The organism is Luteimonas panaciterrae, assembly GCF_020511115.1.
GTDB lineage: Bacteria > Pseudomonadota > Gammaproteobacteria > Xanthomonadales > Xanthomonadaceae > Luteimonas > Luteimonas panaciterrae.
The window spans coordinates 1-57,671 of record NZ_JAJAVH010000006.1; the positions used below are offsets into that span (position 1 = coordinate 1).

At 64.9% G+C, this 57,671-nt stretch carries 49 protein-coding genes and 2 pseudogenes (1 of these 51 running past the window's edge); 24 read left to right on the top strand and 27 right to left on the bottom strand.

Annotated features, from left to right (window positions below; all coding sequences use genetic code 11):
- Nucleotides 1–49 precede the first annotated feature (49 nt).
- Nucleotides 50–1,285, top strand: coding sequence for a phosphoglycerate dehydrogenase (gene serA / locus LG367_RS07630; RefSeq protein WP_226468649.1), 1,236 nt, complete (start codon nt 50–52; stop codon nt 1,283–1,285).
- A gap of 26 nt (nt 1,286–1,311) precedes the next feature.
- Here the strand turns inward: serA and LG367_RS07635 are convergent, their stop codons facing one another.
- The gene (locus tag LG367_RS07635) at nt 1,312–2,247 is read right to left on the bottom strand and encodes a LysR family transcriptional regulator (protein ID WP_226468650.1); all 936 of its coding nucleotides are present in this window, start codon (nt 2,245–2,247) and stop codon (nt 1,312–1,314) included.
- 100 nt (nt 2,248–2,347) lie between these two features.
- Here LG367_RS07635 and LG367_RS07640 point away from each other — a divergent pair, with 100 nt between their 5' ends.
- The 12 genes from LG367_RS07640 to LG367_RS07695 all read left to right on the top strand — a co-directional run bounded on the left by LG367_RS07640 (nt 2,348) and on the right by LG367_RS07695 (nt 13,575).
- Nucleotides 2,348–3,604, top strand: a complete 1,257-nt coding sequence (locus tag LG367_RS07640) for an acyl-CoA dehydrogenase family protein (protein ID WP_226468651.1) — start codon at nt 2,348–2,350, stop codon at nt 3,602–3,604.
- Nucleotides 3,601–4,677, top strand: a complete 1,077-nt coding sequence (locus tag LG367_RS07645; protein ID WP_226468652.1) for a phosphotransferase family protein — start codon at nt 3,601–3,603, stop codon at nt 4,675–4,677. Before LG367_RS07640 ends, LG367_RS07645 begins: the two co-directional genes overlap by 4 nt.
- A 2-nt stretch (nt 4,678–4,679) precedes the next feature.
- Nucleotides 4,680–5,372: a histidine phosphatase family protein gene (locus LG367_RS07650; RefSeq protein ID WP_226468653.1), complete on the top strand. Its 693-nt coding sequence runs from the start codon at nt 4,680–4,682 to the stop codon at nt 5,370–5,372.
- Between the two features lie 23 nt (nt 5,373–5,395).
- Nucleotides 5,396–6,175, top strand: a complete 780-nt coding sequence (locus LG367_RS07655) for an SDR family oxidoreductase (RefSeq protein ID WP_226468654.1) — start codon at nt 5,396–5,398, stop codon at nt 6,173–6,175.
- Nucleotides 6,176–6,221: 46 nt separating this feature from the next.
- Nucleotides 6,222–7,010, top strand: a complete 789-nt coding sequence (locus LG367_RS07660) for an SDR family oxidoreductase (protein ID WP_226468655.1) — start codon at nt 6,222–6,224, stop codon at nt 7,008–7,010.
- Nucleotides 7,011–7,046: 36 nt separating this feature from the next.
- Complete coding sequence (pcaD, locus tag LG367_RS07665) at nt 7,047–7,826, top strand: 3-oxoadipate enol-lactonase (RefSeq protein WP_226468656.1); 780 nt, start codon at nt 7,047–7,049, stop codon at nt 7,824–7,826.
- A gap of 23 nt (nt 7,827–7,849) precedes the next feature.
- Nucleotides 7,850–8,866: an NADP-dependent oxidoreductase gene (locus LG367_RS07670; RefSeq protein WP_226468657.1), complete on the top strand. Its 1,017-nt coding sequence runs from the start codon at nt 7,850–7,852 to the stop codon at nt 8,864–8,866.
- A gap of 271 nt (nt 8,867–9,137) precedes the next feature.
- Nucleotides 9,138–10,391 (top strand): TCR/Tet family MFS transporter, encoded by a 1,254-nt coding sequence (locus LG367_RS07675; RefSeq protein WP_226468658.1) that lies wholly within the window; start codon nt 9,138–9,140, stop codon nt 10,389–10,391.
- A gap of 211 nt (nt 10,392–10,602) precedes the next feature.
- Entirely contained in the window at nt 10,603–11,016 is a 414-nt protein-coding gene (locus LG367_RS07680) for a hypothetical protein (protein ID WP_226468659.1), read from the top strand.
- Between the two features lie 232 nt (nt 11,017–11,248).
- Nucleotides 11,249–11,674, top strand: coding sequence for a YciI family protein (locus LG367_RS07685; RefSeq protein ID WP_226468660.1), 426 nt, complete (start codon nt 11,249–11,251; stop codon nt 11,672–11,674).
- Nucleotides 11,675–11,709: 35 nt separating this feature from the next.
- The gene (locus tag LG367_RS07690; protein ID WP_226468661.1) at nt 11,710–12,129 is read left to right on the top strand and encodes a VOC family protein; all 420 of its coding nucleotides are present in this window, start codon (nt 11,710–11,712) and stop codon (nt 12,127–12,129) included.
- A gap of 183 nt (nt 12,130–12,312) precedes the next feature.
- Entirely contained in the window at nt 12,313–13,575 is a 1,263-nt protein-coding gene (locus tag LG367_RS07695; RefSeq protein WP_226468662.1) for an RNA polymerase sigma factor, read from the top strand.
- A 149-nt stretch (nt 13,576–13,724) separates the two neighbouring features.
- Here LG367_RS07695 and LG367_RS07700 read toward each other — a convergent pair whose 3' ends face one another.
- The 4 genes from LG367_RS07700 to LG367_RS07715 form a co-directional block, all read right to left on the bottom strand.
- Nucleotides 13,725–15,197: an MFS transporter gene (locus LG367_RS07700; RefSeq protein WP_226468663.1), complete on the bottom strand. Its 1,473-nt coding sequence runs from the start codon at nt 15,195–15,197 to the stop codon at nt 13,725–13,727.
- Nucleotides 15,198–15,602 carry a YciI family protein gene (locus LG367_RS07705; RefSeq protein ID WP_226468664.1) on the bottom strand — a complete coding sequence of 135 codons (405 nt, stop codon included), beginning with the start codon at nt 15,600–15,602 and terminating at the stop codon, nt 15,198–15,200.
- Nucleotides 15,603–15,674: 72 nt separating this feature from the next.
- The gene (locus LG367_RS07710) at nt 15,675–16,292 is read right to left on the bottom strand and encodes a YceI family protein (protein WP_226468665.1); all 618 of its coding nucleotides are present in this window, start codon (nt 16,290–16,292) and stop codon (nt 15,675–15,677) included.
- A 93-nt stretch (nt 16,293–16,385) separates the two neighbouring features.
- Nucleotides 16,386–16,742 (bottom strand): DUF1428 domain-containing protein, encoded by a 357-nt coding sequence (locus tag LG367_RS07715; RefSeq protein ID WP_226468666.1) that lies wholly within the window; start codon nt 16,740–16,742, stop codon nt 16,386–16,388.
- 178 nt (nt 16,743–16,920) lie between these two features.
- Here LG367_RS07715 and LG367_RS07720 point away from each other — a divergent pair, with 178 nt between their 5' ends.
- Nucleotides 16,921–17,712, top strand: a complete 792-nt coding sequence (locus LG367_RS07720) for an NRDE family protein (RefSeq protein ID WP_226468667.1) — start codon at nt 16,921–16,923, stop codon at nt 17,710–17,712.
- A 294-nt stretch (nt 17,713–18,006) separates the two neighbouring features.
- On the opposite strand, the gene LG367_RS07725 is transcribed toward LG367_RS07720, so the two are convergent.
- The 7 genes from LG367_RS07725 to LG367_RS07755 form a co-directional block, all read right to left on the bottom strand.
- Nucleotides 18,007–18,486 (bottom strand): hypothetical protein, encoded by a 480-nt coding sequence (locus LG367_RS07725; RefSeq protein ID WP_226468668.1) that lies wholly within the window; start codon nt 18,484–18,486, stop codon nt 18,007–18,009.
- Entirely contained in the window at nt 18,483–18,683 is a 201-nt protein-coding gene (locus tag LG367_RS07730; protein ID WP_226468669.1) for a PspC domain-containing protein, read from the bottom strand. Before LG367_RS07730 ends, LG367_RS07725 begins: the two co-directional genes overlap by 4 nt.
- 32 nt (nt 18,684–18,715) lie before the next feature.
- Entirely contained in the window at nt 18,716–19,192 is a 477-nt protein-coding gene (locus LG367_RS07735) for a YfeK family protein (RefSeq protein ID WP_226468670.1), read from the bottom strand.
- Nucleotides 19,167–20,258, bottom strand: coding sequence for a class III poly(R)-hydroxyalkanoic acid synthase subunit PhaC (locus LG367_RS07740; protein ID WP_226468671.1), 1,092 nt, complete (start codon nt 20,256–20,258; stop codon nt 19,167–19,169). Before LG367_RS07740 ends, LG367_RS07735 begins: the two co-directional genes overlap by 26 nt.
- Before the next feature lies 1 nt (nt 20,259).
- Nucleotides 20,260–21,486, bottom strand: coding sequence for a class III poly(R)-hydroxyalkanoic acid synthase subunit PhaE (gene phaE, locus LG367_RS07745; RefSeq protein ID WP_226468672.1), 1,227 nt, complete (start codon nt 21,484–21,486; stop codon nt 20,260–20,262).
- Nucleotides 21,487–21,559: 73 nt separating this feature from the next.
- On the bottom strand, nt 21,560–22,180 hold the full coding sequence (locus tag LG367_RS07750) for a CDP-alcohol phosphatidyltransferase family protein (RefSeq protein ID WP_226468673.1): 621 nt from the start codon (nt 22,178–22,180) through the stop codon (nt 21,560–21,562).
- Nucleotides 22,181–22,276: 96 nt separating this feature from the next.
- A complete protein-coding gene (locus LG367_RS07755; RefSeq protein WP_226468674.1) occupies nt 22,277–24,142 on the bottom strand; it encodes a D-(-)-3-hydroxybutyrate oligomer hydrolase in 1,866 nt (621 codons plus the stop codon).
- A gap of 95 nt (nt 24,143–24,237) precedes the next feature.
- Between LG367_RS07755 and LG367_RS07760 the strand changes: the two genes are divergently transcribed.
- Nucleotides 24,238–24,903 carry a response regulator transcription factor gene (locus tag LG367_RS07760; protein ID WP_226468675.1) on the top strand — a complete coding sequence of 222 codons (666 nt, stop codon included), beginning with the start codon at nt 24,238–24,240 and terminating at the stop codon, nt 24,901–24,903.
- Between the two features lie 3 nt (nt 24,904–24,906).
- On the opposite strand, the gene LG367_RS07765 is transcribed toward LG367_RS07760, so the two are convergent.
- Both LG367_RS07765 and LG367_RS07770 read right to left on the bottom strand, forming a co-directional pair.
- Complete coding sequence (locus LG367_RS07765) at nt 24,907–28,260, bottom strand: hybrid sensor histidine kinase/response regulator (RefSeq protein ID WP_226468676.1); 3,354 nt, start codon at nt 28,258–28,260, stop codon at nt 24,907–24,909.
- Nucleotides 28,261–28,491: 231 nt separating this feature from the next.
- Complete coding sequence (locus LG367_RS07770; RefSeq protein ID WP_226468677.1) at nt 28,492–30,720, bottom strand: TonB-dependent receptor; 2,229 nt, start codon at nt 30,718–30,720, stop codon at nt 28,492–28,494.
- A 199-nt stretch (nt 30,721–30,919) separates the two neighbouring features.
- Between LG367_RS07770 and LG367_RS07775 the strand changes: the two genes are divergently transcribed.
- From LG367_RS07775 to LG367_RS07790, 4 genes are all read left to right on the top strand, one after another.
- Nucleotides 30,920–32,323, top strand: a complete 1,404-nt coding sequence (locus LG367_RS07775) for a GntP family permease (protein WP_226468678.1) — start codon at nt 30,920–30,922, stop codon at nt 32,321–32,323.
- Nucleotides 32,320–33,519, top strand: coding sequence for an esterase/lipase family protein (locus LG367_RS07780; RefSeq protein ID WP_226468679.1), 1,200 nt, complete (start codon nt 32,320–32,322; stop codon nt 33,517–33,519). Before LG367_RS07775 ends, LG367_RS07780 begins: the two co-directional genes overlap by 4 nt.
- 331 nt (nt 33,520–33,850) lie before the next feature.
- Complete coding sequence (locus LG367_RS07785) at nt 33,851–35,593, top strand: DUF1800 domain-containing protein (RefSeq protein ID WP_226468680.1); 1,743 nt, start codon at nt 33,851–33,853, stop codon at nt 35,591–35,593.
- 22 nt (nt 35,594–35,615) lie between these two features.
- Nucleotides 35,616–37,085, top strand: a complete 1,470-nt coding sequence (locus LG367_RS07790) for a DUF1501 domain-containing protein (protein WP_226468681.1) — start codon at nt 35,616–35,618, stop codon at nt 37,083–37,085.
- 74 nt (nt 37,086–37,159) lie between these two features.
- Here LG367_RS07790 and LG367_RS07795 read toward each other — a convergent pair whose 3' ends face one another.
- Entirely contained in the window at nt 37,160–39,901 is a 2,742-nt protein-coding gene (locus tag LG367_RS07795) for a TonB-dependent receptor plug domain-containing protein (protein WP_226468682.1), read from the bottom strand.
- A gap of 344 nt (nt 39,902–40,245) precedes the next feature.
- Here LG367_RS07795 and LG367_RS07800 point away from each other — a divergent pair, with 344 nt between their 5' ends.
- The 5 genes from LG367_RS07800 (at nt 40,246) to LG367_RS07820 (ending at nt 45,379) form a co-directional block, all read left to right on the top strand.
- Nucleotides 40,246–41,511, top strand: a complete 1,266-nt coding sequence (locus LG367_RS07800; RefSeq protein ID WP_226468683.1) for an HlyD family secretion protein — start codon at nt 40,246–40,248, stop codon at nt 41,509–41,511.
- Nucleotides 41,508–43,643, top strand: coding sequence for a peptidase domain-containing ABC transporter (locus LG367_RS18620; RefSeq protein WP_226468684.1), 2,136 nt, complete (start codon nt 41,508–41,510; stop codon nt 43,641–43,643). The genes LG367_RS07800 and LG367_RS18620 overlap by 4 nt, the downstream gene beginning before the upstream one ends.
- A gap of 98 nt (nt 43,644–43,741) precedes the next feature.
- Nucleotides 43,742–43,906 (top strand): hypothetical protein, encoded by a 165-nt coding sequence (locus tag LG367_RS07810; RefSeq protein ID WP_226468685.1) that lies wholly within the window; start codon nt 43,742–43,744, stop codon nt 43,904–43,906.
- A 99-nt stretch (nt 43,907–44,005) separates the two neighbouring features.
- Nucleotides 44,006–44,176 carry a hypothetical protein gene (locus tag LG367_RS07815; protein ID WP_226468686.1) on the top strand — a complete coding sequence of 57 codons (171 nt, stop codon included), beginning with the start codon at nt 44,006–44,008 and terminating at the stop codon, nt 44,174–44,176.
- Between the two features lie 93 nt (nt 44,177–44,269).
- Nucleotides 44,270–45,379 carry an MvdC/MvdD family ATP grasp protein gene (locus LG367_RS07820; protein ID WP_226468687.1) on the top strand — a complete coding sequence of 370 codons (1,110 nt, stop codon included), beginning with the start codon at nt 44,270–44,272 and terminating at the stop codon, nt 45,377–45,379.
- 20 nt (nt 45,380–45,399) lie between these two features.
- Here LG367_RS07820 and LG367_RS07825 read toward each other — a convergent pair whose 3' ends face one another.
- The 12 genes and pseudogenes from LG367_RS07825 to rimP form a co-directional block, all read right to left on the bottom strand.
- Nucleotides 45,400–46,215: an aminoglycoside phosphotransferase family protein gene (locus LG367_RS07825; RefSeq protein WP_226468688.1), complete on the bottom strand. Its 816-nt coding sequence runs from the start codon at nt 46,213–46,215 to the stop codon at nt 45,400–45,402.
- An 87-nt stretch (nt 46,216–46,302) separates the two neighbouring features.
- A complete protein-coding gene (locus LG367_RS07830; RefSeq protein WP_226468689.1) occupies nt 46,303–46,734 on the bottom strand; it encodes a hypothetical protein in 432 nt (143 codons plus the stop codon).
- Nucleotides 46,731–47,375, bottom strand: coding sequence for a DUF5671 domain-containing protein (locus LG367_RS07835; protein WP_226468690.1), 645 nt, complete (start codon nt 47,373–47,375; stop codon nt 46,731–46,733). Before LG367_RS07835 ends, LG367_RS07830 begins: the two co-directional genes overlap by 4 nt.
- 183 nt (nt 47,376–47,558) lie before the next feature.
- Nucleotides 47,559–49,667: a polyribonucleotide nucleotidyltransferase gene (pnp, locus tag LG367_RS07840; protein ID WP_226468691.1), complete on the bottom strand. Its 2,109-nt coding sequence runs from the start codon at nt 49,665–49,667 to the stop codon at nt 47,559–47,561.
- Nucleotides 49,668–49,800: 133 nt separating this feature from the next.
- The gene (rpsO, locus tag LG367_RS07845; protein ID WP_264179832.1) at nt 49,801–50,061 is read right to left on the bottom strand and encodes a 30S ribosomal protein S15; all 261 of its coding nucleotides are present in this window, start codon (nt 50,059–50,061) and stop codon (nt 49,801–49,803) included.
- Between the two features lie 450 nt (nt 50,062–50,511).
- Nucleotides 50,512–51,153: a hypothetical protein gene (locus LG367_RS07850; RefSeq protein ID WP_226468692.1), complete on the bottom strand. Its 642-nt coding sequence runs from the start codon at nt 51,151–51,153 to the stop codon at nt 50,512–50,514.
- A gap of 137 nt (nt 51,154–51,290) precedes the next feature.
- Nucleotides 51,291–52,274: a tRNA pseudouridine(55) synthase TruB gene (gene truB, locus LG367_RS07855; protein ID WP_226468693.1), complete on the bottom strand. Its 984-nt coding sequence runs from the start codon at nt 52,272–52,274 to the stop codon at nt 51,291–51,293.
- 174 nt (nt 52,275–52,448) lie between these two features.
- Nucleotides 52,449–52,814: a 30S ribosome-binding factor RbfA gene (gene rbfA / locus LG367_RS07860; RefSeq protein WP_226468694.1), complete on the bottom strand. Its 366-nt coding sequence runs from the start codon at nt 52,812–52,814 to the stop codon at nt 52,449–52,451.
- Between the two features lie 6 nt (nt 52,815–52,820).
- A pseudogene (infB, locus tag LG367_RS07865) lies at nt 52,821–54,824 on the bottom strand (translation initiation factor IF-2); the annotation flags it as partial.
- A gap of 65 nt (nt 54,825–54,889) precedes the next feature.
- Nucleotides 54,890–55,433 (bottom strand): annotated as a pseudogene (locus tag LG367_RS18750) (translation initiation factor IF-2 associated domain-containing protein); the annotation flags it as partial.
- A 109-nt stretch (nt 55,434–55,542) separates the two neighbouring features.
- Entirely contained in the window at nt 55,543–57,054 is a 1,512-nt protein-coding gene (gene nusA / locus LG367_RS07870) for a transcription termination factor NusA (RefSeq protein ID WP_226468696.1), read from the bottom strand.
- Nucleotides 57,055–57,172: 118 nt separating this feature from the next.
- On the bottom strand, nt 57,173–57,671 hold the 3' portion of the coding sequence (gene rimP / locus LG367_RS07875; protein ID WP_226468697.1) for a ribosome maturation factor RimP. Its footprint extends 104 nt past the window's final position; 499 of the gene's 603 nt are visible here — the last part of the coding sequence; the start codon falls outside the window, past its right edge; its stop codon occupies nt 57,173–57,175.

A 57,671-nucleotide genomic window follows, 5' to 3' on the forward strand; every position in this document is an offset into this window, starting at 1 on the left:
TTTCGCCGGAATGACGAGCAAAAAACAACAGCAACAACAAAAGCAGACGATGAAAAAAACGTCCTACCCCAAACGCGACATCCGCATCCTCCTCCTCGAAGGCATCAGCCCCACCGCCGTCGAGACCTTCCAGGCCGCCGGCTACACCCAGATCGAGCAACACGCCAAGTCGCTCCCGGAAGACGAACTCAAGCGCCGCATCGTCGACGCCCACTTCATCGGCATCCGCTCGCGCACTCACCTGAGCGCGGAGGTACTGGCCGAGGCGCGGCGCCTGCTCGCGATCGGCTGCTTCTGCATCGGCACCAACCAAGTCGACACCGACGCGGCGGAACTGGCGGGCATCCCCGTCTTCAACGCCCCTTACTCCAACACCCGCAGCGTGGCCGAACTGGTCGTAGCCGAGGCAATCATGCTGCTGCGCGGCATCCCGCAGAAATCCGCCGAATGCCATCGCGGCGGCTGGTCGAAATCGGCCGCCGGCAGTCACGAGGCGCGCGGCAAGACCATCGGCATCGTCGGTTACGGCCACATCGGCACCCAGGTCGGTGTGCTGGCCGAGTCGCTCGGCATGCAGGTGCTGTTCCACGACATCGAGACCAAGCTCTCGCTCGGCAACGCACGCCCGTCGACCGATCTCGACGACCTGCTGCAACGCTCCGACGTGGTCACGCTGCACGTGCCGGAAACGCCGGCCACGAAGCTGATGTTCGGCGCCAAGCAGATCGCGCGCATGCGCCCCGGCGCACACCTGATCAATGCTTCGCGCGGCACCGTGGTCGATATCGACGCGCTGGCGACGGCGCTGCAGTCCGGCCACATCGGCGGCGCGGCGGTGGATGTGTTCCCGGTGGAACCGAAAGGCAACGACGACGCCTTCGAATCGCCGCTGCGCGGCCGCGACAACACCATTCTCACCCCGCACGTCGGTGGCAGCACGCTGGAAGCGCAGGACAACATCGGCGTGGAAGTGGCCGCGAAACTGGTGCGCTACAGCGACAACGGCAGCACGCTCTCGGCGGTGAACTTCCCCGAGGTCACCCTGCCCGAGCACGCCGCCAGCCATCGCCTGCTGCACATCCATCGCAACGTGCCCGGCGTGCTGTCGCAGATCAACGACATCTTCAGCAAGCGCAACATCAACATCGACGGCCAGTTCCTACGCACCGACTCCAAGGTCGGCTACGTGGTGATCGACGTGACCGCCGATCAAGCGCAAGCCGGAGAGCTGCGCGCGGCACTGTCGGAGATTCCAGGAACGCTGAAGACGCGCGTGCTGTACTGACGCGCGATCCGGTTATCCGGCGACCGCTATGTCCGGCCGCCGGCGGAGGTTCCCGTCGCGCCGCGGATGATGTCGATTACTTGTCCGCGGAACCAGGCATGCGCCTGATCGTGCTGTCGTGATTCGTGCCAGTAGGCCAGGATCGGAAAAGGTTTGACGCGTAGCGGCAACGGCCGCATCACGATCGGCAACTGGCCGGAAAGATGATTCGCGTACGACTGCGGCAACGTCAGCAGCAGATCGCTGCCGGCGACGACCTGACAGGCCGCGAAATAGTGCTGGCACACCAGACGAATCGCACGGAACAGCCCGCTCTGCCCCAACAGCACGTCGAGCGTGTGCGGTTCGCCGAGCAGTGACACCGCGACGTGTTGCGCACCGAGATAATCGGCGCGGCGCAAGGCACCCGCGGCCAATGGATGCTCCCGGCGCATCGCCACCACCAGGGTATCGTCGATCAGGTAATCGGTGATCAGACGCGGCCCCACGGGAAGCCGGCGATCGATCACCAGATCCACCCGGCCGATACTCAATTCGCGCTCGATCTCGCCAACCGCGACCCGTCGGCTCACCAGCCGCAACCGCGGCGACGATCGCGCCAGTTGCGCGAGCAGCGGCGGCAATGCGATCGATTCCAGCGCGTCGCGGAACCCCACCGAGAATTCCATCTCCAGCACGGCCGGATCGAAGTCGGCGCGGATGCGCGAAGCGGCCTGCAATCCTTTCAGATGCACCTGCACTTCGGCGATCACCGCGCGCGTGCGCTCGGTGGGAAACATGCGATTGCCCTGTCGCACGAACAGCGGATCGTCGAAATGCGCGCGTAGCCGGTTCAACGCATGCGTGACCGCCGGCTGGGTGAGATGCAGCGCACGCGCCGCGGCGCCGATGCCGCCGTGCACGTAGACCGCATCCAGGATACGGAACAGGTTGAGGTCGACGCGGCTGTCCGGGCTGGCCATCCACTCATTATCCATGCGAATGACCCCGCATAAAACATATTCATTTCATGGATGACAGGAACCGGCGTAGGCTCGATCGCGTCAACCGGAGCCGAGCGCCATGGAGTTCTCCCCGTCCGACCATTGCCGAGCCATCAGCGCGCGCCTGCTGCGCTTCATGCAGGAGGAAATCCTGCCGGCCGAAGCCACCCATGCCGCCCAACTGGCCGGCGGAGACGACTGGCGCCTCTGGCGGCAACCGCCGGTGATGGAGGAGCTGAAGGCAAAGGCTCGCGCGGCCGGGCTGTGGAATCTGTTCCTGCCGAGTGAATCTTCATCCGAAGGCGATCACGGCGACATCGGCCTGAGCAATGTCGATTACGCGCCGCTGGCCGAGATCATGGGCCACTCCTTCATCGCGCCCGAGGTCTTCAACTGTAATGCGCCGGACACCGGCAACATGGAAGTGCTGGCCCGCTACGGTTCGCCCGAACAAAAACAGCAATGGCTGGCACCGCTGTTGAACGGTGAAATCCGCTCGGCCTTCTGCATGACCGAGCCGCAGGTCGCCTCCTCCGATGCCACCAACATGCAGGCGACCGCCGTCGTCGATGGCGACGACGTAGTGCTCAACGGCCGCAAATGGTGGTCCACCGGCATCGGCCATCCGAACTGCCGCTTCGTGATCTTCATGGGCCTGAGTAATCCGGAGGCCGAACCGCATCGCCGACATGCGATGGTGATCTGCCCGCTCGACGCACCGGGTGTGAAGATCGAACGCATGCTGCCAGTATTCAACACCTACGACGAACCATTCGGCCATGGCGAAGTGAGCTTCACCGATGTGCGCTTGCCGGCCACCCACATCATCCTCGGGCCTGGCCGCGGCTTCGAAATCGCCCAGGGCCGATTGGGGCCGGGCCGCATCCACCATTGCATGCGCGCGTTGGGCGCCGCCGAACGCGCACTTGCCCTGCTATGCACGCGCGCGGCGGACCGGCAGGCATTCGGCCAGCCACTGATCCGGCTCGGCGGCAACGCCGATCTCATCGCCGACCTGCGCATGACGATCGAGCAGGCACGGCTGCTCACGCTGAAAGCCGCATGGACGATCGACACGCAAGGCCCGAAGGCGGCGCTGAGCCTGGTTTCGCAGATCAAGGTCGTGGTGCCGGCGGTGGCGCAGCGTGCCGCCGATGCGGCGATCCAGATCCACGGCGCCGCCGGCCTGTCGAACGACTTCCCGCTCGCGGCGCTCTACACCTACGCGCGTGTGCTGCGACTCGCCGACGGCCCCGATGAAGTGCATCGCGCCGTGGTCGCCAAACTCGAAATCCGGCAACAATCAGAAGCGCAGCAATTGGGAGCGCGGGCATGACCGCGGAGATCGCGATCGACCAGGCCCGCCCGGTACGCGAAGAGGATGCGTTCGATCTCGCCCGCGTCGATGCCTTCCTCAAGGATCGCATCGAAGGCCTGTCGGGCGATCCGGAACTGCGCCAGTTTCCCGGTGGCGCATCGAATCTGACTTATCTGCTGCGCTATGGCGATCGCGAACTCGTCCTGCGCCGCCCGCCCGCCGGCGTGAAAGCCAAATCCGCGCACGACATGCTGCGCGAGGCGCGGGTGATGGCGGCGCTGAAGCCGCACTATCCCCTTGTACCGACGATCCTGGCCAGTTGCGACGATCCCGATGTGATCGGACAGGATTTCTATGTGATGGAACGGCTGCGCGGTGTGATCCTGCGCCGCGACCTGCCCGAAGGGCTTGGCCTGGATGCAAACGGCGTGCGCCGTTTGTGCACCGGCTTCGTCGATCGCCTGATCGAATTGCATGACATCGGCGCGCACGCACCGGACATCGCCGCCCTAGGCAAGGGCGAAGGCTACGTCGCGCGTCAGGTCGCCGGCTGGAGCGAGCGCTGGCGGCAGTCGCTCACCGAGGGCACCGATGCCTGCGAGGACGTGCTGACGTGGCTATCTGAAAAACAGCCCGCGCGCGAAACCGCGATCTGCGTGATCCACAACGATTACCGCTTCGACAACGTCGTGCTCGACCCTGATCATCCCTTGTCCATCGTTGGAGTTCTCGATTGGGAAATGGCGACGCTCGGCGATCCCCTGATGGATCTCGGCGGCTCCCTCGCCTACTGGGTACAGGCCGATGACGACGACACCTTCCAGATGTTCCGTCGCCAACCGACCAACGCGCCCGGCATGCTCGGCCGCCGCGAGATCGTCGACTACTACGCCACACGCACTGGTCGCGACGTGGGCGTGTTTGATTTCTACGAAGTGTTCGGCCTGTTCCGGCTGATGGTGATCATCCAGCAGATCTACCGCCGCTTCGTGCTCGGCCAGACCACCAACCCGCAGTTCGCCGGCTTCGGACAGGCCGCGCGCTACATGGGCCATCGGTGCCGCAACGTGATCGCGGGTTCGGATCTGTAGCGATGGCCGATCTGCTCCTCATCCGGCACGGCCAGGCCAGCTTCGGCGCGGCCGATTACGACAAATTATCGGACACGGGCGAGGAACAATCACGCCGGCTCGGCGCCTGGCTCGCACGCAGTGGCGCCACCGCGCAACTGGTCGCGACCGGACGCATGCAGCGGCATGCACGCACCGCCGCGCTGTGTCTCGAGACCTCGGGGACCACCGATCTTCCACGCTTGGAACTCGCCGGCCTGGACGAACTCGACCACGTCGAAGTGTTGAAGCGTCACCGCCCCGACCTCGCCGACTACGACGGCTTTTCCCGCGAACTGCGCAGCCATGCCGATCCGCATCGCGCCTTCCAGGAAATGTTCACCGAAGCGGTGGCGCGCTGGAGCGGCGGCAACCACGATCACGAGTATGCTCGGAGCTGGCCGGATTTCCGCCGGGAGACGCTCTCCGCGCTGCGAACACTTTCCGAACATCCTGCCCGCGAAATCTGGGCCTTTACCTCCGGCGGTCCGATCGCAGTGATCGCCACTGAGCTCCTCGGCGCGCCGGTCGAGCGCACGTTCTCGCTCAGCTGGAATCTCGTGAACACCGGCATCACCCGCATCCGCTTCCGGCGCGGCGGCGCGCAACTGATCACCTACAACGCCTGGCCGCATCTGGCCGATGCGGAAGATGCACGACTGATCACCTATCGCTGATCGATTCCTTTGGAACCACTGCCATGACCGACGCTTCCTTCTCCGATCCCTTCGACCTCAGCGGCAAGATCGCCCTCGTCACCGGCGCCAGCCGTGGTATCGGTGCAGAGATCGCCAAACTGCTCGCCGCCAAGGGCGCGCACGTGATCGTGTCCAGCCGCAAACAGGATGATTGCCAGAAAGTCGTCGACGAGATCACTAGCGCGGGCGGCGCGGCCGAGGCCGTCGCCTGTCACATCGGCGAGCCGGCGCAGATCGATACCCTGTTCGCCGCGCTCACGGCAAAACATGGCCGGCTCGATGTCCTGGTCAACAACGCCGCGACCAATCCCTACTTCGGGCCGATTGTGGACACCGATCCCGGCGTGTTCCAGAAAACGGTGGACGTGAACATCCGCGGCTATTTCTACATGTCCGCCAACGCCGCGAAGCTCATGGCCGCGAACGGCGGCGGCTCCATCGTCAACGTGGCCTCGGTCAACGGCGTGGTGCCCGGTTTTCAGCAAGGCATCTACTCGATCACCAAGGCCGCGGTGATTTCGATGACCAAGGCCTTCGCGGTGGAATGCGCTTCGGCCGGCGTGCGCTGCAATGCCTTGCTGCCTGGACTGACCGACACCAAGTTCGCATCCGTGCTGGTGAACACGCCTGAGATCCTCAAGCTCGCGCTCGCGCACGTGCCGATGCGGCGCGTGGCGCAACCATCTGAAATGGCCGGCGCAGTGCTGTATTTCGCCTCGCCGGCATCCTCGTACACCACCGGCGCCGTGCTCAATGTCGATGGCGGTTATCTCTCCGTCTGATTCTCTCTGCCTGCCCCTCTTCGTCACTCCATCCGGAGATTTTCGAATGCCACAATCCATCGCGCCACGTCTTGCCGGTAAACAGGCCTTCATCACCGGCGCCGCCGGCGGGCTGGGCCGTGCCATCGCGCAGCGCTTCGCTCTGCAGGGGGCCAAGCTGTTCATCACCGACCTCGACAGCGCGCGCGTCGCCGAAGTCGCCGACGCCATCAATGCCGAAGCAGGGGCACAAGTCGCGTGGGCCGCCGCGCAGGATGTCCGAGACGAAGCGGTCTGGGAGGCTTTGTTGAGCGAGGCGAACGCAGTCATGGGCGGGCTCTCGATCCTGGTCAACAATGCCGGAACCGGTTCGATGGGCCGGATCGAGCAGATCGAGCAAAAGGAATGGCGTCGCGTGATGGCGGTGAACGTGGAGAGCATCGTCTTCAGCTGCAAGCACGCCCTGCCCTATCTGCGCGAACGGCAGCCGGCATCGATCGTCAATATTTCCTCGCTCGCCGCCTTCAAGATCGAGCCCGACTACACCGCCTACAACGCATCGAAAGCCGCGGTGGCCTCGTTGAGCAAATCCATCGCCGTGGATTGCGCGCGACAGAAGATCGACGTGCGTTGCAATTCGATCCATCCTGCCTTCATCCGTACCGGCATCGTGGAGCCGTTCTTCCAGCAACTGGGCGAGGAGGAAGCCACTCGCAAGCTGGTGCGCGGCATCCCGATGCGCCGGCTCGGCGATCCGGACGACGTGGCCTATGCCGCGATCTATCTCGCTTCCGATGAAAGCCGCTACGTCACCGCCGCTGAACTTGTCATCGACGGCGGCGCACGCGCGATCTAATCTCTTTCTTTTTTCTCGTTCTATTCCCCCCTCGACATGCCATTCCTCGCGCTTACGCAGTACGGCCTGCATTACCGAGTCGACGGTCTCGCCGATCGCCCGTGGCTGACCCTATGCAATTCGATCGGCACCGATCTGCACATGTGGGACGACCAAATCGATGTGCTTGGCCAGCATTTCCGCATTCTGCGCTACGACTGTCGCGGACATGCCCGTTCGATCGCGCCACCGCCACCGTGGACCATCGCCAATCTCGGCCACGATGTGCTGGCATTGTTCGACGTGCTCGGGATCGAGCGCACCCATTTCTGCGGCCTGTCGCTTGGCGGGCTGGTCGGACAGTGGCTGGCGCTGCAGGCACCGCAACGTATCGGCCGTATGATCGTCTGTAGCACGGCGGCGAAGATCGGCAGCACGGAAGCCTGGCGCGCCCGCATCGCGCAGCTGCGCGAGCACGGCCTGGACGGCATCGCGGCGGCGACGCCATCGCGATGGTTTACCGATGCCTTCACGGAAACCCATCCCGCCCGCATACAGGCACTCGTGGCCCCGCTGCGCGCCATGCCTCCCGAGATATATGCCGCTTTTTGCGAGGTCCTCATCGCGACCGACTTCCGCCACGACCTGTCGGAGATCGCGGCGCCGCTCCTGGCCATCGCCGGCAGCGACGACACCACCACGCCTCCCGTCGACCTGCGTTTCATAGCCGAACACGTGAAGAATGGCCGTTATCTCGAACTTCCCGGCCGCCATTTGACCAATGTGGAATCGGCGCCCGCATTCACACGCGCGGTGCATGACTTCCTGCATTCCTGATCCCTCCAACTGCGAACCCTGCCATGTCCACAACCAACCGCCAATTGCGCCTGAAAACCCGTCCCGAAGGCGCGGTCCGCAAGGAGGATTTCGATCTCGTCGAGCAGCCTTTGCCCGAACTCAAGGACGGCGAAGTGCTGGTGCGCGTGCTGTACCTGTCGATGGACCCGACCAACCGGGTTTGGATGCGTGATATCCCGCAGTACATGCCGCCGGTGGCGATCGGCGAGGTGATGCGCGCCGCGGGCATCGGCCGCGTGGTTGCATCGAAGTCCGCGCGCTACGCCGAAGGCGATCTGGTGCAAGGCTTGCTGGGCTGGCAGGACTACGCGCTGTTCCATGAGGATAAGGCGCAGGGTTACGTCAAATTCCCCGCGCAACCGGGACTGCCCCTGCCCACCCTGCTTGGCGCCTGCGGCATGAGCGGAATGACCGCCTACTACGGCCTGACCGAAATCGCGCCGGTGCAGCCCGGCGAAACGCTGGTGGTCTCCGCCGCCGCCGGCTCGGTCGGTTCGATCGCTGGACAGATCGGCAAGATCCACGGCGCGCGCGTGGTCGGTATCGCCGGCGGCGCCGACAAGTGCCGTTATCTGGTCGAGGAACTCGGATTCGACGCCGCCGTCGACTACAAGGCCGCCGACTGGAAACAGGCGCTCAAGGCCGCCACGCCCGATGGCGTGCATGTGAACTTCGAGAACGTCGGCGGCGAGATCATGCGCGCCGTGCTCTCGCGCATGGTGATCGGCGGCCGCGTCGCGCTGTGCGGCGTGATCGCCAACTACAACAGTGACAGCCGCCCCACCGACGATTTCAGCGTCGCGATCTTCAAGCGCCTAACCATCCGCGGCTTTCTCATCCTGGACTACAAGCACGCGAAGGAAGCCGTGCAGGCGATCAGCGGATGGCTGCGCGACGGCAAGCTCAAGACCGAGGAAACCGTCGCGGACGGCCTGGAGAACGCGCCGCTCGTGCTCAACCGCCTGTTCGACGGCAGTCATCGCGGCAAGCTGGTGCTGCGCGTCGATCCGACCGCCTGAGCATGTGCCTCCACCTCGTCATCAAGACTCCTGCATTTCAATAAACGGCCTCCGCGCGGGACTTCCCATGTACCGCGCGCCTTCTGTATGATCGCCGCTCGCTTCGCCGAGGAAGCCTTCATGCAAAGTGTCCGCATCCGCGCCTGACGCAGGCAATCCCGCCTCAGGTCGCCTACCAGCTCCGCTGGTCAGCACGTCTCAGCACTGAATCCCGCTGAAGCGCACTTCCCGTGTGCGGTGTCGCCGCACGCCTTTCGGAAACAAATCCATCATGTCTATTCCTGCCTTTCGCGCCGGCAAGGCGGCGATCGCGTTCATCCTCGTCACCGCGATGCTCGACATCGTGGCGATGGGGATCGTCATCCCCGTTCTGCCCCCTCTCATCGAACAATTCGCTGGCGATAGCTCACGCGCCGGCATCATCAATGGCGTCTTCGTGGCGCTGTGGGCGTTCATGCAATTCGTGGCGTCGCCCGTCATCGGCTCTTTGTCTGATCAGTACGGCCGGCGCCCGGTCATCCTGCTGTCGACCGCAGGCCTCGCCGCCGACTACATGCTGATGGCACTGGCGCCGAACCTATGGTGGCTGGCCCTGGGCCGCATCATTGCCGGCGTCACTTCCGCCAGCTTCACCACCGTGTACGCCTACATGGCCGACGTCACCACGCCGGAGAATCGTGCGCGCGGCTACGGCCTGGTCGGTGCTGCGTTCAGCGCCGGCTTCGTCGCCGGTCCGTTGCTGGGCGGCGTGCTCGGCGAATGGTCGCCGCGTGCGCCGTTCTGGGTAGCGGCGGCGATGAGCGCCATGGCGTTCCTCTACGGCGCTTTCATCCTGCCGGAATCGTTGCCGAAGGAACGGCGCATGACCTTCTCGTGGAAACGCGCCAACCCGCTCGGCGCGTTGCGGTTGCTGCGCTCGCATCCGGAACTGACCGGGCTGGCCACCGTCAACTTCCTGCTCTACTTCTCCCACCACGTGTTCTCCGCGGTGTTCGTGCTGTACGCGGGGCATCGCTACGGACTGGGAGCGTGGCAGGTCGGTCTGATGCTCGCGTTGGCGGGCGTGCTCGAGCTGATCGTGCAGGGTGTGCTCACCGGTCCCGCGGTGAAGCGTTTCGGCGATCGCAAGGTGATGGTATTCGGCCTGTTCGCCGGCACCGTCGGCATCGCCTGCATGGGACTGGCGCCGACCGGCCTGGCCTTCACCCTGGCGCTGTTCCCGAACGCGCTATGGACGCTGGCGATGCCGACGCTGCAATCACTGATGACGCAGCGCGTTTCGGAGTCGGAACAGGGACAGTTGCAGGGCGCCAACCACAGCGTCGGCAGTATCGCCGGCGTGTTGTCGCCACTGTTCTTCGGTGCGGTGTATGCCGCATCCGTCGGGCCCGATGCGCCGTTCCCGCACATCGGCGCCGCGTTCCTGATCGCCGCGTTGGTGTTGCTGGCCGCGGCGGTGCTCGGCTGGCTGGTGGCGCGTCGCGCGCAGCGCGGCCACGACGTCGAGATCGTCACCGATCCCTGACCCGGCGCCTTCAAACCGCCGCTTCCATTCGCGAAGCGGCGGTGCTTCCTGTGGGGAAACTTGTCCGAAAACGGCCAGCGCGATGAGTGCCGGCACGGCATAACGATCGCACGCGATGTCCCCTCATCGCGCCGCAGGCACAACGGCATTCTTTCCAACTCCGACGGCCTCGCGCTGTCGCAACGGGTTCGCTTGGCCCGAAGGAGACCTCATGAAGCCACTCCGCAAATCCTCCCTGCTGGCCATGACACTGACCGCATTGCTCGCTGGCGCCGCACATGGCGCTGAGCGAAGCGAGACGAGCACTGCTGGCACATTCGTCGTCCGCTATCGCATCGCGCTCCTGCCCTCATCCACGGGCACTTCCACTTCGGGCAGCAGCATCAACGAATGGCGGCAGGTCGTCGGCCAATCCTGCGATGCCGGCGACCACTGCGTCGGCTTCCTGTGGCAGAGCGGCAAGATGACCGACCTCAACACGCTGCTCTCGCCAAGTTTCGACGGAACGATCCTCACCGCCAACGACATCGACGATTTCGGTCGGATCACAGGACAGGCGATCGATATGGCTAGCGGAACCTCCGTGGCGTTCGTCGCCACTCCCTACCTCATCCGCTATCCATGACGTCTGCCAGCCGTAACGATTGTCCGGGTTCGGCCTATTGCCAACCGGCGGTTGGAGGGCCGCCGGTCTTTTTTTGTGCTTGCTTGTTTCAAGCCTGCTCGCCGGCCAGCAAAACACTAGCTGAACAATTCAGGACATCAGCGATCGCATTGTCGATCCGCCCTCTCTCCGCTCGTCGCCCTGACAAGAGCCGGCAATCAAGCCGGTTCACCAGTCACCCAAGGAGACAGCCATGAGAGTCCTAGTCATCGTCAAAGCCACCCAGAGTTCGGAAGCCGGCATCCTGCCCAGCCAGCAATTGCTCACCGACATGGGCCGCTACAACGAAGAGCTGGTCAAGGCCGGCATCATGCTCGCCGGCGAAGGCCTGCATCCGAGTTCGAAAGGCGCACGCGTCCACTTCTCCGGCCACAACCGCAGCGTCATCGACGGCCCGTTCGCCGAAACCAAGGAACTGGTCGCCGGCTTCTGGATCTGGCAGGTGCGCTCGCTGGACGAGGCGATCGAGTGGGTGAAGCGCTGCCCCAATCCGCACGAAGAAGCGTGCGACATCGAGATCCGTCCGCTGTTCGAAGCCGAGGATTTCGGCGAGGAATTCACCCCGGAACTACGCGAACAGGAAAACCGTCTGCGCGAGCAGATCGGCCAGAACTTCTGATTTCCCTCCCCTCATCCATCCAGGAGATCCTTCCCATGCAATTCAATCCCTACATCACCTTCAACGGCAACTGTCGCGAAGCGTTCGAGTTCTACGCGAAGACCTTCGGCGGCAAGATCCAAGCCATGATGAGCTTCCGCGATTCGCCGGCAGCCGAGCATGCACCGCCGGGCGCCGAGGACCAGATCATGCACGCCTGCCTGATCGTCGGCGACCAGGTGCTGATGGCTTCCGACAACTGCGGACAGCCTTACGACAAACCGCAAGGCCTGCATGTCGCGGTCGAGGTCGATACGCCCGAAGAAGCCGAACGCATCTTCCAGGCGCTGTCGGAAAACGGAAACATCGTCATGCCGCTCGGCGAAACCTTCTGGGCGAAGCGCTTCGGCATGCTGTCCGATCGCTTCGGCACGCCGTGGTTCATCAACTGCCCGTGCGAACTGCCGCCGGCGTGAGCCGGCGCATCGCCAAAACCGGATCGCCCCGGCATGTGCCGGGGTGGAATCCCTTGAACATCGAGATCGCAAGCAACGGCTGATCCCACGCTTCGTTCTTGGACAGTCGTCATACCGATTCACGGAGTCTCACACCCATGCGGGACTTGCGCGCACCCAGCGATGATGTTGTGATCGGCCGCCATGACGACGGCCGACATTCACCGCACCATCGATACGGTCTGGCGCATGGAATCGCCGCGCCTGATCGCCGGTCTCGTGCGCATGGTGCGCGACGTCGGACTGGCGGAAGAGCTGGCGCAGGATGCCCTGGTCGTGGCGCTGGAGCGCTGGCCGGACGACGGAGTTCCCGACAATCCCGGCGCCTGGTTGATGGCGACCGCCAAGCATCGCGCGATCGATCGCTTGCGCCGCAGCAAACTGCAGCAGCGCAAGCACGAGGAGATCGCCTACGAGTTGGAATCCGAGCAGGACATGGCCGGCTCTGACGCCATCGACGCGCTCGACGACGACATCGGCGACGATCTGCTGCGGCTGATCTTCACCGCCTGCCATCCCGTGCTGCCCATGGAAGCCCGCGTAGCGCTCACGCTGCGCCTGCTTGGCGGCCTCACCACCGACGAGATCGCGCGCGCCTTCCTGATGCCGGAACCGACCGTCGCGCAGCGCATCGTGCGCGCCAAGCGCACGCTCTCCGAAAAACAGGTGCCATACGAAGTGCCGCGCGGCGAAGAACTCGCCGAACGCCTGGCCGCCGTGTTGCACGTGATCTATCTCATCTTCAATGAAGGCTATTCGGCGACCGCAGGCGATGACTGGATGCGTCCGGCGCTGTGCCAGGAAGCCTTGCGCCTCGGCCGCGTGCTGGCCGGCCTTGCGCCGCGCGAACCGGAAGTCCACGGATTGGTCGCGCTAATGGAGATCCAGGCCTCGCGCACGCGTGCGCGCACGGGGCCATCCGGCGAACCGGTGCTGCTGCTCGAGCAGAATCGCGCGCGCTGGGATCGACTGCTGATCAACCACGGCCTCGAGGCACTGCAGCGCGCAGAGCGCCTCGGCGGCACCGATGGTCCATACGCGCTGCAAGCCGCGATCGCCGCCTGCCATGCGCGCGCATTGACTGCGGAGGCGACCGACTGGCATCGCATCGCCGCGCTCTACGCGAGACTCGCCGAGGTGATGCCCTCGCCCATCGTCGAGCTCAATCGCTCCGTGGCGTTGTCGATGGCCGATGGTCCCGCGGCCGGTCTGGCGCATGTGGATACGCTGCAAGCCGAGCCGGCGCTCAAGGACTATCACCTGTTGCCAAGTGTTCGCGGCGATTTCCTGAAGAAACTCGGCCGCCTGGATGAAGCGCGCGCGGAGTTCGAACGTGCCGCGTCACTCACGCGCAACGCCCGCGAGCGCGAGCTGCTGCTGAACCGCGCGCAGGCTTGCGTCGAATAGCCAATCCACGGTTTAAAGCATCTCTTTGCTCGTCATTCCCGCGAAGGCGGGAATGACGAGCAGATTCTCAGATGTCGTGCGCGCATGCGGGACATGCGTTGCCCACCCTTCATGAGCGAAGCCGGCACGCATTACGTGCCGGCGCGGCGTCACGCTGCGGGCGAATCCGGGACTTCGGCATCCGGATTGGCCGTGGGCGCAGGCTTCAACAACAAGGCGCCAAGGATCGCCGCCAGTGCGGCGAAGCAGGCACCGACCAGGAACGCCACGCGATAGCCATCGTTGAGCGCGACCAGCTGATCGGCACCACCCGCCAATGCTGAGCTGGTACGCGCCGAGGCAAGACTGGCCAGCACCGCCAAACCGAGCGCGCCACCCATCATGAAGGCCGTGTTGACCACGCCGGAAGCGAGTCCGGATTCGTCCGCCGGCACGTCGCTCATTGCCGCCAGCAACACCGGATTGAAGGCCATGCCAGCGCCCAATCCGAGCAGCAGCATGCCGGGCAGCACGTGGGCGACGAAATTGCCGCCGACCGGCGCCTGCGCGAACAACATCAAGCCCGCCGTCGCCAGGATCAATCCACCGGCCAGCGGCACCCGGATTCCGAAGCGCATCACCAGCTTGGCCGACAGTCCGAGTGAGAACGCCGCCATGATCAGGTTCGCCGGCAGGAATGCCAATCCCACCTGCATCGGCCCGTAGCCGAGCACCAGCTGCATGTAGAGGGCGGACAGGAAGAACCAGGAGAACATCCCCGCCGCCCACAGCACACCGATAACATTCGCCGTGCTGACATTGCGCGAGGCAAACAGGCGCAGCGGCATCAGTGGCACGCGCACGCGTGCCTCGATCCATAGGAATGCACCGAGCAGCACCGCGGAAACGGCGAGCATGCCAAGCGTCCTGGCCGTCAGCCAGCCGACTTCGTTGCCGTTGACGATCGCGTATACGGCCAGCATCAGCGACACCGTCACCGTCACGGCGCCAGCGACGTCCAGCTCGCGGCTTTCGGGCGCATTGTGCGAGGCCGGCAGCAGATTCCGCGACAGCAGGAACACCACCGCGCCGATCGGGATGTTGATCAGGAAGATCCAATGCCAGTTCAGGGCGCTGGTCAGCAGACCGCCGAGCAGTACGCCGATGCTACCGCCGCCCGCGCAGACGAAGCTGTACACGCCCATCGCCTTCGCGCGCTCGGCCGTTTCGGTGAACAGCATCATGATCAGTGACAGCGCCACCGCGGTCACGACCGCGCCGCCGAAGCCCTGGATCGCACGTGCCGCCACCAGGAACGCCTGCGAATTGGCCAATCCGCATGCCAGCGACGCCAGTGTGAACAGCGTGATGCCGATCAGGAACAGGCGTCGGTGCCCGAACAGATCGCCCAGCCGCCCGCCGAGCAGCATGAAGCCGCCGAAAGTGAGCAGATAGGCATTCACCACCCAGGCCAGCGCGGCGTCGGAGAACCCGAGATCGTCGCGGATCGACGGCAGCGCGACGTTCACGACCGTCGAATCGAGCACGATCATCAGCACGCCGAGGCAGACGACGATCAGCGCCTGCCAGCGATGGCCATGGGCATATTTCGTTTCGCCCGAAGCATTCGTTTCGATACTCACTCAACCACTCCTTGTGGCGGATTCTTGCTTGCGCTTCAGGATGCCGACCTGTTCGCAGGGCCTGACTTCGATGCCGCCGCCCACGTATTGGCCGACATATCCGCCCGGGTGTTTCGCCGCGATCGCGGTGGCGGCCTCGAGATCGTCCGCCTCGACGATGAAAAAGGCGCCGATCTGCTCGCGGCCGTCAGTATAGGCGCCACGGCTGATCGTCGGAGCACCTTCGCCCGGACGGATGATCGCCGCTTCCGAAGGAAACGCCAGTGAAGCGACGAATTCCAGGCCGGGATCGGCATGCAGCTGCTCATCATGCGGCTTGCAGGCACGCATCATCGCTTCGATGTCGTCTTGGGTCATCGCATCGAACTTCTTCGGCTCGTAGTAGCAAAAACATATGAATTTCATTTCTCATTTCCTGAGACTTGGCGAGTGCGATGAGGTCCGCGAACGATTGCGCTTACCGATCGTCAAGAACCATCATTCCTTGACGATAGCTTCCACCTGGATGCGCAATTCGACGTCCATGCTGAATCCGTAATCCTTGCCCGCATCCATACCAAACGCATCGCGCTTGATCGTGGCCGCGGCATCGGCGCCGCACAGTTCGCGCTTGAACATCGGATGCGGCATGCACTTGAAGGAGCGGACCGTCAGCGTGACCGGCTTGGTGACGCCATGCAGCGTCAGCTCGCCCTCCACCTTCGTCGGCTTGCCGTCGACGAAATCGGCCAGCTTGCCTTTGTAGGTCGCGGTCGGATACTTGGCGGCATCGAACAGCTTGTCGCTCTTGGCCATGTCGTTCATCGCATCCAGGCCGTAATCGATGCTCGCCACGTCCACGGTGACGTCGACCGAGCCGGTCTTTGCGGCCTTGTCGAGCGTGATCGTGCCGGAAGTCTTGTTGAACTTGCCGCGCCATACCGAGACACCGCCCATGTGATCGGCTTCGAAACTCGGATAGGTGTGCATCGGGTCGATTTCATAAATTTTCTCGGAAGCCGTCGTCTCGGCGGCGCTGGCGGCGCCCGAGACCAGCAGCGCCAGAGACGCCAGCTGACACAACCGAGTCGTGATGTGCTTTCTGATGTTCGACATGGTGGATTTCCCTGGATTTTTTGGATGAGTGCCGGAGGCGCGCCATTCTGCTGCGCGCGCCTTCGGCAGGGACGTGATGGACTACGCGGATGCTCAGAATTGGACGATCGGCTTGAAACCGCCCCAGAACATGCGCTTACCGTCGAATGGCATGGTGTTGATATTCATGTTGGCCAGGCGCGGATCGGCCATCACCTTCTTGTTGATGCTGTCGCGCTGCTTGCGCGTCTTGAACACGATCCAGGAAAAGATCACCACTTCGCCCTTCTTGAGCTTGACGCTCTGCGGGAACGAGGTGAGCTTGCCGGGTTTGACGTCATCCTCCACGGTCTCCACGTATTGCAGCGCGCCATATTCCATCCAGATGCGGCCGGCCTTGCGGGCCAGGGCACGGTATTTGGCGAGGTTCTTCTTCGGGACCGGAAGCACGTAACCGTCGACGTAACTCATGGCAGAACTCCTGTATGGGATGTAGGCGGCGCCGGCGTCGCGTTGCCTGGCGCTCATGACAACGTCGATCCAGGACATCCGGAATCGACATGCCATATTCGATGCGGCTGAAATATTCAGGCTTCGTTTATCCAAATCGGCCGGCACACCCCCTATCGCGATCGGATAGCATCTCGCGATGTGCCTGATCGCTGTCGCCTGGCGGGTCCACCCGCGCTATCCGCTCGCCCTGATCGCCAATCGCGACGAGTTCCATGCCCGCCCCACCGCCGCTGCCGGCACCGATCCGGACGCGCCCGACGTGTATGGCGGCCGCGATCTGCTGCAGGGCGGCAGCTGGCTGCAGGTCTCGACGCGTGGGCGCCTGGCGGCGGTTACCAACGTGCGCGATGGCATCAGTAAGGAAGCCGCCCCGCGATCGCGCGGCAGCCTGGTGAAGCATTTCATCCGCGCGACGAGCGATGCCCTGCCCGCCGCGCAGGCGCTGGCACCGACGGCGACCGAGTACGGACGCTTCAATCTGCTGACCTGGGACGGCACGGCACTGGCCTTCGCCAGCAATCATCCGCGATTTGCCTCATATGCTGTCGCGCCGGGCATGCATGCGATGTCGAACGGGGCCTTCGATGCCCCGTGGCCGAAAAGCGGCCGGGCGACGCGGGCACTCACTGCATGGCTGCAGACGCCCGCGGTCGATGCCTGGGCGGAAGGCGATGCCACGGTGCTCTCACCCCTGTTCGATGCGCTCGCGGATGCGACGCCGGCGCCGGACGAGGAACTTCCCGACACCAAGGTCGGCCTCGACTTGGAGCGTGCCCTGTCGTCACCCTTCGTGCTCGGCGAGCACTACGGCACGCGCTGCAGCAGCGTCGTGTTGATCGGAGAAGACAGGATCGCTTTCGCTGAACGCCGTTTCGGCCCGAACGCCAGCGCGGCGGGCGACACATTCACGACGTTGACGATTGCGTGACCACACTTCTTCAGGGATTTGCGGCGCGCTCGTGAGAAGGCTTATGCACTTCTCGCGCTATCCTTCTGATCGCGATCAATAAGGAAACGAATCCGCATAAAGCAGAAGGCCCAGTCTTGCGGATTTCTCCGTTCGGCTGAGCCTTCTTTGTCGAAGCGATTGCGTCCGGCTTTCACCTTTCGCTTTTTCTCCGACGGTTACAGCGTATCTCAATGACCGTTATGTGACTGTAAAACACGGCGACCGTTCGTCGGCAGCCTGTGCGTCAATGATTTGAAACTTCCATTACACGCACTACGCGTGTTCTCGCGTGAACGGCCACCAGCCGCGCCCTTCGCGTGCATAACGATCGGCGGCGCGCTCGAACCGATTGCGCACGCTGATGCCGCCGCACAATAGATACAGCGGCAGGAACAGCGGGCCCAACGTCATATATTGGTAAACATGCGCGCGTTCGTGATCGACGAGCAGGATCTCGGGCTCTTCGCCGAGCCCCGCGCGATGCGCGTACGTGATGCACGTGGCATCGAGCGTATCGCCCGTATGCAGGATGACGTTGCCGAGCGTGAGCGCTCCGCCCGGTCCCCACGGCCAGTTGTGGAAGACCAATGCGAAATCGGAACGTCGCAGATGCACGTGCGCGCCGAACGCCATTCCGACGGCGCCCAATATCAATCCGATCAGAGTGTTCGGCAACGCCCAGACGATCCCGCAGACCTGCAACGCGCGCAATCCGGCGCGCGAGAACCCTGTTCGCGCCGGCTCGGCGCTCAATCGTCGCCTTCCGGCATCAGCAGCCACAAGATCAGATACACCAGGATGCCGGGAAAGGCCGCCGACAGGATCGATACCGCGACGTAAAGCACCCGCACCAGCGTCGAATTCCAGCGAAGGCGGCGTGCGACGCCGCCGAGCACGCCGGCCAGCACGCGATCGTTGATGGAACGGGAAAGAGTTCGTGGCTGGCTCATCGGATACGACAGCGGCTGGCGATGCGGGCAGTCTAGCGCGTCCCGTCGCCGCGCTGGCGTCGCAGCTCGCGCTCGAACCACTCGGATGCCGGAATCGACGCCTGATCACCGCAGTGCATGTGATAGGCCTTCCCGCTGATGCTGCTGCGGGTCGCGGCGCGTTCGATGAACTGCTCGGCCGTTCCGGCCGCGTCGCGCTTGCGCAGCCAGTCGTATTTCCGCTGCAGATGCGACTGCGCGGCAGCGGCTTCGTACCACTTGCCGTTGCGCTCGAATTGACAACCTGAACGGCCAACGGCCTGGATCAGGCCGTCGATTTCCTTTGGTGCTTCGGCAGCATTAACGCAGACGGAAACTGCGCAAAGCATTCCCAATAGAAGTATTCGATGCCATCCATGGCGCAACACCATGACTACGAAACGTCCCGCCCGGCCATCCCTGGCCGGGCTTTCGGGATCGCAGCCGATGCCGACAGGGCATCGGCTAAGCGCGATCCCGAAGCCATTCATGAATCGCTCCAGGCACTTCCTTCTGCGCGCGGCTCGACACGTAAATGCCAATGTGGCCGCCGCGGAACGAAAGCTCGGAATAATCGCTGCTGCCGATCAAGCCCTTCAGCGGTTTGGAAGCCGATGGCGGCACCAGATGATCCTGCTCGGCGAAGATGTTCAGCACCGGCATTTCGACCAATCCGAGATGCACTTCGCGATCGCCGATCGTGATGCCGCCGTTGACGAATCCGTTGCCCTGATAGAACTGCTTGACGAACTGGCGAAAGGCCTCGCCGGCCTGGTCGGGCGAATCGAAGATCCACTTTTCCATGCGCAGGAAATCCTCGACCGCGCGCTTGTCGTCGAGGATGTCGACGAGTCCGACGTACTTCTGCACGAACAGCCGCCACGGCTTGAGCGTGAGGTAGCACAGGTTCATCGTGTCGGCCGGCACGTTGCCGAGCGTGTCGACGAACAGGTCGACGTTCATGTTCCGCACCCAGTTCGACAGCATGTTGTCGTCGGTGTGGAAATCCACCGGCGTCACCATGGTGATCAGGTTCTTGATCTTGTCCGGATGCAGCGCCGCGTAGCACAGCGCGAACGCGCCGCCCTGGCAGATGCCGAGCAGGTTCACGGCATCGAGGCCGTGGGTGTCGCGCAGATGGTCGACGGCGCCGCCGATGAAGCGTTCGATGTAATCCTCGAGCGTGAGGAAGCGATCGGAACGGTCCGGATAGCCCCAGTCGATGATGTAGACGTCCTCGCCGCGCGCGAGCAGATTGCGCACGATCGACTTGTCGCTTTGCAGGTCGACCATGTACGGACGGTTGACCAGCGCATAGCTGATCAGTAGCGGTATTTTCGCGGTGGGCGCCTCTTCGCCGCGCTGACGGCGCGGCTCGGTGCCGATGAAGCGGTACAACACCGTCTTGCCGTCGCGCCAGACTTCCTGGCGGGTGGTGGCACCGAAATCGACGTCATCCACCTCGCGCAAGGTGGCGAGGCCGGCACCGAGTTTCTGTTGCAGCGTGGCGGCTTCTTCCGCCAGCGCGTCAGCGCTGAAATTGAGCGGACCGTTCATCTCAGCGCCCCTTCTTAGCGGATTTCGCCGTCTTGGCCGTACCCACCGACATCGGCTCCGGCGCCAGCGGCGTGGGAATGCCGGACATGGCGAACAGCGGGCCGCGCTTCACGCTGCGCGCCGCATGTGTTTCCTTGGCGGCCGTCTTCTTCTTGACGGGTTCGGTGGCGGATGCGCGCGCCGGCTTGCGTCGCGCGGAAGCGCTCGATTTCGCAGCGCGCGCAGGCGGCTTCTTCGTTTCCTTGCCGGCAGCCACCATCTCCGCATGTGCCGCGGATGCATTGGATGCGGTTGTGTTCGCGGATGCACGCCCCTGGCTTTCGCGTAGACGCCGCATCTGACGTTCCAGTTCGACGATCTTGCGATGCGCGCCGTCAAGCTCGGTGCGCGTGGGCATGTCGAACAAGGCGCAAGCCTGCTCCACCTCGCGCTGGATGCCCGCGCGCAGACGCATCTGCGCATCGACCATCTGGCCGTAGACCTCGCGGAATTCCCGCGACAAGGCGATCTTCGCGTACGCCTCCTCCGCCGCGTCGATCCACAGATCGAACAGCGCGCGCGCCGATTCGATCTTCTTGCCGTTTTCCGCGCTTTCGGACAGCTTGCGCTCGAACAGTCCGTAGGCATCCTCGGTCGCCTTGAACATCAGCACGTTGTAATCCTGGGTGCGCTGCTGGTAGTCGAGGTGCGCCTGCGCCAGACCCTGCCAGCGTTCCTGATGTTCGCGCGTCAGGCCGAACGTCGGCATGTGCAACCAGGCCGCGCCTTCGTGGCGCCAGGCGTCCAGCGCATTCATCCACGGAGCGGCCTGCGTGAGCCAGCGTTCGAAACTCTGCGCGCCCTGCCCGTGCATCGAGCCGGTCACGTGTGCGAAGGGATTGCCGCCCGCGGCGCCCAGCATGCGCTTCCAGGCCTGTGCGATCTCGCCCGCGCCGGCATTGGCGCCGGCGAACTGCGCCGCCAGCTGCTGCATCTGTCCGAGCCAATGGCCGGCCTGGGTCCTGAGCCGCCCGACCGCGTCGTTCGCCTCCGGCAATCCGCCCTGCGCGAACGCCGCCCAGCCATCCAGCGCGGCCTGCCACGGCGAAGCCGGCGCGGGCCGCGCCTGCGCGAAGCCGCCACCCGCGGCCATGCCGCGCAGCGCCTCGTTCCAGGCTTTCCAATACTGCCGGGTGAGCGCGTCGAAACCGTCCGGCGCGCCGGCGCCGCCTTGATAGCCGTCCTGCATCACCGTCCTCCGAAACCTGGCGCGATGATAACAATGCCCGGCGACAGGAAACGTTCGTTTCCCGTCCGCGGCTTCAGAGTTTGGGGATACGCAGTGTCTTGCTGATCATCATCGACCCGGACAGGGCATAAAGCAGCGTCAGCGGATGCAGCTGCCACGGCCCCAGCGACCAGACGCCGAGCCACAGCCCCTCGCCGATGTGGCCGCCGTATGCGGCGATCGCCAGCACGATCACGATGACGAGGCTGGTCGGGATCGGCGTGCCTTCGAAATATTTCACCTTGTCGCCGCCGTCGGCCAAGGTCTCGGCGGTGACGTTGTAGCGCGCGAGGCGGCTGACGCCGCAGCCGACGAAGTAGCTGAGGATCACCCAGTCCCAGCCGCCCTGCAGGCCACAGGCGTAGCCCAGCGCGGCCGGCGCGACGCCGAAGGAGATCACGTCGGCGAGCGAATCCAGTTCGCGCCCGAGCGTGGACGCCACCTTGCGCCAGCGCGCGATGCGGCCGTCGAGCGCGTCGAAGATGAAGGCCAGCGGGATCAGCGCCATGCCGATCATCAGATCGCGAACGACACCGTCCTGCAGGAAACGCATCGCCGCGAACACCGCCCCCGTGCCGCAGAACGCATTGCCGAGGGTGAACCAGTCGGCGAGCTGGAAGTCGCGAAGCATGGAGAAATGGCGGGGGCGCTGCATGACGGGGTCCGGCGTGGAAAGCGACAGCGTGCCAAATTCCGCGTGCGCGTGGGGCGATCCCTGCAGGATCGCCGCATTCGTCACTCTTTTTCGCCGCTAGCGCGGCAGCGCCAGGTGCTCCGCGGCCAGCGGCTTGCCCGCGCCGCGCGGCGTGCTCTCGACGACGGCATCGGCGGGCATGCGCGCGGTACCGTCGAGCACGGCGTCGACGCGATCGAGCGCGGCGTACACATAGGGCAGCAGCGGCACGTAGCGCGCGGCATAGTCCGGGAAGCCGAGAAAGGCGTCGAAATGCTGGGCATGCCGCACCTGCCAGTAGCGCACGTCGCGGCCGGCGGCCTGCGCCTTGGCCACCCACGGCCGGCTGCTGAAGGCGATCGGCACCAGGCCGTCGTCGATGCCGTGCACCACCAGCACCGGCAGGTCGCGGCGCGGCAGACCGGCGCGAACCTCGGCGATGCCCTTGCGCACGCGTTGCGCATCGGTGCTGTCGCCGTCGTTCAATGCGCGCAGGCATTGCAGGCCGGCGAAGCCCGGATCAGGCAATGCCGCCTTGGCGTCGACCAGCCCCACCGCGGCGCCCGGCGGAATGCCGGCGGCATCGCTCCACCACGCCGCGCGCTCCTCGGCGGTGGCCGCACGCGGGCGCAAGTCGGCGCTCTGGGCCGAGAAGGCATAGCCGCAGGGATGTTCGCCCACACCATAGCGCCCGTAGGCCGAAGCGTAAGTGGTGGCGATCGCTCGCCACAGATCGAAACCGGCCGAAGCCACGCCGGCACGCAGCGAGGCTTCGCTCCAGCCGTTATCGAGCATGCGCCGGTAGGCCGATGCCGATTGCGCGGCGACGTCGTCGCCTTCGATCATGCCCGCGGCCTTGAGCGAGGCGCAGCGGGCAGTCCACAACGGTTCGACCTGGGCGCGCAGCGGCGGCTGCGCAAGATCCTTCAGATGCAGCAACGCACACGGCATCAGCAATGCGGCCTCGGTGCTGTAGTCGTAAAGCGAACGCGCGCCCTCGACCTGCACATTGGGTTCGCCGGCGACTACCGCATCGAGCCAGTCGCCTTCCAGTTCGGCCGCGCGCAGCACCGCCCCACCACCGTTGGAAATACCCACGGCGATCACACGCGTGTTGTCGAACGTGAAAGGCGCGGCGTCGGGCATCGCCTCGCCCAACGCGTGCAACGCGAACTCGGCAGCCTGCTTCACGTGCCGGCCCCAGTCCGCCTCGGGATTGTCGAGCGAATGCGCGTGCTTGAAGGCCACGCCGGATGCGTTCACCGGTGCATCGGGCACGAAGGCCAGATCGGCATCGACGCCGAGCGTGCCCGGCGTGCCGTTGGCGCGCGCGCCGGATTGCGCATCGAGATCGAAATAATCAGTGCCCGCGCCCTTGTCGGTGTACGCCACCGCGCAGCCCTTCGGCAGGCCCCAGGCACCGGCGACGGCGATCGCGCCGTAGATGCCGCGCGAACCGGAGGATGCCGTCACCACCACGCAGCGCTTCTTCGTATCGAAGGTATCGGGCACCTGCACCAGCACGCGATGCGGCTGATGCGCGCCCGGCACCTTGGCGTAGGCCGAGTATTCGCGGCCGGGCACCGCGGCCAGCGTGCCGTACAGCTCGCCGAAGCCGCCCCCCGGTGCCAGATCGGCGATGCCGCGCCAGTTGTGCCAGATCGCACGCCGCCGCAGCTCCGAGGTACTCGGGTGGGCGGCATCGGCGAAGGCCGGTGGCGTCATCGCGCGCAGACCGTCGCGTCCGAGCCCGGCGCTGAGCAGATCGTCGGTGCCGCGATGCTCGCTGCTGCGTTCGGACGTGAACATGTTGGACGCGAGCATGGTGAGCTCCGTGGCGCTACGTTGCGGCCCGCTGGCGCAGGCGCCGAGCAGCAGAACGGGCACCAAGATAGCGCTGACGCGCGGGAGGATGGCGCTGGCGCGAATCGAAAGTCTGGTCATTCTGAAACGCTAACAGGCGCGGGGCGGACGTTCATCGTACTTTGGTACCACACGCGCGTCCGCGCATCGGGCTCGATTCCTGCCAGAATCGGGATATGCCGCTCTTGCTGATCGCCGACGACCATCCGCTGTTCCGCGCCGCCCTGCGCCAGGCCGCGGCCGATGCCGTCGACGACCTGCAAGTGCGCGAAGCCGACTCGCTGGACGGCGTACTGGCAGCGCTGGACGCCGAACCGGGCATCGACCTGGTCCTGCTCGATCTGCACATGCCCGGCAATCACGGCCTGGCTGGGCTGGCCGCCATCCGCGCGCAGCATCCCGGCGTGGCGGTGATCGTGGTCTCGGCGAATGACGATCCGCAAGTGGTGCGGCGCGCGCTCGACCACGGCGCTGCCGGCTATCTGCCCAAGAGCGCGGGCCTGGACGAGCTGCGCGAGGCGATCCGCAGCGTGATGGCCTGTGAGCAATGGCTGCCCGCCTCTTTGCGTGCCTCGGTGGCGCGCGCGCAGTCGTCCGGCTACGACAGCGCACTGGCCGCGCGGCTGGCCAGCCTGTCGCCGCAGCAGTTCCGGGTATTGGCGCTGGTGGCGGAAGGATTGCTCAACAAGCAGATCGCCGATCGTCTCGACGTGCAGGAACGCACGGTGAAGGCGCATCTGTCGGCGATCTTCGATCGACTCGGCGTGCGCAATCGCACCCAGGCCGGCGTGGTGCTGCGCGAATTGGAATTGCGCGATCCGGCGCGGCAGATCGCGTCCTGACTTTCACGCCGCGCGCGCAGCGAGCAGCCTGTCGAGCACCGATTTCAACGCCAGCGGCTTGAGCGGCTTGGCCAGCAACGGCAACCCTGCCTCATGCACGGCACGACGCACGGTCTCGCCACCATCGGCGCTGAGGATCAACACCGGGCGCGGGCCGAAGCGCTGCGTCAGGCGCGCGTGCAACGCGGCGCCGGTGTCGCCATCGTCGAGGTGATAGTCGAACAGCCATAGCGCCGCCTCGTGCTGCGCCAGCGCAGCCTCCGCCTGCGTGCCGTTGGAAGCGGCCGTTACTTCGCACCCCCACCCTTCCAGCAACGCGCGCAGCGACTGCAGCGCCGCTGGTTCGTTGTCCACGATCAGCACGCGCGTCCCGGCGATGCCGGCGCGTCCCGTCGTCGCCACCGCCTGCGCGCGCGCGGCCACGCGCGGCACCGACAGCGCGAACACGGTGCCGCGGCCGACGCGACTGCGCAGCGACAACGGCGCCTCCAGCAATCGCGCGATGCGATCGGCGATCGCCAGCCCAAGGCCCAGCCCCTGTCCCGCCGCGCCCTCGCCGCGACGGAACTCCTCGAAGATCGCCGCGCGTTGCTCCTCCACGATGCCGGGGCCAGTGTCGTGTACTTCGATGCGCAGCAGATCGCCGTCACGGCGAACACCAAGCAACACACCGCCACGTGTCGTATAGCGCACGGCGTTGGCGAGGAAGTTCTGCAGCACACGGCGTAGCAATTGCGGATCGCTGCGCACCCAGGCCGCGGTCGGCACGCAGGCGAAACTCAAACCACGCTCCGCCGCCAATGCGCGAAACTCCGAAGCCAGTGGATCAAGCACCTCGGCCAACGGAAACTCGCGCGGCTGCGGCACCAGGCCTCCCGCTTCCAGCCGCGACATGTCGAACAGGCCGGTGAGCAGATCGGTGGTGGAATCCAATGCGCCGCGAATCTGGATCACCGCCTCACGTTGCGCCGGCCCGACGATCTGCTGCGAGAGCGTGTCCGTGAACAGACGCGCGGCATGCAGTGGCTGCATCAGATCGTGGCCGACGGCGGTGAGGAAGCGACTCTTGGCATCGTTGGCGTGTTCGGCTTCACGCTTGGCCGATTCCAGCAGCGCGGTGCGTTCGCCCACGCGCTGCTCCAGCGTTTCGTTGGCCTGGCGCAAACCGCGTTCGACACGGCGGAACGCGGTGACATCGGTAAAGGTGGCCACGAATCCGCCACCCGGCAGCGGATTGCCGCGAATTTCGACGATGATGCCTTCCGCGCTGCTGCCATCGGGCATCACACGCTCGGACAGATGCGGCGTGCCGGCACGCATCCAGGCCAGGCGCCGTTGCAGCGCGTGTTCGATCTCGTGTTCGGGCAGCAATCGCCGCAAGGTCCAGCGGCTGAGATCGGCGATCGGGCGACCGACCTGCAACAGTTCCGGCGGATAGCCGAACAACTCGGCGTAGCGGCGATTCCATGCCACCAGCCGCAACTGTGCGTCGACCACACTGATGCCCTGGCTCATGTTCTCCAGCGCGCCTTCGAGCAAACGCTGGTTGAAACGCAAATCCTGCGAGGCCTCGCCGACGATCGTGGCGACGGTATCGAGATCGGGGCCGATATCAGGACCCGCCTGCCGACGTGCGGCATCGAGCAACAGCCGCGCCGACGCGCTGCCGAGCACGGCGGCGAGTTCGCGTTCGAGCCGCGCTTCGATCTCCGCCGGCACGGGACCATTCTCGGGCGCATCGCGGAGCAACTCATCGACGCTGCGCGCGGAGAGAAAACGGCGCCCGGCGCCACGCAACGTGCGCACGTCGGCGCCGCGTGCGGCCGCGCGCGGCGCCACGCGCACCACCGCCACCAGCAATGTCGCCAACGTGCCCGTGAACAAGCTGGCGCCAACCGCGCGGCCGAGCCGGCTCCAGCCGGTCAAGCCGAACAACGCATCCGGCGACAGCCACGTGAGACCAAGCGGGCCATGTCGCAGCCAGCCTTCCTCACCGTTTACACCCACCCACATCGGCGCCAGCATCACCCAGGCCCAGGTCGCGAAAGCCACCAGCACACCGATACTGGCCGCGCGTGCCGGTGTCTGCGGCCGCCACACCGCGAAGGCCAATGCCGGCGTCAATGTCGCCAGCGCCGAGAACGACACCGCGCCGACGTCGGCGAGCGCGTCGTTGCCCGCGATCAACCGGCTGTAAGCCCAGGCCAGCAACATGATCGCGATGATGCCGCCGCGCCGCAGCAACAGCACATCGCCGCGGCGATCGGTGCTATCACCATTGCGCCCGCGCGACCACGCGCCGCGCAATAGGCCCGGTGCGAACCAGTGGTTGCCGATCATCAAGCTCAGCGTGAGCGTACTCACCACCACCATGCCGGTGGCCGCGCTCAGGCCGCCGAGGAAGGCGAACAGCGCCACGCCCTCATGCCCGCGCGAGAACGGCAGTGCCAGTGCGTACATGTCCGAGGGCACGCTATCACCAAGCAATGCAGCGCCCGCGCGTGCCAGCGGCAATGCCGGCAGCGCGATCAGCAGCAGATACAGCGGAAACTGCCACCGCGCGGTGCGCACGTCGCCCTCTTCGCGGCATTCGACCACGCCGACGTGGAACTGGTGCGGCAGGATGAACATCGCCAACCCGCCCAGCAGCACCAGCGGCGCGAAGCCGTCACTGGTCTGCTGTGCGGATGGAGGCGGCGTCTGCGGCAGCGCATCGAGTCCGAACCAGACGAAGGCGCCCAGCGCCAGCATCGCCGCCAGCTTGAACAGCGATTCGAATGCGATCGCCAGCACCAGGCCGCGATTGTGCTCGACCGCGCTGGCGCGGCGCGTGCCGAACAGCATCGCGAACAGCGCCATCGCCAGCGCCACGTACAGCGCGCCGTCGCGCCAGAACGACACTTCGGCGACGGCGCCGCCACCGGTCAGCGTGGAAAAGCTCATCGTCACCGCCTTCAACTGCAAGGCGATGTACGGGATCAGGCCAAGCGCGGCGATCAACGTGACCACTGCGGCCAGCCACGCGTCCTTGCCCAGGCGCGTGGCGATCAGATCGGCCAGGGAGGTGGCATTGGTCTCGCGCGCGAGCCGGACCAATCGCATCATGAAAGCAACGGCCAGCGCGTAGAACGCGATCGCGCCGAGAAACGTCGGCGGCAGCGGCCAGCCGTAGCGCGCGGCCTGGGTGACGGTGCCGTAGAACGACCACGAGGTGCAATGCACCGCCAGCGACAGCGCATAGACATGACGCCAGTGCCGCGCCAGCGCCGCCGGATGCCGCTCGCCGTACAAGGCCGTGCCGAACATCAGCGCCAGCCACAGCACCGCGGCCAGCACGACCACGCCGATGCTCAGCATCGGTGTAGCCCAGCTTGCAGTCGGAATGCTTGCGCTCGGAATGCTTGCGCTCGCGATGATTGGATCTTGCCCATGCCCGCCCCCACCTCACACGGGAGCATAGCGGTGGACGCGACGGAAGTCGCGATGCGTCGCAGCGACGGCACCGTGATGCGGCCTAGCCGGACCCGAGGCAGTCGCCGCATCCTTGCGGCCGCAGCATCCCCTGCTGAAACCCTTTCCTTGATTGCCTCAGAACTCGTAACGCGCGCTGAGCGTGTACTGGCGCGGCGGACCGTAGAAACCAGTGAGCACGCCGTAGGCGGCGATGTTGTAGCCGGTGGTGCGGTATTCCTTGTCGGTGAGGTTGCTGCCCTGCAGCGAGAACGACCAATGGTCGTCGTGACGCCAGGTCACGCCCGCGCCGAGCAGACCGTAAGCGCCTTGCCGGATCAGCGGACTCAAATCAGTGGTCGGCCACACCTCGCTCTGATAGCTGTAACCCACGCGCGCCGACAGATTGCCGCCGTTGGCCAGATCGGTGCGGTATTCCACGTTGAGCGCGCCCGAGAAGTCCGGCGCATTGGTGAACTTCTGCGTGTCGGCGACGTTGACGCCGGCGGTGATGAACTCGTCGTACTTGGCGTCGAGCCAGGCCAAATTGCCGCTGACGACCCAGTTCGGTGTCGGCAGGTACTGGAATTCGACTTCAGCACCGTCGACAGTGCCCTTGCCGGCATTGGTGAAGTCGCCGAAGAAGCTCTGGCTGCCGTTGGGCAACGTGTAGGAGGTGAACACCGACAGCTGAATGTCCTTGTACACGTTGTGGAACAGCGACAAGTTCAGGAACAGGCGCTGATCCAGCAGCGACATCTTGCTGCCGATCTCGTAACTGTCGACGGATTCGTCGTCGAAGGGTTCGCCCGAGCGCGGCACCGCGGTGGTATTGGCGCGGATATTGAAGCCGCCCGACTTGAAGCCACGGCTGGCCAGGCCGTAGATCATGATGTCCGGCGTGACCTGGTAATCCAGCGAGATCTTCGGCGAGACGTTCTCGAAGCTCACCGTCTTGTCAAAATTGGCGGCCGTGCCCCAGGCCGTATCGTAGTTTCCGTTCGTGTAGAAGCGGTTCAATGCGATCGCGTGCTTCTCTTCATCGGTGTAGCGCGCGCCGACGTCGAGCTTGAGGCGGTCGGTGAGATCGAACGTCCAGTCCGCGTACAGCGCCACGCTCTTGGTCAGCACCTTGCCTTGCGTGTCGCCATATAGCGGATTGGTCAGCGAGGGCGGCAGGAACGGATTCTCGAAATGGTTGCGCACCTGGCCGCCGGCCTCGCCGTCGAAGAAGTACAGGCCCATCACGCCGCGCGCGCGGCCGCCGGCGTCGTAGTTGGCCTGCAATTCGTGGCTGACCTGCTCGTCGTTGTAGAACGCCAGCACGTCGACGAGCGGCAGCGGCGTTTCGTCGAAGTCGATGTTGGTCTCGGTATCGGATTCGCGCTTGGCCACCACGTACTTGAACGCCCAGTCCGCGTTCGGGCGCCAGTTGACCGTGGCCGAGGCGCCTTTCATGGTGGTGTCGTTGACGTTGGGCATGCCGCTGCGGATGTCGTAGCGGTCGTTCAACGGCTGATATGCCGGCGCCAGCGGATTGGGTGCCAGCAGCTTTGCGCCGCGAACGCCGGACTGATCGTCCAGCCAGTCCATCGCGAACTGCACATCGAACTGCTCGGTCGCGAAAGCACCGAGCTGAAAGCGGACCGCGTTGATCTCCTTGTCGCTGACTTCCTGATCGTTGACCAGGTTCTTGCCGAATCCGTCGCGGTTGAGGCTGGCCACCGACAGGCGTCCGCGCAATGCCTCGCTGCCGCCGATCGGGCCACCGATCGCCGCCTTGGCGTCGAGCTGGTCGTGGCTGCCCACGGTGATCTGGCCGAAACCATGGACCTCCTTGGGCAGTTCGCGCGAGATGTACTTGATGGCGCCGCCGATGGTGTTCTTGCCGTACAGCGTGCCCTGTGGCCCGCGCAGCACTTCGATGCGGCCGACGTCGAACACGTCCAGCAGCGCGCCCTGCGGCCTGGCGATGTAGACATCATCCAGATAGATGCCCACGCCCGGATCCACGCCCCACAGCGGATCGGCCTGGCCGATGCCGCGGATATAGGCGGTGGCGGTGCTGCTGGAGCCGCGCGCGGCGTAGATGGTGAGGTTCGGCACCTGTGCGTCGAGATCGCCGATGTCCTGGATGTTGAGCTTGTCGAGCAGGGCCGGCGTGAACGCGGTGACCGCGACCGGCACGTCCTGCAGTGTTTCCTCGCGCTTGCGCGCGGTGACGGTGATGCTGTCGAGCGTGGTCGCGGCGGCACGGTCAGGCTCGGCGGGCGCGGCCGCCTCCTGCGCATGCAGCGCGGGAGCGGCCGACAGGCCCAATGCGATGGCCAGACTGAGTGTGCTGTGCTTGCGGGTGGCGCGCGTCATCGAAGTCCCCTCGACGGATGTGGCGGTGTGCGCGGCCGGTAGCCGCGCGCAGACGGTGGCGACCAACGGCCGCCGATGGGGCAAGACTCTAGGCTTGGCGCGGGGATGCCCGCATCGTACCTTCGGACAATGGGCCGGTATCGGCCGCGCGCCGACACTGCCCCCGCGATGCGCGGCCTCCACGCGCAGGGATCGTCGAATGGCTTTCGTAATCGTGCTGGCCGCGCTGTGTTTCTTGATGTTCGTCGCCTATCGCGGCTACAGCGTGATCCTGTTCGCGCCGGTCGCCGCGCTGGGTGCGGTGCTGTTGACCGACCCGTCGCTGGTGGCGCCGATGTTCACCGGCTTGTTCATGGACAAGATGGTCGGCTTCCTGAAGCTGTATTTCCCGGTGTTCCTGCTGGGTGCCGTGTTCGGGAAGCTGATCGAGCTTTCCGGGTTCTCCAAGGCCATTGTTTCTGCCGTCATCAAGGTGGTCGGCGCCCGCCGCGCGATGCTGTCAATCGTGTTGGTCTGCGCGCTGCTCACCTACGGTGGCGTGTCGTTGTTCGTGGTGGTGTTCGCGGTGTATCCGTTCGCGGCCGAACTATTCCGCCAGGGCAACATTCCCAAGCGCCTGATTCCCGGCACGATCGCGCTCGGCGCCTTCACCTTCACCATGGACGCGCTGCCGGGCACGCCGCAGATCCAGAACATCATCCCCACCTCGTTCTTCGGCACCGACACCTGGGCCGCGCCCTGGCTCGGCACGCTCGGCGGTGTCTTCATCCTGATCGTGGGCATGACCTATCTCGAATGGCGCCGTCGCAGCGCGCTCGCGGCCGGCGAAGGCTACGGCGACCCGGCCGCGCTGGTGAACGAACCCGCGCCGTTCACCGGCGGCAAGCTCGCCAATCCGATCCTGGCGATCCTGCCGCTGATCGTGGTCGGTGTCGCCAACAAACTGCTCACCGTGTGGATTCCACAGGTCTACGGCAGCAGCCACGAGTTCGTCCCGGCCGTCACCGGCAAGGCGGCGCCGGTGGTGCAGGAAATCTCGAAAGTCGCGGCGATCTGGGCGGTCGAGGGCGCGCTGCTGCTCGGCATCGCCACGATCCTGGTCTTCGCCTGGAAACCCGTGCTCGCGAGCTTCGCCGAAGGCAGCAAGTCGGCGATCGGCGGTGCCCTGCTCGCATCGATGAACACGGCATCGGAATATGGCTTCGGTGCGGTGATCGCCGCCCTGCCCGGCTTCCTGGTCGTCGCCGATGCCTTGGCTTCGATCCCGAGCCCGCTGGTCAATGAAGCCGTCACTGTCACCGCGCTGGCCGGCATCACCGGTTCGGCCTCGGGTGGCATGAGCATCGCGCTCGCCGCCATGGGCGAGACCTTCATCGCCAACGCGCATGCCGCCGGGATTCCGATGGAAGTCCTGCATCGCGTCGCGTCGATGGCCTCCGGCGGCATGGACACGTTGCCACACAACGGCGCGGTCATTACCCTGCTAGCCGTCACGGGCCTGACCCATCGTCAGGCGTACAAGGACGTCTTCGCCATCACGATCGTGAAGACGCTGGCCGTATTCGTGGTGATCGCCCTGTTCCACCTGACCGGACTGACATGACCCCACCGCATCACGGCGACGATCTGCGCGGTATCAACCGGCTGACCGTCGACGCGATCACCGGAATCGTCGATCTGGTCGAGCAGATGCATGCCAGCATCTCGCAGCTGCCGGGCATCCTGGCCAAGCCCGTGCAGGGTCCGGCCGGCGGTATCGCCGGATTGGTCTACCGCAGCATCCGCGGCGTCACCGGCGTTGTCGGCAACGGACTCGACGCGGTCATCGGCAGGCTCTCGCCCCTCATCGACAGGATCGGCCCGCTACCGCAACGCGAAGCCGCCATCGCGGCGCTCAATGGCGTGCTCGGCGATCATCTCGACGCCACCGGCAATCCGCTCGCCATCACGATGGAGCTGCGCAGCGGCGGTACGTCATTGCCCATGCATCGCGGCAAGCTCGCCACGGCATTGCCCGCACCCAGCGGCCGATTGCTGGTGCTGGCGCACGGCTTGTGCATGAACGATCTGCAATGGAATTACGGCGGGCACGATCATGGCGCGGCATTGGCACGGGATCTGGGCTACACGCCGGTCTATCTGCATTACAACAGCGGCCGCCACATCTCCGAAAACGGCCGCGATTTCGCTGCCTTGCTGAAGCAGCTTGTGCGGCATTGGCCGGTTCCGGTTGAGCGGATCGCCATCGTCTGCCACAGCATGGGAGGACTGGTGACGCGTAGCGCCTGCCTTGTCGCCGAACGCGAAAAGCATGCCTGGCTGCGCAATCTGGATACCCTGGTCTTCCTGGGCACACCGCACCACGGCGCCCCGCTCGAACGCGCCGGCAGTTGGGCGGACATGCTGATCGGCCTGAGTCCGTACAGCGCGCCTTTCGTGAGGCTCGGGAAAATGCGCAGCGCCGGTATTCAGGATCTGCGCTACGGGAATGTGCGCGACGAGGACTGGCATCAGCGCAGCGGCAACGATCTCAACGATGTTCGCGTGCCGACGCCGCTCCCCCGCAATGTCGCCGCCTATGCGATGGCCGCCAGCACCGCGCGGCGGCGCGCGCGCAAGGGCCAGCTACCGACGGGTGATGGCCTGGTGTCCGTCTCCAGCGCCTTGGGCAGGCATGCCGATACGGCGTTCGACCTGCAATTTCCCGAAGCGCGGCAACAGGTCGTGTATGGCACTCATCATCTTGACCTGCTGGGGGAAGGCGACGTCTATCGCCAGCTCAAAAGCTGGCTGAAATGACTTTCCATCAATAAAACATGACAGGCACCACACTCCGCATCGTGATCCGGTAACAGCAGCGTCAATTCAGCGAAGGACACCGGACTTTTGATCATTCTTTTTGAACATTTCCCTCCTATACTCGAAAACAGGGGATATGCCAGGGGGAAACCGAATGTCTTCTCTGAAATTCACGGATACGGAGAGATTTCTCCGTCGTCCCGGTCCTGTTGATTCTTCGAGCAAAACACCGCCAGCGCCAAGCGCATCCGGCGGGAGCGCACCTGGCGGAAGCATGCCTAGTGGGAGCACGCCTAGCGGGATTGCGCCGAGCCAGGCCAATATCCGAGCGATGCTGGAAAAACGCTACGGCCACGGCAGGCCGCTGCATTACCAGCCCAATCTGAAACAACCTGCTCTGAAACAGAGCACCAACGGCCGCACAGGTGCCGCCTTGAATTCGGCCATGGCAATCCCGCCGATCTCATCGCCGCTTCCGCCACGACAGCCTGCCGTTCCTCAATTGCCGGTACCGCCCTTCGCGGTGCGCGTGCTCAACAATTTGAGCTTCGGCGTGACCGCCGCCGAAATCACCGCGTTCAACGCACTCGGCAGCGATGACGTCTCGCGGCTCACCGCCTACGTCGACAAGCAGCTGAACTGGAGCGCGATCGACGACAGCGCGGTCGAATCACGGCTCACCACCGCCGGCTACAACACCCTCGGCAAGAGCCTCACCCAGCTCTGGGCCGATCACGTGCTGCCCGATCCGGCCTGGGAAGTCCGCATGCGACCCGCCTGGGAAGTGCAACGTGCCGCCCTCGTGCGCGCGGTGCATTCCAAGCGGCAGTTGCGCGAAGTGATGGTCATGTTCTGGCATGACCATTTCAACGTCATGGCCACGGATTTCTCGACCGGCCCGGTCTACGTGCATTACGACCGCGACGTGATCCGCCAGCACGCCTTCGGCAATTTCCGCGCGATGCTCGAGTCCGTGGCCTCCAGCACGTCGATGCTGTACTACCTCGACAACCAGTCGAACACGCGCGCCGGCCCCAACGAGAACTTCGCGCGCGAACTGCTCGAACTGCACACCTTCGGCAGCGAGAACTACCTGGGCCTGATGGATCCGTTCCAGGTGCCGCCCTGTCCGGAAGACCCGAACTTCCCGATCGGCTACACCGACATCGACGTTTACGAAACCGCCGCGGCGTTCACCGGCTGGGCGATCAAGAACGGCCACTGGCAATTCCCGACCGAGAACGACGGCACCTTCGTCTATCGTTCCACCTGGCACGACACCGGGCCGAAGTATCCGCTCGGCATGTTCCTCTATCCCGAGCAGGCCGCGCTCAAGGACGGACGCGACATCCTCGACCGCATCGCGCAGCATCCGCGCGTGGCGAAATTCATCTGCAAGAAACTGATCCGCCGTTTCTTCACCGATACGCCAGACCAGGCCTTGATCGACAGCGCCGCGGCGGTGTTCCGCGCCAACTGGCAGCGCGCGGATCAGATCAAGCTCACCCTGCGCCATATCCTGCTCTCCTCCGCCGCCTACAACAGCTGGGGACAGAAGATCCGGCGGCCGTTCGAGGCCGTCGCCGCGGCGCTTCGCGCGCTCGGCAGCCAATGGACGCTGCCCATCGGCCAGCCCGGCGACGAATACACATGGCGGATGGGACTCGCGGGACACACACCCTACGACTGGCCCGCGCCCAACGGTTATCCGGACACGGCGGCGGCATGGTCGGGCTCGAACACGTTCGGCATGACCTGGAACCTGCTCGGCTGGCTCACGGAAAAATCCATCGACAGCGTGCCGATCGCGCCGATCCTGGCCACCACCCGCAGCAGCGTCACGCAGTGGACATCGCGCAACCTCGTCGACTTCTGGTGCCAGCGCATCCTCGGCTACCTGCCGGCGCGGCGCCAGATCCTGGTCGATTTCATGCGCCAGAACGGCGCCGAGACGGAGGTCATCACCGATACCGACACGTGGTCGCTCAACGACCTGAGGAAGCACTACAACCAGCAACGGTTGCGCAGCATGGTCGCGATGATCCTGCTGTCACCCGAATTCTTCGCGCGCTGAGGAGACTGCCATGTCACGACCCATGTCACGTTTAGCCCTCAATCGCCGCGAATTCCTCAAGGGCTGCGGCGCCACGGTCGCCGGCGGCGTCGCAGGCCCTGCGCTGTTCTTCTCCGATCCCGCCTTTGCCGCGGCCAATACCTACGACACCGTCGTGCACGTGTTCCTGCGCGGCGGCATCGACGGGCTCAATCTGGTGCCGCCGATTGCCGGCAACGACCGCACGTTCTACGAACAGGCACGTCCGGACCTCGCCATCGCCGCCACCGGCACCTACGCCGCGCTGCCACTGACGCTCGCCGACGGCAGCGCCACGGGCTTCGGCCTGCATCCTTCCGCGACCGGCCTGCGCGACATCTGGGCCGACGGCAAACTGGCGATCGTGCAATCCTGCGGCATGCTGACGACGGTGACGCGCAGCCATTTCGATGCGCAGCTCTATCTCGATCTCGGCACGCCCGGACAACACGGCAGCGGCACCGGCTGGATCACCCGCGCCTGGAACACGCAGCCCGGCACCATCGGCAACGAAATCATGCCGGCGCTGGCCGTCAACAGCCGCACGCCGGCGAACCTGCTCGGCGCGACGCAGGCGCTCAGCATGGGCAACCCGCAGGACTTCGCGCTCAACGCAACCGCCTGGGCATGGCAGAAGCGGCGCGACGGCGATCCGGCCGGCTACAAGGGCGTCAGCGAAACGCTGGCCTCCCTTTGGGCCGGCAGCACCGCGCTGGAGGCGAGTGGACAACGCGCCGATCGCTCGCTGCGCGTGATCGCGGCGCAACCCTATGCCGCGCTGCCGGCCGGATGGCCGACCACCGAATTCGCGCGCCAGTTGTGGACGGTGGCGCAATCGATCCGCTTCAACCTCGGCATGCGCTATGCCGCGATCGATCTCGGTGGGTGGGACACACACGAGAGCCAAGGCACCGCCGGCAGCGGCTACCACTACTACCAGAACAAGATCGCCGAACTGTCGCAGGCGCTGACCGCGTTCTACGCCAATCTCAAGACCGGTGGCGAGATCGGGCGCGTGACCGTGATCGTGCAATCCGAATTCGGTCGCCGCGTGCGCCAGAATGGCAGCGGCGGCACCGATCATGGCTACGGCAATCCGCTGCTGGTGTTCGGCGGCGCGGTCAACGGCCGCAGGATGTACGGACAGTGGAAGGGGCTGGACCCGGAAGTGCTGTCGTCCTACTTCGGCGATATTCCGGTCACCACCGACTACCGCCGCGTGCTCTCGGAATTGCTGATTCAGCGCATGGGCAACTCACAGATCAGCACGGTGTTCCCCGGTTACACCGGCTACGTGCCGCTCGGCCTGTTCGCCAGCAGCAACCTCACGCCGCCGCCCACCGGCACGCAACCCGCGTTGCCCGGCGATTCGCCCACGCGACACATCGAGGTTCCGACGAAACGATTCATCTCGACGAAACGGCGCACCTTCTATTGGCATGTGCTGCGCTGGCTGGAGTTGATGTTCAAGTAACTTCGCCGCCGCGTCGATGATGCGACGACAATGCGCGCCGGCCATGACTCTGGCCGGCGCGCTTCGCACTCGGCTCAATCGAAGTGCAGGTTGTACTCCAGCCAGAACTGCCGGCCATACGGATCGTAGTTGCCGACCGGGTAATACGGCCAACCACCCTCGCCCGTCTTGTCCAGCGGCGGATGCGTGTTGCGCAGGTTGTTGACGATCAGCGACAGCGAATTGTTGTCGTCGAACCGATAGCCGACGCTGCCGTTGTAGAGCATGTAAGGCGCGATGCGGCCGGTGCCGTCGGCATTGGGCAGGCTGCCGTAGCGGATGCCGTAGAGCGTTGCTGACCACGGCCCGCGCTGCCAGCTCACGTTGCCGTTGAGCTTGCTGCGCCAGCCGTAGAAATCGAGCCCGTTGCGCATGTCGATGGTGTCGGGATCGTCGGGAAACTGACGATATTCGTGCTTGATCACCAGGCTGTAGGCCAGGCCGGCACGGAAATCGCCGTAGGTACCGGCATTCCAGCGATAGTTGGTCTTCAGATCGATGCCGCTGACCCGTTCGTAGGATGCGTTGATCGCATTGGTGAGTACGCGCCGGACCTGGTCCGGCTGCACGGAAGCATCCGGAGGATTGCGCAGCACGCGACTGATCGCATCCTGGCAAAGCGGCGAATTGATATCGCGCGGTTCACCGCTGAGGGTACTACCGAGGCGGCAATCCGCTTCGGTGCGCAGGATGCGGTCGGTATCGAGGTCGGTGACCTGATTATCGAGACGGACGTTGTAGTAATCCACGGACAGATCGAAGTTCTGCGAGGGCGACCACACGAAGCCGAAACCGTAGGACTTCCCGTTTTCCGGCTTGAGTTCCGGGTTTCCGGTGCTGGTGTAGTCGATCGCCAATCCCGAGTAATCGCATTCGTCATACGGCTGCCCAGCGGTGCGGCAGCGCCAGTAGTCGGTCATGCCCGGGTTATAGCCGCGCGTCTCGGCGGCGAAGACATAGTTCATGTCCGGCGCGCGGAAGCTGGTGGCGGCGGTGGCGCGCAGCAGCAGGCTCTGCACAGGACGGAACTCAAGACCGGCGTTCCACGTGCTCTTGCTGATCTTGCGGCCGCCGAAACGGAACTCGTCATAACGTGCGGCCGCGTTCGCCGTCAGCTTCTCGAAGATCGGCACCTTGATCTCGGCGCCAATCGCGTAGCGGTCGCGCTCGCCTCGGGCCGGCACGCCCGCGGTCGTGTTCCAGAAAACGCCCTGCCCCAGTCTCGGATCGGGCCTGTTGCTGTAGCCCTGCTGCCCCGCCTCGACCACGGCGGCCAGATCCACGCCGCCCGCCGGCAAGTCGAACAGCTTGCCGTTGACGGTGAAGCTGAAGTTCTCGATCCAGGAACTGTTGACGCTCTCGTAGCGACCGCTCAGCGCGTCGTATTCGGACGAATTCAGCGGCCTGTAAAACCGTGACAGATCCGGGTTGTAGACGTTGACCCCGTCGATCTCGCCCAGCTTCGGACCCAGGAAGAATTCGTTGACGCCAACGAGCAACGCACGCCGCTTGGTGCGGTTCTCGTAACGCCCGCGATTGTAGGCGGCCTCGTAGCCCCAGTCGGAATCGCCGAAACTGCCCTTCGCCCCGACCGTGAACGCCCAGCTTTTCTCGAGATACCGCCGGTTGTTGGCGTGCGCCGAGGTGATTTCCTCCGGCATGAAGTTGCGCTGCAGGATTTCCGGATTCCCGGTCGCCTGATTGATGAAATAACCGTTGCTGCTGGCATCCGAAGTCCAGGTCGGCACGCTCGTGTTGTTCTGGATGCTGGCGATGCCGAGCGCTACGTCGGCGAAGAGTTCGGTACGATCGTTCAAGTGCCAGGTCAGGGCACCGTAGGCATCGGCGTTCTTCTTCTCGGTCTGGATGGTCCAGTACAGCGGCCTCGCCTCGTAGCTGCCGCAGTAGTAGCCCTGCCTGGGATTGAAGGCGCGGAACACGCTGTCCCCAGCCAGATAGCCGGCCGCGGAGCAGGCTTCCTCGCCGGGATCGATGTAACTGTTGCGCGACAGGTCGGCGCGACGGCGATTGAACACCGTGTACGGCAATCCCGGCACGCCAGTGGGCTCGTCGGCGTAGGAGTCCATGTAATCGCGCTGCGATCCCCAGATCGGCTTGCGATGCAGGAATTCGATGCCGTACACCACATCAATGGTGTCGTTCGAGAATCCGCTGGTGAACTGCAGGCGCTGATTCTGCCCGCCGCCTTCCTGCGTGCCACCGATGCGCACGTTGAGATCGCTGCCGTCGTAATGCTTCTTGAGAATGATGTTGACCACGCCGGCGACCGCGTCCGATCCGTACACGGCCGACGCGCCACCCGCCAGCACCTCGATGCGCTCGATCAAGGCGCTGGGAATGTTGGCCAGATTGACGATGCTGAGCGATCCCTCGTACGCGAGCGGATAGTCGGCCAGTCGCCGGCCGTTGAGCAGAATCAGGGTGTGGTTCGGCCCGAGACCGCGCAGATTGATCGTATTGGCCGCCGGGGTGAAGGTGTTGCCGAAATCCTCGCCCTGCACAGAACCATTGTTCTGGACCAGCGAACTGATCGCATCGAACACGCTGCGGAAACCCTGTGCATCGATTTCCTCCTTCTTGATCACGGTGACCGGCGACGGCCCCTCGAGCGTCGCGCGCGGGATACGCGAGCCGGTGACCACGACGTTCTCCAAACTGGTGACCTCGCCTTGCGATGTGGGTTTCGCTTCCTCCACGGTTTGCGCGACAGCGGCACCGGACAATCCGGCGAGAAGAAAAAGGGATGCCCACGGCAACGGGCGTCGCGATCGTCTTGCGGCGTACATTCGATGTCCTCAACGGAAAGTGCGGCCCCTGCGCGCGCAATCGTGCGGGGAGCCATGCGACGATTCTGTCTTTGCTGCACCGCGGCATACAATGAAGGCACGTCATGTCGTGATACCCGACACTTATTTGCGACTCGCGTCCGCTTCATGCTGCGAACGCACAGACAGCGCTTGCAACACTTGCCGGCTTTTGCCAGCCTCCGCACTTTCCCCCTGCAGCGGACCCCATGACCGATCACGCCCCTGCCCCGACGGATCTCCTGACTCCGTGCACGGCGTGACCATGCTCGATCTCCGCACAGCCTCCCGATGCCATGAATGACGGATTGTTCCGGCGCGAGGTACTCGACGCCAGAAAGGAGCAATGGCTAGGGACGGTACGATTGACCACGTCGCGGCTGGGCTGGCCGATGGCGCTGATCGCCGCTGCCGCCGTGCTGGCGTTGCTGCTGGTGCTGGCGTTCGGCAGCTATGCGCGCAAGGAGCGCGTGCAGGGGCGCCTGATCCCGTCCGGAGGATTGCTGAGTGTGGCGGCACCGGCGAAGGGGGTCGTCGCGCGTGTGCTGGTGCGCGAGGGCGATGCGGTACGCCGCGGCCAGGAACTCCTGGAAATCTCCTCGGACCTCGACGCCCCCGATATGGAAGGCGGATTGAGCGCGACCATCGGCGCGGCGCTGCAACAGAAACGCGAGCGCCTGCAAACCGACCTCAATGACCTGCGCCGAAGCGAAGCGCAACGCACGGCGGCGCTACGGGAGAAGATCGCATCACTGTCGCAGCAGCGCACGGCGGCGGAACAGCGCCATCGCCTGCGCAGCACCCAGGCCCGCAACGCGCGTGCGCTGCTGGAACGCGTGCAGCCACTGGAAAGGCAGCAGATCGTCAGTGCCGTGCAAATCCAGGGCTACGAAGCCGCCGCGCTGGAAGCCGAAGCCGCGGCGGAAACCAGCCGGCAGGAACAACTCGACATCGAACAGACGCTCGCCGCCACGCGCGCCGAGTTGAACGCACTGCCGCTGGACACCGCCACGCGTCGCAGCGAGATCGAACGCCTGCTGGCGGACGTCTCCGAGGACAGCGCACGCAATCGCGTGGAAGGCGGCTTGCGGCTGCGCGCGCCGCGCGCGGGGACGATCGCGGGCCTGTCGGTCTCGGCCGGTGACGCCGTCGGCCAGAGCCAGCGCCTGCTCTCGCTCATCCCGGAGCGCTCAGCGCTGCAAGCGGAGCTGTGGGTGCCGAGCCGCGCCGCCGGCATGCTGAAGACCGGTACGCGCGTGGCGATGCGTTACCACGCCTTCCCCTATCAGCAATACGGGCAACGTTTCGGCCGCATCGTCGAACTTTCCGGCAGCGCGTTGCCGGCGCAGGAAATCCTGGCACGCAGCGGCATCCGCCTCGATGCGCCAGCCTATCGCGCGATCGTCGCGCTGGATGCGGACACCGGCGCCGCCCTGCCCTTGCGCGCGACCATGACGCTCGACGCCGATCTGCTGCTCGAACGCAGACGCCTCTACCAGTTCATCCTCGATCCGCTGCGTACCGTCGACCCGCCGCAAGGCACGGCCGGAGGCACGCCGTGAAACTTTCGGACCAGAAGCGGCTCCCCGTGGTGCAGCAGAGCGAGATCGCCGAATGTGGCCTCGCCTGTCTGGTGATGATCGCCCGTTATCACGGCCACGACATCGACCTGGCCAGCATGCGGCGGCGTTTCCCGATCTCGCTCAAGGGCGCCGGCCTGTCGCGGCTGATCTCGATCGCCGGCACGCTCGGTTTCGAGACGCGGCCGCTGCGCGCCGAAGTGGAGCATCTGCGCGAGATCACGCCACCCTGCATCCTGCACTGGGACCTCAATCATTTCGTCGTACTGAAGCAGATCGACCGCGAACGTGCTGTCGTCCACGATCCCGCGCGCGGCGAAGTATCGATGTCCCTGGCCGAATTCGGGCGCCACTATACCGGCGTGGCACTGGAACTGACGCCCGCCTCCGGATTCGAACCGGTGCGCGAACGCCAGCGCATCTCCGTGTCGTCGCTGGTCGGCCGCGTCACCGGCGTGCGCCGCGCGCTGGCGCAAGTCCTGCTACTGGCGTTTTCGCTGGAAGTGTTGACGCTGGCGCTGCCGCTGTCGATGCAGTGGGTGGTCGACGACGTCCTGGTCTCGGCCGACCTCGGGCTGTTGACGCTGATCGGCATCAGTTTCCTCGCCATCGTCGTGCTTCAGTCCGCCACCGCCGCGATGCGCGGCTGGGTGGTGGCCAGCATCGGGGCTTCGCTCAATTCGCAATGGCTGAGCAACCTGTTCGGCCATCTATTGCGACTGCCGCTGGATTACTTCGAGAAGCGCAGCGTCGGCGGCGTGCTGTCACGCTTCATGTCGCTGCAGACGATCCAGCAGACCCTCACCGGCAGCTTCGTCGAAGCGGTACTGGACGGCCTGACGGTATCCCTGGTGCTGATCCTGTTGCTGCTCTACAGCCCGCTGCTCACCGGGCTGGTGCTCGGCGCCTTCGCCATCTATGCCCTGCTGCGCTGGCTGGCCTATCGCAAGCTGTGGTCGCTGAAGGAAGAGCAGCTGACCTTCGTGGCGCGTCAGCAGACGCAGCTGATCGAATCCATCCACGGCGTGCAGACCATCAAACTGGCGAACCAGCAGGCGCAGCGGCGCGCGCGTGTCGCCAATGCCACCGTGGAAGTCGCCAACCGTGAAGCCGCGATCGGTCGCGTGGCGGCGCTGTTCGGCGGACTGTCGCGGCTGGTCTTCGGCACGCAGCGCGTGTTGCTGATCTGGATCGCCGCCTGGATGACGCTGCGCGGACAGTTCAGCGCCGGCATGCTTGTCGTCTTCGTCGCCTACGCCGATCTCTTCGCCACCCGGACGAGCAGCTTGATCGACAAGTTCGTCGATCTGCGGTTGCTCGGCCTGCATGGCCAGCGCATCGCCGACGTCGCGCTGGAACCACCGGAGCCGCACGTCACCGGTCAGTATTCCGGTCCCGTGCCGGAGCCGACGCTGGTCGTGGACGGCGTCAGTTTCCGCTACGCCGAGGACGAGCCGTGGATCCTGCGCGATTGCAGTCTGCGCATCGAGGCCGGCGAATCGGTCGCCATCGTCGGCCCCTCTGGATGCGGCAAGACCACGCTGGCCAAGCTGCTGCTCGGTCTGCTGCATCCCGCGCACGGCAAGATCGAGATCGGTGGTGTCGACATTCGCCATTACGGCCTCGGCAACTATCGCGCCCGCTTCGGCACCGTGATGCAGGACGATGCCCTGTTCGCGGGATCGATCGCGGAGAACATCAGCGGTTTCGACACCGATGCGACGCCGGAAGCCATCGAGGCCGCCGCGCGCGCCGCGCAGATCCACGACGACATCCTGCGCATGCCCATGGGCTACGAATCGCTGGTCGGCGATATGGGGTCCACGCTTTCCGGCGGCCAGAAGCAACGCGTGCTGCTGGCGCGGGCGCTGTATCGCGAACCCTCCATCCTGCTACTGGACGAAGCGACCAGCCATCTTGACGTCGCGCGTGAACGCGCGATCAACGATTGCATCGCGGAATTGGCGATGACACGCATCGTCATCGCGCATCGCCCGGAGACAATCCTCAGCACCGATCGCGTTATCGAATTGCGCGACGGCGCAGCGATCGTGCGAAGCGCATCAGAATACGCAGGCGTATCGATCAGGGAGCGTGCGAGACATCACGATTAAGACGCTTCTAACAACCAATCAATGGACTTTGCCTTAGCATCGAGCACGACCATAGCCGATGCCGGACGGCTTTCGTTTCCGGCACAAGAGGACATGTCATGAGCCAGAAAGACATCAGCGAAACCAGCCGCCCGCTTGCCCGCAACGTCGCTCGCGAATTGACGCCGGCCGAAATCGAAGCCATCGCCGGCGGCCGTCCCGCAACCACCCACGCCACCGGCCCGAACGGTGACGACCCGGCCGATCCGGGCGATCTTGCTTAAGGCCGCATAGGCCAACGCACGGACGCGCATCCTGCTTCATTCAATACAACTCATTCGCACCGGCCGCACGAGCCGGCCCGCGACATTCAGGAGACATCCGTGAGCAAGTTTGAAACGCAGAAAGACCAGACTGCACGTCCGTTCGCCCGCGTCGCCGCGCGCGAGCTGACGAGGGAAGAAATCGAAGTCATCGCCGGTGGCCGTCCGCCGCCGGATCACACCCATGCCACGGGTGCCAACGGCGACGATCCCAGCGATCCCGGCGTTTGATGCCATCCCACCGCCCGTTCGGGCGGCAGCAGAACGTGCGCCCCGCAAGCCGGGGCGCATTTGCATCCAGAGACGCCGGAGTCCGCATCCCGCATGAAGAGAAGTCCGCTGATCCTTTCCGTCTACGCGCACGACATCCACGCCCATGCGGTGTGCTGGGGCTTGCGCCGCAATGGCGTCGCACCGGTCTGGGCGCGCAGTCTGGCCGACGATGCGCTCGCGCCGATCTCGTTCGAATGCGACGATCGCAATGGCCTCGTCGCTACGGGCGCGTTCGCGCCGGAATCGGTCGGCAGCATCTGGTTCCGGCGTCCGAGGATTCCCGAAGAGTTTCCCAACACTCGCGAGAGCGATCTCCCGTTCGTGCGCAACGAATGGAAGCGCTTCATCCACAACGCCTACGCGGTCGCCGATGCACTACCTGGCGCGTTCTGGGTCAATCGTCCGAGCGCGGCCGTCGAAGCCGAGAACAAGTTGACGCAGTTGCTCGTCGCGCAACGCTGCGGATTGACGTTTCCGCGCACGCTGGTGTCGTCCGACCCGGCACGAATCCGTCGCTTCGTCGCCGACAACAAGCAAGTCGTCTACAAACCCTTCCAGACCCACACCTGGCAGGACGCCGACGGCCGGATGTACAGCACTTACGCGCGCACCATCGACGCCAGCATGCTCGAGGACGACGACAGCCTGCGCCAATGCCCCGGCATCTACCAGGCGTTGGTGCGCAAGACGCATGATGTCCGCGTCACTGTCATCGGCGATCACTTCTTCGCCGCCAGACTGCAAGGCGACGACGATCCGACCTTCGTCGACTGGCGCTCCTCCTCCATCGGCAATCGCGTGCGCAGCGGTGTCGCGACCTTGCCCACGGCGCTGGAAACGAAGATCTCCGCGCTGATGCGCGAACTCGGCATCGTCTTCGGCTGCGTCGATCTGGCCATCGATGCCGATGGCGATGCCCACTTCCTGGAGATCAACCAGTCCGGGCAATTCCTGTTCCTGGAAGATTCCGTGCCGGAATTGCCTATCCTGCAGGCGATGTGCGCGATGCTGGCGCAAGGCCGCACCGATTACGCGCTGGATGCGATCACGGACGTGTCGTATGCCGACTATCTCGCCGGTGAGGAACACCGACAATGGTGGGATAGCGTCAGCGGCGGCATTCGCGAAGGTGGACGGATTCCTGGCGTGAGCCTGGAGTAATCGCGCCGCACCGGTCTCGATCAGGCCGCCAACAACCGCGAGGCTTCCCGCGCGACCGCCAGCGGATGGGCGGCATCCTCCTCGTTGCCGTCGCCCAGCCACCATGCGGCCGACAGTCCGGTGTAGGCCAGCAACCATTGCAGCAGTCGCCGCGGCTCGATCGCGGCGGCCTCGGCGATGATCTCGAGGCGGCCCGCCACGCGCTCCGGCGCGAGACCGAATTCTTCTTCCGGATTGCAGAGCATGTTCGCGTAATCGAAACCGCGCTCGCCGTAGACGCGTTTCGGATCGATGACGAGCCAGCCGCGTTCCTCGCCGAAATCGAGTACGTTGTCGTGATGCAGATCGCCGTGCAGTACCGTGATGTCTCGCGGCTCGGCGAGCAGCTGTCTGAAGACGGCTAGCGATTCCGTCAGCACACCGCCGTACTGATTCGCCATCGGTTCCAGATCGCGAAACCATTCCTGCAACGTCAGCAGGTTGGGCGGCGGAGGCGCCTTCTGTGCATGCAATCGCTCGGCGGCCGCGCAGAGGATGCGACAGGCTTCGTCGTCCCTGCCTTCCCGCACCATGCGCGTCAGCGAGCGCGTTCCCGTGGCGCGCTCCATCAGCAACGCGCCGCTCTCGGTGTCGTGCGCAAGCACGCGCGCGGCGCCGTTGCCGTTCCACCAGGCCATCAGCAGGCCGCCCAGCTTCTCTTCGGCCTCGCGCGCGAGCTTGAGCATGGCCGGCACGCCATTGGCGCACCGCACCGGCATCAGATCGCTGCTATGAGTGTTGAAAGCCTCGCCGTCGGGCGTCAGTTCCCAGCGGTCGAGATAAGGTGCGAATAGCATCAGCTGATGTCTCCGGAGATTCGTCCCGAATGCCCGCGACACGTGTCCACGAAGACAACTGTCAAACGGACATCGGAACCATCCGGATCACTTGAGGTCTTCGTCCTTGATCTTCAAGTCGAAGCACTGCTTGCCGGCTCCATGCTCCCAGTTCCTGGCGACCCAGTCCACGTCACGTGTCTTGGCGGTGTCGGTCGTGAAATGCGCGCACAACCGGAAATTGTCCTTCCCATCCGTGCTGTAGACATAAGGCGTGCCATCGACGGGATCGGCGATGTCCAGATGAGCACCCGGCTGGCGAGTTAGAGTTCCCAGATCAGGCGGTGGTTGCCCGTGCTTCTTCGCGTATGCGCGCACGGTGTTCGCGACCTCGTCGAGATCACGCGCTCGGCGCTGATCCAGCCGTATCTCACGCTGTGCCGCCGGCGACCCCATCACCGCGACCGCTCCGGCCACCGCCGCAACGATCGCTACCGAAGCCGCGATCAACATCCATTTTCCCACCGGCTTGGTGCTCATGCCTCACCTTCCTCGCGGCGCAGATCGTACAGGTAGTAACCGAATACGCTGCCGGCGATCAGCGCGGCCACCAGCACCTTGAGCAGGAAGCGCGTGCTCAGTTCACCGCCAAGCAGGTTGTACACCAAGGTCGTCATGTCCCCGACCAGCACCGCGGCGGCGATGAACAAGGTCAGATAGGTCAGCCAGCGTCGAACCGGAGACAATCGTTTGATCGGATGCTTCGCCACTTCACGAGTAATCAGATGCGACATGAAGACGAATACCGGGAACGCGATGATCAGCGCCGCCGTCGACCAGCGTATCTCGCTGCCGAGCCGCACTATCGCGTACTCCGGGACCGCCGGATCCGGCCAGAAATGGTTGATCAGATCGAACAGGAGACTGCCCAGGTTCCAGGCTGCGAAGTACAGCGTTGCGAACAACACCAGATACAGGAAGGCCTCGCGCGCGGACAGCGAGGCGCGTGGCTTGGGCACGGGTACCGGGAAACCGACATCGGCATAGGCGTCGAGCACGCCACGGGTCTGATCGGGCGTCCAACCAGCCTTCCCCAGCGCCTGCGCGATCGCCTCCTTGGACTGCCCGCGCAGCAGCGCCTCACGGACGAACAGCTCCAACTCCTGTGTTGCTGCGGCCATGCCACCTCTCCTGACGGGACGGGGCGAATCTAGCAGTTCCGTGAAGATTTGCGAGGACGGCAAGCGAAGTGTCGTTGAACGATACCGGCGGAAGCGGAAGCCGCTACCACGGAACCTCCGAGGCACGCGCAAAAGAAAAGCGGGCCGAAGCCCGCTTTCCCGAATCGCTGCGACAGTGCCCGCTTATTCGGCGGCCACGCTCTCGCCTTCCTCGACGGCCTTCATCGACAGGCGGATACGGCCCTGCTTGTCGACTTCCAGCACCTTGACCTTGACCACGTCGCCTTCCTTGAGCTTGTCGGAGACCTTCTCGACACGCTCGTTGGAAATCTGCGAGACGTGCACCAGACCGTCCTTGCCTGGCAGGATGGTGACGAACGCACCGAAGTCCATCAGCTTGACGACCTTGCCCTCGTAGATGCGGCCCGGCTCGACGTCGCTGGTGATCTGCTCGATGCGCGCCTTGGCGGCCTGCGCGGCGGCGGCATTCACCGAGGCGATGACGATCGTACCGTCGTCCTGGATGTCGATCTGCGTGCCGGTTTCCTTGGTGATCGCCTGGATGGTGGAACCGCCCTTGCCGATCACTTCGCGGATCTTGTCGGGGTGGATCTTCATCGTCAGCAGACGCGGCGCGTATTCGCTCAGTTCACCGCGCGGCGCGGTGAGCGCGCTGCTCATCTCGCCGAGGATGTGCAGGCGGCCCTGCTTGGCCTGCGCCAGCGCCACCTTCATGATTTCTTCGGTGATGCCCTGGATCTTGATATCCATCTGCAGCGCGGACACGCCGTTGGCGGTACCGGCCACCTTGAAGTCCATGTCGCCGAGGTGGTCCTCGTCACCGAGGATGTCGGACAGCACGACGAAGGCGTCGCCTTCCTTCACCAGACCCATTGCGATGCCGGCCACCGGTGCCTTGATCGGCACGCCGGCATCCATCAGCGCCAGCGAGCTGCCGCAAACGGAGGCCATCGACGAGGAACCGTTCGACTCGGTGATTTCCGAGACCACGCGGATCGTGTACGGGAACTCTTCCATCGTCGGCATCACCGCGAGCACGCCGCGCTTGGCGAGGCGGCCATGACCGATTTCGCGACGCTTGGGCGCGCCGAAGCGGCCGGTCTCGCCCACCGAGAACGGAGGGAAGTTGTAATGGAACAGGAAGTGTTCCTTGTACTCGCCGGCGATGGCGTCGATGATCTGGCCGTCACGCGCGGTGCCGAGCGTGGCGATCACCAGGGCCTGCGTCTCGCCGCGGGTGAACAGCGCCGAGCCGTGGGTACGCGGCAGCACGCTGACCTTCGAGGCGATCGGGCGCACGGTGTCGAGCGCGCGGCCGTCGATGCGGATCTTGGTGTCGAGCACCGAATCACGCATGGTGCGGTATTCCAGTTCGCCGAATTCCTTGCCGAGATCGGCGGAATTCCAGCCTTCGGATTCGGCACGTGGCGCCAGTGCGCCCAGCACGTCCTTCTTGATCGCGGCGATGGCGTCGCGGCGCTGCAGCTTGTCGCGCACCTGGAAAGCGTCGGCCAGCTGATTGCCGATGGCTTCCTTCAGCGCGGAGATCAGGGCGTCGTTCTTGGCGGGCGCCTGCCAGTCCCAGGACTTGGTGCCGGCTTCCACGGCCAGTTCGTTGATGGCGTTGATCACCACCTGCTGCGCCTTGTGGCCGAACATCACCGCACCCAGCATCACGTCCTCGGACAGTTCCTTCGCTTCCGACTCCACCATCAGCACAGCCTGCGAGGTGCCGGCGACGACCAGTTCCAGATCGCTGTCGAGCAGTTCGGTGGCGGTAGGGTTGAGCAGGTACTGGCCGTTCTTGTAGCCGACCTTGGCGGCACCGATCGGGCCCTGGAACGGTGCGCCGGTCAGCGCCAGCGCGGCGGAGGCGCCGATCATGGCGGGGATGTCGCCGTCCACTTCGGGATTGAGCGAGATCACCTGGGCGATGATCTGCACTTCGTTCCGGAATTCTTCCGGGAACAGCGGGCGGATCGGACGATCGATCAGGCGCGAGATCAGCGTCTCTTTCTCGGTCGGGCGGCCTTCGCGCTTGAAGAAGCCGCCGGGAATGCGGCCACCTGCGTAGAACTTCTCCACGTAATCGACGGTGAGCGGGAAGAAGTCCTGCCCTTCGCGCTGCGTCTTTGCCGCCACCGCGGTGACCAACACCACGGTGCCGTCGATCGAGACCATGACCGCACCGCCGGCCTGGCGGGCGATTTCACCGGTCTCGAGCGTGACCGTCTGATTGCCGTACTGGAAGCTCTTGGTAACTTTTGCCACGTTGGGAATTCCTAAAAGGGGCTAGCGATGAACCGCGCGGGACCCTTGCCCCTGGCGGGCGGATCGCGCGACGGTCCGCGCGATCCATAAAAGAACCGCGGCGCATTGCTGCGCCGCGATCGGGATATTTCGATTATCGACGCAGACCGAGCTTCTCGATCAGGGCCTTGTACCGCGTCGCGTCTTTGCGATGCAGGTAGTCGAGCAGGCTGCGACGGCGGTTGACCATCTTCAGCAGGCCGCGACGGCTGTGGTGATCGTGCTTGTGCGTCTTGAAGTGTTCGGTGAGGTGGCTGATGCGCGCGGTGAGCAGGGCGACCTGCACTTCCGGCGAGCCGGTATCGTTGTCACCGCGCTTGTTGTCGGCGATGACTTGACTGGTATCGATAGACATCTGAATTGCCTCTGGTAGACGCGAGACCGACAGGAACGTCCCGGGATGTACCGGAAACGCACCGTAGGGTTCGCCGTGAACGGGGGTGGATTTGGCCGGAAAATCGGCGCCGAAATTGTAACGGTGGAGGCCTTGTGAAACAAGGCGTTAAACAGCGCGGCGGTCTCTGACGGGCATGTGCCCGGACCAGCCACGATCAGGCCGCGGCCCGGCCTTCGGGCCTGGTGGAGGCTCTCGGAACCGGCAGCGGCCTGCCGTCGGGCTTCTTTTCACCCGGCTTCGGCCGCTTTAAGGTCGCTCCCGGGCTCGAAACATCCCGCCCCCCCTCAGCAGCGTCATGACTGGCATGGCCTTGGACTTGATCGTACCCGCCCCCGTTCAGCTCCAGCGCCTGCCTGGGCCATCCTCTCGGGGGGGCCGCCGGTGATCGCGGAGGGCGATCACTGGCGATCAGGCGCCACAGGCAACAAAGTATGGCTTGCCTGCCGACGCATCGATCTCGATGACCTGGACCACGGGATCGGCCTTCGGCGCCTTCTTCGACAGGGCAATCCGCGGGATATCCCTTTCATGCTCATCGCGCACCTCGACATGAGGCGTCCCGATCATTTGCGGACAGTTGCCCTGTCCCGCCTGATGGAAGACGAAGCTTCCCAGGTAAACGTGCTTCCCGGCCTCCACGACAAATGGAACGTGGACGAGCTGCTTGCTGACCATGTCCCCGAACTTCAGACCGACCAGCTCGTAGCGCCCGGGCTTCAGGCACATGGTGAAAATGCTGCTTTTCACCGCGCCATCGGTGTACACCACATTCTTCTCGAAGATGTCGCTGCTACTGCTATAGCCGAAATACGCGTGCTTGCGGTAGCTGTCCGAATTCTTTTCCGAAGCAAAGACGACGTAGAAGCTGAAGTTGCGGATGTCGTAGCTGGTCCCGACGCTTCCGGAAACGCACCCGCCGCCGTTTTCCAGCTTCTGCTTGTAAGGCGCCCAAACGGTGCCGTAGAAAACCACGTCGTCCGCCATCGCCGGACCGGCAAGAAAACAAGCGCCGACTGCAAACAACAGTAGCCATGCGATCGCGTCGCGCATGCGCGAAACCGGCCTTGCTCCCTGATGCATCCGTCCCCCTGCAGTTGTAATAACCTTAGTCCGGCCAATCCGGAGCATCGCGATACGTCGGCGAATTGCAGCATGGCGGCCGAATCAGCTTCTCGCGGCACCGATTTTCAAGCTTCGGCGCGCGTGCCGCCAGCCACTGCCCAACCGAACATGCGCTGCGGGCGCAAATGTCCCGCATCATCGACCTCTCCCAAGCCGAGCGCGCGACCGCGCAGATCGAAAATGGCCACGGCCCCCGCGGGACGGAATCCACCCTCCACTCCCTGCCCATACGCCAGCCGCGCCGCTTGCGCCGGATTCACGTCGACTGTCGGCCACGAGGCCATGCCGGTCTCGATCGGCAGCAGGCAGGCATCGAGCCCCTGCTCGCTGCGCCTGGCCAGCGCCTCCAGGGCTTCGAACGTCCATAGCCGCGGATCGCGGAACGGATCCACCCACAGCCGTCGCAGTTCCGCGACGTGTGCGCCGCAGCCGAGTGCCTCGCCGAGATCGCGCACCAGGCTGCGCACGTAGGTGCCGGAACCGCATTCGACGTGCAGCCGCAACTGCGGCGCGTCCGGATGATGCAGGTTGTCGAGCAGATCAGCGGCCGACTGCAGTTCGAAGGCATGCACGTCGACTTCGCGCTCTTCCACCTCGACGATCTCGCCGCGTCGCGCCTTGGCGTAGAGCGGCTCGCCACCGCGCTTGAGCGCCGAATAGATCGGCGGCCGCTGGCGGATCCTGCCGATGAAGGCACTCAACGCGTGATCGATGACATCGATCGTCAGCTCGGGAACCGGACGCTCGCGCAACGGTTGGCCGTCGGCGTCGTCGCTGTCGGTGACGATGCCCAGGCGCGCCACCACGTCGTAGGCCTTGCGCGCGCCGAGCAGGCCGCCGGCGATCTTGGTGGCCTCGCCGAAACACACCGGCAGCAGGCCGGTGGCGAGCGGGTCCAGGCTGCCGGTATGCCCGCCCTTCTCCGCGCGGAACAAATGACGCACGCGCTGCAGCGCCTGGTTCGAGCTGATGCCTTGCGGTTTGTCGAGCAGCAGGATGCCGTCCAGCTTACGGAACGTGCCCTTGCGCGTGCGCGGCTTCTGGCTCATCGGGCTTGAGGATGCTGCTTCGACGGACGCCGATCAAGACCTCGGCACGACGTTCGTGCGCTCGTCCGCAAGCAGGCCGTCCACAAGCGGGCCGTCCACAAGCAAGAAGCCAGCCGGTCCGTCGGCCCATCGGATTTCGTCATGCGGGACGGGAGGAAATCGGCGCCGCGGCCGTCAGGTCGTCGTGCCGGAACCGTCCGGCAGATCGCGCAGCAGGTTGTCGATGCGCTCGCCGCGGTCGACCGAATCGTCGTAGTGGAAATGCAGCTCCGGCACGTGGCGCAGCTTCACAGCGCGCGCCAGCCGATAACGGATCTCCGGCGCGATCGCCTTGAGGCCCTTCACGGCTTCGGCAGAGCGCTCTTCCTGCAACGCAGTCACGAAGACCTTGGCATGCGCCATGTCGCGCGTGACCTCCACGTCCGACACGCTCACCGAAGGCAGGCCGTGCTCCTGCACGGCCTCGCGCACCAGCGTGCCCAGCTCGCGGCGGAGCTGGGCGGAAACGCGGTCGGTGCGATGGAACGACTTCTGTGCCATGGAGGATTACAGCGTGCGCTGCACTTCGATACGCTCGAAGCACTCGATGTGGTCGCCAGGCTGCACGTCGTTGTACGCCTTCACGCCGATACCGCATTCGGTATTGACGCGGACTTCGTCGACGTTTTCCTTGAAGCGACGCAGCGATTCCAGCTCGCCCTCGAAGATGACGGTGTTGTCGCGCAGCACGCGGATCGGCTTGTTGCGCTTGACCACGCCCTCCACCACCATGCAGCCCGCCACGGCGCCGAACTTGGAGCTGCGGAACACGTCGCGCACCTCGGCGGTACCGATGATCTCCTCGCGGATTTCGACACCGAGAATGCCGGAAGCCACCTGCTTCACCTGGTCGATCACGTCGTAAATGATCGAGAAGTAACGCAGGTCCACGCCGTTGGATTCGATCACGCGGCGTGCCGACGCATCGGCGCGAACGTTGAAGCCGATGATCGTGGCCTTGGAGGTCGCCGCCGAATGGGCATCCGACTCGGTGATGCCGCCCACGCCGGAGCTGATCACGTTGATCCGGATCGCATCGGTGGACAGCGCCGTCAGTGCTTCGCGCAAAGCCTGCACCGAACCCTGCACGTCGGCCTTGATGATCAGCGGCAGGCTGAGCTGGCCTTCGGCCTGACCCATCTGCGCCATGATGTCTTCCATGCGGTTGCCCGGCACGGCGACCAGACGCGATTCGCGGCGCTTGGCGTCGCGCTGCTGCGCCACGTCCTTGGCCAGGCGCTCATCGGCCACGACCACGAAATCGTCGCCGGCATCCGGCACGCCCGAGAGACCCAGCACCTGCACCGGGATCGACGGACCGGCGCTTTGCACCTGCTGGCCATTTTCGTCGAACAGCGCGCGCACGCGGCCGTACTGCACGCCGCAGACCAGATAATCGGCCTTCTGCAGCAAGCCTTGCTGCACCAGCACGGTGGCGACCGGACCACGGCCCTTGTCGAGCGAGGACTCGATCACCACGCCCGTGGCACGGCCCGTCGGCGTGGCCTTCAGCTCCAGCACTTCGGCCTGCAACGAAATCGCGTCGAGCAGGTTGTCCACACCCTGCCCCGTCTTGGCCGAGAGCTCGACCATCTGCGTCTCGCCACCGAATTCCTCGGCGACGATTTCCTGGCCCAGCAGTTCGTTCTTGATACGGCTGGGATCGGCGTCGGACTTATCGATCTTGTTGATCGCCACGATCAGCGGCACACCGGCCGCCTTGGCATGCCGGATCGCCTCGATCGTCTGCGGCATCACGCCATCGTCGGCCGCGACCACCAGCACGACGACGTCGGTAAGCTTGGCGCCGCGCGCGCGCATCGAACTGAACGCGGCGTGGCCCGGCGTGTCGAGGAAGCTGATCACGCCCTTGTCGGTTTCTACGTGATACGCGCCGATGTGCTGAGTGATGCCGCCAGCCTCGCCGGATGCGACCTTGGTGCGACGGATGTAGTCGAGCAGCGAGGTCTTGCCATGGTCGACGTGGCCCATGATCGTGACCACGGGCGGACGCGGCACCTTGTCACCCTGCACCTCTTCGGTGTGGGCGATCAGTTCGCTTTCGACATCCCCTTCGTCGGCACGCATGGCCTTGTGGCCGAGTTCTTCGGTCACCAGTACCGCGGTGTCGTGATCGATGCTTTGGGTGATGGTGGCCATCACACCCATCTTGAACAGCGCCTTGACCACGTCGCCACCCTTGAGCGCGAGCTTCTGCGCCAGATCGGCCACGGTGATCGCGTCACCGATGGCGACCTCGCGCACGATCGGTGCGGTCGGACGCGAGAAGCCGTGTTCGCCGCCGCCGCTGCGCGATTGCTCCATGTTGCGGCGCGATGACTTCGGCTTGCCGCGCGCGGTGGTGCGGCGCGCACGCTCTGAAGCGGTGAGATGGAGCTGTCCCGCGAAACGCGCGGCGCTGTCGTCGTCCTCGACGCCCGACACCATCACGTGCGATCCGCGGGTCTTGTGCTTGTGCGCGGCGCCGCGATCATCATTGTTGCGCGGCGCGGGCGCCGGCTTCGGATGACCATGTCCGCTGGGCTTGCGCACGACGGTTTCGTCATCGCGCTGTTCGGCCGCGGCTGCCGCTGCGAGCTCGGCCTCGGCACGCAGTCGCGCGGCTTCCTCTTCTTCCTTGCGCTTGCGCTCGGCGGCCTCTTCGGCGCGGCGCTTGTCTTCCTCGGCCAGGCGCTGCTGCTCGGACAGGTTGCGCTGCCTGGATTCCTCCAGCTTGCGCAGGATCTCGGCCTGTTCGTCGTTCTGCGGCGCGCGCTGCTGCCCGGCGGCGCCAGTGGCCTCGCTCGGCTTGACCAGCGTGACCTTCTTGCGCACGACCACATCGACCGTGGTCTTGTTCTTGCCACCGCCGACGGTGAGTTCCTGCTTTCGGCTGCGGTTGAGCGTGATCTTCTTCGGCGCGACCGCTTCCTCGGCCGGCTTTTCGGCCTTGCCATGGGTGCGGCGGAGGAAGCCGAGCAGCTTGACCTTCTCGGTACTGGTCACGACCTGATCGGGATCGTTGAAGGGCATGCCCGCTTCGGACAATTGCTCCAGCAACTTCTCGACCGGCGTGTTCACCAGTGCGGCCAGCTTGCGGATGGTGGTTTGCTGCGACATTCGGTTTCCGTGTTCTGATGCGCGGGCCGTGGCCTGCGCGTGATATGGCGATTTTAATTCATGGCCGGGGACCGTAGATCATGCGAATGGCTTCGGTTCCGGGCATTGCTCAGCCTTCCCGCTCCAACCGTGCGATCTCCTCGGCGCGCGCGGCCAGGATCAACGCGGCGGCGCGTGCCTCGTCGAGGCCTTCGATGCCGAATTCAACGACTTCGTCGGCGCCGAGATCCGACAGCTCCTCACTGGTGCGCACACCGTGCGCGGCCAATGCGTAGGCGGTCTCGTCATCCATGCCCGACAGCTGCAGCAGGTCCTCGGCCGGCGCGTTCTCGTCGAGCTCCTCCTCGACCGCCAGCGCGTCGTTGAGCAGCGCGTCGCGGGCACGGGCGCGGAGTTCCTCGACGATGTCCTCGTCGAAGCCTTCCACCGCCAGCAGCTCGCCGACCGGCACGTAGGCGATTTCCTCGACCGTGGTGAAGCCTTCCGAGACCAGGATGCCGGCGATTTCCTCGTCGACCTCGAGCTTCTCCTGGAACAGCTGGCGCGCGGCGGCCTGCTCGGCTTCCGACTTCTCGGTCACCTGATCCTGCGTCATCACGTTGAGCTGCCAGCCCGACAGACGGCTGGCGAGGCGCACGTTCTGGCCGCCCTTGCCGATCGCCTGCGCCAAGCGCTCCTCGGCGACGGCCAGATCCATCGAATGCTTTTCCTCGTCCACGATGATCGACTGCACTTCCGCCGGCGCCATCGCGTTGATGACGAACTGGGCCGGATTGTCCGACCACAGCACGATGTCGACGCGCTCGCCGTTGAGTTCGTTCGACACCGCCTGCACGCGCGAACCGCGCATGCCGATGCAGGCGCCGATCGGATCGGTGCGGTTGTCGTAGGCCACCACGGCGATCTTGGCGCGGTCGCCCGGATCGCGTGCGCAAGCCTTGATCTCGACGAGACCCTGGCCGACTTCCGGCACTTCCAGCTTGAACAGCTCCATCATGAACTCAGGCGCGGCGCGGCTGATGAACAGCTGCGGGCCACGCGGCTCGCTGCGCACGTCGTACAGGTAGCCGCGGATGCGGTCACCGGCGCGCACGACGTCGCGCGGGATCGCCTTGTCCTTCGGAATGAAGGCTTCGGCATTGCCGCCGAGATCGACGTAGACGTTGCCGCGCTCCACGCGCTTGACCACGCCCGTCACCAGCTCGCCGACGCGATGCTTCCATCCGTCGACCACCTGCGCCCGCTCGGCCTCGCGCACACGCTGCACGATCACCTGCTTGGCGGCCTGCGCGGCGATGCGGCCGAATTCGGCGTTCTCGATCTGCTCTTCGATGTAGTCACCGACTTCGGCGCCTTCGCTCTCGTCGACCGCGTCCATCAGGCGAATCTGACGGTCCGGCGATTCCATCACCACATCGTCGGCCACGACTTCCCAGCGGCGGAAGGTCTGGTAGCTGCCGTCCTTCGGATCGATCTGCACGCGCGTCAGCACGTCCTGGTCGTGGTAGCGCTTCTTCGCCGCGGTGGCGAGCGCCGCTTCGATCGCTTCCAGGATGACGGCCTCCGGCACGCCCTTTTCGTTGGCGACCGCGTCGACGACCAGCAACAGTTCCTTGCTCATTCTTTAAGACCTCTGAAACTTTCTGTGCCTGTACTTCGGTGACGAGGGTGAATGCCTCCACAACCCCGCCATTCGCAGCTTCGCTGCCAATGGCCGCCCCCTTAACTTAAGGGGGCTGTTACTTCGGCTGGGATTTCTGTTCGTTCACCGGTTTATTGGTTTGCTTGTTCGCGGGGTGTTTCTTTGCTTGCTTGCCGGGGCGCGCGTCGCGTCCCGACTTGTCTTTCGCTGGGGCGTAGCCGAGTGCCACCCAATCGGGCACCAGCTTCGCCTTGTCGATATTGTCGAAGACGACCGCGACCGGTGCGCCGTCGACCTCGAACGTGATGGTGTTGCCTTCGACGCTCGCGATGACGCCCTGCAATTTGCGGCGGCCATCCTGCGGCAGCTTCAAGCCGACCTTGGCTTGCTCGCCCAGGAAGCGCGCGAACTGCTCCGGCGTGAACAGCGGACGATCGACGCCCGGCGAGGAGACTTCCAGCGTGTAATGCCCGCTGATCGGATCCTCGACGTCGAGCTGGGCCGAGACCTCGCGGCTGACCGCTTCGCAATCCTCGATGCCGACCACGCGACCTTCCTCGGCATCCGCGGGCACGTCGATGTACAGACGCAGCACC

Excerpts from the sequence above, each read along its gene's own strand:
- serA (WP_226468649.1), top strand. The coding sequence starts at position 50 with ATGAAAAAAACGTCCTACCCCAAACGCGACATCCGCATCCTCCTCCTC.
- LG367_RS07635 (WP_226468650.1), bottom strand. The coding sequence starts at position 2,247 with ATGGCCAGCCCGGACAGCCGCGTCGACCTCAACCTGTTCCGTATCCTG.
- LG367_RS07640 (WP_226468651.1), top strand. The coding sequence starts at position 2,348 with ATGGAGTTCTCCCCGTCCGACCATTGCCGAGCCATCAGCGCGCGCCTG.
- LG367_RS07645 (WP_226468652.1), top strand. The coding sequence starts at position 3,601 with ATGACCGCGGAGATCGCGATCGACCAGGCCCGCCCGGTACGCGAAGAG.
- LG367_RS07650 (WP_226468653.1), top strand. The coding sequence starts at position 4,680 with ATGGCCGATCTGCTCCTCATCCGGCACGGCCAGGCCAGCTTCGGCGCG.
- LG367_RS07655 (WP_226468654.1), top strand. The coding sequence starts at position 5,396 with ATGACCGACGCTTCCTTCTCCGATCCCTTCGACCTCAGCGGCAAGATC.
- LG367_RS07660 (WP_226468655.1), top strand. The coding sequence starts at position 6,222 with ATGCCACAATCCATCGCGCCACGTCTTGCCGGTAAACAGGCCTTCATC.
- pcaD (WP_226468656.1), top strand. The coding sequence starts at position 7,047 with ATGCCATTCCTCGCGCTTACGCAGTACGGCCTGCATTACCGAGTCGAC.
- LG367_RS07670 (WP_226468657.1), top strand. The coding sequence starts at position 7,850 with ATGTCCACAACCAACCGCCAATTGCGCCTGAAAACCCGTCCCGAAGGC.
- LG367_RS07675 (WP_226468658.1), top strand. The coding sequence starts at position 9,138 with ATGTCTATTCCTGCCTTTCGCGCCGGCAAGGCGGCGATCGCGTTCATC.
- LG367_RS07680 (WP_226468659.1), top strand. The coding sequence starts at position 10,603 with ATGAAGCCACTCCGCAAATCCTCCCTGCTGGCCATGACACTGACCGCA.
- LG367_RS07685 (WP_226468660.1), top strand. The coding sequence starts at position 11,249 with ATGAGAGTCCTAGTCATCGTCAAAGCCACCCAGAGTTCGGAAGCCGGC.
- LG367_RS07690 (WP_226468661.1), top strand. The coding sequence starts at position 11,710 with ATGCAATTCAATCCCTACATCACCTTCAACGGCAACTGTCGCGAAGCG.
- LG367_RS07695 (WP_226468662.1), top strand. The coding sequence starts at position 12,313 with ATGACGACGGCCGACATTCACCGCACCATCGATACGGTCTGGCGCATG.
- LG367_RS07705 (WP_226468664.1), bottom strand. The coding sequence starts at position 15,602 with ATGAAATTCATATGTTTTTGCTACTACGAGCCGAAGAAGTTCGATGCG.
- LG367_RS07710 (WP_226468665.1), bottom strand. The coding sequence starts at position 16,292 with ATGTCGAACATCAGAAAGCACATCACGACTCGGTTGTGTCAGCTGGCG.
- LG367_RS07715 (WP_226468666.1), bottom strand. The coding sequence starts at position 16,742 with ATGAGTTACGTCGACGGTTACGTGCTTCCGGTCCCGAAGAAGAACCTC.
- LG367_RS07720 (WP_226468667.1), top strand. The coding sequence starts at position 16,921 with ATGTGCCTGATCGCTGTCGCCTGGCGGGTCCACCCGCGCTATCCGCTC.
- LG367_RS07730 (WP_226468669.1), bottom strand. The coding sequence starts at position 18,683 with ATGAGCCAGCCACGAACTCTTTCCCGTTCCATCAACGATCGCGTGCTG.
- LG367_RS07735 (WP_226468670.1), bottom strand. The coding sequence starts at position 19,192 with ATGAATGGCTTCGGGATCGCGCTTAGCCGATGCCCTGTCGGCATCGGC.
- LG367_RS07740 (WP_226468671.1), bottom strand. The coding sequence starts at position 20,258 with ATGAACGGTCCGCTCAATTTCAGCGCTGACGCGCTGGCGGAAGAAGCC.
- phaE (WP_226468672.1), bottom strand. The coding sequence starts at position 21,486 with ATGCAGGACGGCTATCAAGGCGGCGCCGGCGCGCCGGACGGTTTCGAC.
- LG367_RS07750 (WP_226468673.1), bottom strand. The coding sequence starts at position 22,180 with ATGCAGCGCCCCCGCCATTTCTCCATGCTTCGCGACTTCCAGCTCGCC.
- LG367_RS07755 (WP_226468674.1), bottom strand. The coding sequence starts at position 24,142 with ATGACCAGACTTTCGATTCGCGCCAGCGCCATCCTCCCGCGCGTCAGC.
- LG367_RS07760 (WP_226468675.1), top strand. The coding sequence starts at position 24,238 with ATGCCGCTCTTGCTGATCGCCGACGACCATCCGCTGTTCCGCGCCGCC.
- LG367_RS07765 (WP_226468676.1), bottom strand. The coding sequence starts at position 28,260 with ATGCTGAGCATCGGCGTGGTCGTGCTGGCCGCGGTGCTGTGGCTGGCG.
- LG367_RS07770 (WP_226468677.1), bottom strand. The coding sequence starts at position 30,720 with ATGACGCGCGCCACCCGCAAGCACAGCACACTCAGTCTGGCCATCGCA.
- LG367_RS07775 (WP_226468678.1), top strand. The coding sequence starts at position 30,920 with ATGGCTTTCGTAATCGTGCTGGCCGCGCTGTGTTTCTTGATGTTCGTC.
- LG367_RS07780 (WP_226468679.1), top strand. The coding sequence starts at position 32,320 with ATGACCCCACCGCATCACGGCGACGATCTGCGCGGTATCAACCGGCTG.
- LG367_RS07785 (WP_226468680.1), top strand. The coding sequence starts at position 33,851 with ATGCTGGAAAAACGCTACGGCCACGGCAGGCCGCTGCATTACCAGCCC.
- LG367_RS07790 (WP_226468681.1), top strand. The coding sequence starts at position 35,616 with ATGTCACGTTTAGCCCTCAATCGCCGCGAATTCCTCAAGGGCTGCGGC.
- LG367_RS07800 (WP_226468683.1), top strand. The coding sequence starts at position 40,246 with ATGAATGACGGATTGTTCCGGCGCGAGGTACTCGACGCCAGAAAGGAG.
- LG367_RS07810 (WP_226468685.1), top strand. The coding sequence starts at position 43,742 with ATGAGCCAGAAAGACATCAGCGAAACCAGCCGCCCGCTTGCCCGCAAC.
- LG367_RS07820 (WP_226468687.1), top strand. The coding sequence starts at position 44,270 with ATGAAGAGAAGTCCGCTGATCCTTTCCGTCTACGCGCACGACATCCAC.
- LG367_RS07825 (WP_226468688.1), bottom strand. The coding sequence starts at position 46,215 with ATGCTATTCGCACCTTATCTCGACCGCTGGGAACTGACGCCCGACGGC.
- LG367_RS07830 (WP_226468689.1), bottom strand. The coding sequence starts at position 46,734 with ATGAGCACCAAGCCGGTGGGAAAATGGATGTTGATCGCGGCTTCGGTA.
- LG367_RS07835 (WP_226468690.1), bottom strand. The coding sequence starts at position 47,375 with ATGGCCGCAGCAACACAGGAGTTGGAGCTGTTCGTCCGTGAGGCGCTG.
- rpsO (WP_264179832.1), bottom strand. The coding sequence starts at position 50,061 with ATGTCTATCGATACCAGTCAAGTCATCGCCGACAACAAGCGCGGTGAC.
- LG367_RS07850 (WP_226468692.1), bottom strand. The coding sequence starts at position 51,153 with ATGCGCGACGCGATCGCATGGCTACTGTTGTTTGCAGTCGGCGCTTGT.
- truB (WP_226468693.1), bottom strand. The coding sequence starts at position 52,274 with ATGAGCCAGAAGCCGCGCACGCGCAAGGGCACGTTCCGTAAGCTGGAC.
- rbfA (WP_226468694.1), bottom strand. The coding sequence starts at position 52,814 with ATGGCACAGAAGTCGTTCCATCGCACCGACCGCGTTTCCGCCCAGCTC.
- nusA (WP_226468696.1), bottom strand. The coding sequence starts at position 57,054 with ATGAGCAAGGAACTGTTGCTGGTCGTCGACGCGGTCGCCAACGAAAAG.